The 57671-nt window shown below is 41.8% G+C and carries 60 protein-coding genes and 1 other RNA gene (2 of these 61 cut by a window edge); 31 read left to right on the top strand and 30 right to left on the bottom strand.

What is annotated here, in order from left to right; genetic code table 11:
* From FTU19_RS05815 to FTU19_RS05770, 10 genes are all read right to left on the bottom strand, one after another.
* Window positions 1–96, bottom strand: the beginning of a protein-coding gene (locus FTU19_RS05815; protein ID WP_005235248.1) for a MetQ/NlpA family ABC transporter substrate-binding protein. 780 nt of this gene lie to the left of the window's left edge; 96 of the gene's 876 nt are visible here — the first part of the coding sequence; its start codon is at window positions 94–96; its stop codon lies off the left edge, out of view.
* A gap of 540 nt (window positions 97–636) precedes the next feature.
* Window positions 637–1176, bottom strand: a complete 540-nt coding sequence (locus FTU19_RS05810; RefSeq protein ID WP_180130376.1) for a GNAT family N-acetyltransferase — start codon at window positions 1174–1176, stop codon at window positions 637–639.
* 127 nt (window positions 1177–1303) lie between these two features.
* Window positions 1304–2587: a phosphoribosylamine--glycine ligase gene (gene purD, locus FTU19_RS05805; protein ID WP_180130374.1), complete on the bottom strand. Its 1284-nt coding sequence runs from the start codon at window positions 2585–2587 to the stop codon at window positions 1304–1306.
* Window positions 2588–2745: 158 nt separating this feature from the next.
* Window positions 2746–4320, bottom strand: a complete 1575-nt coding sequence (gene purH / locus FTU19_RS05800; RefSeq protein ID WP_180068496.1) for a bifunctional phosphoribosylaminoimidazolecarboxamide formyltransferase/IMP cyclohydrolase — start codon at window positions 4318–4320, stop codon at window positions 2746–2748.
* A gap of 94 nt (window positions 4321–4414) precedes the next feature.
* Window positions 4415–4684, bottom strand: coding sequence for a DNA-binding transcriptional regulator Fis (fis, locus tag FTU19_RS05795; protein WP_001086304.1), 270 nt, complete (start codon window positions 4682–4684; stop codon window positions 4415–4417).
* A 401-nt stretch (window positions 4685–5085) separates the two neighbouring features.
* Window positions 5086–5946: a DUF3426 domain-containing protein gene (locus FTU19_RS05790; protein ID WP_180130373.1), complete on the bottom strand. Its 861-nt coding sequence runs from the start codon at window positions 5944–5946 to the stop codon at window positions 5086–5088.
* 17 nt (window positions 5947–5963) lie between these two features.
* Complete coding sequence (gene prmA / locus FTU19_RS05785) at window positions 5964–6869, bottom strand: 50S ribosomal protein L11 methyltransferase (RefSeq protein ID WP_159122777.1); 906 nt, start codon at window positions 6867–6869, stop codon at window positions 5964–5966.
* Window positions 6870–6992: 123 nt separating this feature from the next.
* Window positions 6993–7892, bottom strand: a complete 900-nt coding sequence (locus FTU19_RS05780; RefSeq protein WP_125278346.1) for a bile acid:sodium symporter family protein — start codon at window positions 7890–7892, stop codon at window positions 6993–6995.
* 87 nt (window positions 7893–7979) lie between these two features.
* Window positions 7980–8867 carry a bile acid:sodium symporter family protein gene (locus tag FTU19_RS05775; protein ID WP_179992304.1) on the bottom strand — a complete coding sequence of 296 codons (888 nt, stop codon included), beginning with the start codon at window positions 8865–8867 and terminating at the stop codon, window positions 7980–7982.
* Between the two features lie 146 nt (window positions 8868–9013).
* Window positions 9014–9403, bottom strand: a complete 390-nt coding sequence (locus FTU19_RS05770) for a hypothetical protein (RefSeq protein ID WP_051065385.1) — start codon at window positions 9401–9403, stop codon at window positions 9014–9016.
* Window positions 9404–9652: 249 nt separating this feature from the next.
* Here FTU19_RS05770 and mnmG point away from each other — a divergent pair, with 249 nt between their 5' ends.
* Window positions 9653–11533: a tRNA uridine-5-carboxymethylaminomethyl(34) synthesis enzyme MnmG gene (gene mnmG / locus FTU19_RS05765; RefSeq protein WP_159122801.1), complete on the top strand. Its 1881-nt coding sequence runs from the start codon at window positions 9653–9655 to the stop codon at window positions 11531–11533.
* Window positions 11534–11575: 42 nt separating this feature from the next.
* Here the strand turns inward: mnmG and FTU19_RS05760 are convergent, their stop codons facing one another.
* Window positions 11576–12610, bottom strand: coding sequence for a hypothetical protein (locus FTU19_RS05760; RefSeq protein WP_180130371.1), 1035 nt, complete (start codon window positions 12608–12610; stop codon window positions 11576–11578).
* Window positions 12611–12728: 118 nt separating this feature from the next.
* On the opposite strand from FTU19_RS05760, the gene FTU19_RS05755 reads away from it, so the two are divergent.
* Window positions 12729–13055 (top strand): hypothetical protein, encoded by a 327-nt coding sequence (locus tag FTU19_RS05755; protein ID WP_180130369.1) that lies wholly within the window; start codon window positions 12729–12731, stop codon window positions 13053–13055.
* Between the two features lie 56 nt (window positions 13056–13111).
* Here the strand turns inward: FTU19_RS05755 and glnG are convergent, their stop codons facing one another.
* Window positions 13112–14593 (bottom strand): nitrogen regulation protein NR(I), encoded by a 1482-nt coding sequence (gene glnG, locus FTU19_RS05750; protein ID WP_005235270.1) that lies wholly within the window; start codon window positions 14591–14593, stop codon window positions 13112–13114.
* Window positions 14580–15689: a nitrogen regulation protein NR(II) gene (gene glnL / locus FTU19_RS05745; RefSeq protein ID WP_125278343.1), complete on the bottom strand. Its 1110-nt coding sequence runs from the start codon at window positions 15687–15689 to the stop codon at window positions 14580–14582. The genes glnG and glnL overlap by 14 nt, the downstream gene beginning before the upstream one ends.
* Before the next feature lie 350 nt (window positions 15690–16039).
* Here glnL and rimO point away from each other — a divergent pair, with 350 nt between their 5' ends.
* The 12 genes from rimO to lpxA all read left to right on the top strand — a co-directional run bounded on the left by rimO (window position 16040) and on the right by lpxA (window position 28484).
* Window positions 16040–17383: a 30S ribosomal protein S12 methylthiotransferase RimO gene (rimO, locus tag FTU19_RS05740; RefSeq protein WP_004786172.1), complete on the top strand. Its 1344-nt coding sequence runs from the start codon at window positions 16040–16042 to the stop codon at window positions 17381–17383.
* A 46-nt stretch (window positions 17384–17429) separates the two neighbouring features.
* Complete coding sequence (pyrH, locus tag FTU19_RS05735) at window positions 17430–18158, top strand: UMP kinase (RefSeq protein ID WP_004786170.1); 729 nt, start codon at window positions 17430–17432, stop codon at window positions 18156–18158.
* Window positions 18159–18237: 79 nt separating this feature from the next.
* A complete protein-coding gene (frr, locus tag FTU19_RS05730; protein ID WP_005235283.1) occupies window positions 18238–18792 on the top strand; it encodes a ribosome recycling factor in 555 nt (184 codons plus the stop codon).
* Window positions 18793–18799: 7 nt separating this feature from the next.
* The gene (gene uppS, locus FTU19_RS05725; RefSeq protein ID WP_180130367.1) at window positions 18800–19552 is read left to right on the top strand and encodes a polyprenyl diphosphate synthase; all 753 of its coding nucleotides are present in this window, start codon (window positions 18800–18802) and stop codon (window positions 19550–19552) included.
* Between the two features lie 5 nt (window positions 19553–19557).
* Window positions 19558–20382, top strand: a complete 825-nt coding sequence (locus FTU19_RS05720; RefSeq protein WP_034702638.1) for a phosphatidate cytidylyltransferase — start codon at window positions 19558–19560, stop codon at window positions 20380–20382.
* The gene (ispC, locus tag FTU19_RS05715) at window positions 20383–21579 is read left to right on the top strand and encodes a 1-deoxy-D-xylulose-5-phosphate reductoisomerase (protein ID WP_180130365.1); all 1197 of its coding nucleotides are present in this window, start codon (window positions 20383–20385) and stop codon (window positions 21577–21579) included.
* 3 nt (window positions 21580–21582) lie between these two features.
* Window positions 21583–22938: an RIP metalloprotease RseP gene (rseP, locus tag FTU19_RS05710; RefSeq protein ID WP_004786165.1), complete on the top strand. Its 1356-nt coding sequence runs from the start codon at window positions 21583–21585 to the stop codon at window positions 22936–22938.
* 38 nt (window positions 22939–22976) lie between these two features.
* Window positions 22977–25562, top strand: a complete 2586-nt coding sequence (gene bamA / locus FTU19_RS05705) for an outer membrane protein assembly factor BamA (RefSeq protein WP_180130363.1) — start codon at window positions 22977–22979, stop codon at window positions 25560–25562.
* 80 nt (window positions 25563–25642) lie between these two features.
* Window positions 25643–26134, top strand: coding sequence for an OmpH family outer membrane protein (locus tag FTU19_RS05700; protein ID WP_218955182.1), 492 nt, complete (start codon window positions 25643–25645; stop codon window positions 26132–26134).
* 3 nt (window positions 26135–26137) lie between these two features.
* Window positions 26138–27208, top strand: a complete 1071-nt coding sequence (lpxD, locus tag FTU19_RS05695; RefSeq protein ID WP_180130359.1) for a UDP-3-O-(3-hydroxymyristoyl)glucosamine N-acyltransferase — start codon at window positions 26138–26140, stop codon at window positions 27206–27208.
* Window positions 27209–27213: 5 nt separating this feature from the next.
* The gene (gene fabZ, locus FTU19_RS05690; protein ID WP_171064833.1) at window positions 27214–27699 is read left to right on the top strand and encodes a 3-hydroxyacyl-ACP dehydratase FabZ; all 486 of its coding nucleotides are present in this window, start codon (window positions 27214–27216) and stop codon (window positions 27697–27699) included.
* The gene (lpxA, locus tag FTU19_RS05685) at window positions 27696–28484 is read left to right on the top strand and encodes an acyl-ACP--UDP-N-acetylglucosamine O-acyltransferase (RefSeq protein WP_180130357.1); all 789 of its coding nucleotides are present in this window, start codon (window positions 27696–27698) and stop codon (window positions 28482–28484) included. Before fabZ ends, lpxA begins: the two co-directional genes overlap by 4 nt.
* 68 nt (window positions 28485–28552) lie before the next feature.
* Here lpxA and FTU19_RS05680 read toward each other — a convergent pair whose 3' ends face one another.
* Window positions 28553–29356: a YbgF trimerization domain-containing protein gene (locus FTU19_RS05680; protein ID WP_180003113.1), complete on the bottom strand. Its 804-nt coding sequence runs from the start codon at window positions 29354–29356 to the stop codon at window positions 28553–28555.
* Window positions 29357–29651: 295 nt separating this feature from the next.
* Here FTU19_RS05680 and ffs point away from each other — a divergent pair.
* Window positions 29652–29748, top strand: an RNA gene (gene ffs, locus FTU19_RS05675) — signal recognition particle sRNA small type.
* Window positions 29749–30057: 309 nt separating this feature from the next.
* Here ffs and FTU19_RS05670 read toward each other — a convergent pair.
* The 4 genes from FTU19_RS05670 to FTU19_RS05655 all read right to left on the bottom strand — a co-directional run bounded on the left by FTU19_RS05670 (window position 30058) and on the right by FTU19_RS05655 (window position 33056).
* The gene (locus FTU19_RS05670) at window positions 30058–30672 is read right to left on the bottom strand and encodes a regulatory protein RecX (protein WP_180053924.1); all 615 of its coding nucleotides are present in this window, start codon (window positions 30670–30672) and stop codon (window positions 30058–30060) included.
* A 75-nt stretch (window positions 30673–30747) separates the two neighbouring features.
* Window positions 30748–31791, bottom strand: a complete 1044-nt coding sequence (gene recA / locus FTU19_RS05665; protein ID WP_004786150.1) for a recombinase RecA — start codon at window positions 31789–31791, stop codon at window positions 30748–30750.
* Window positions 31792–31936: 145 nt separating this feature from the next.
* Complete coding sequence (locus FTU19_RS05660) at window positions 31937–32377, bottom strand: RNA-binding S4 domain-containing protein (protein ID WP_180104303.1); 441 nt, start codon at window positions 32375–32377, stop codon at window positions 31937–31939.
* On the bottom strand, window positions 32370–33056 hold the full coding sequence (locus tag FTU19_RS05655) for an HAD hydrolase-like protein (RefSeq protein WP_180130355.1): 687 nt from the start codon (window positions 33054–33056) through the stop codon (window positions 32370–32372). The genes FTU19_RS05660 and FTU19_RS05655 overlap by 8 nt, the downstream gene beginning before the upstream one ends.
* Before the next feature lie 12 nt (window positions 33057–33068).
* Here FTU19_RS05655 and FTU19_RS05650 point away from each other — a divergent pair, with 12 nt between their 5' ends.
* The 3 genes from FTU19_RS05650 to FTU19_RS16300 all read left to right on the top strand — a co-directional run bounded on the left by FTU19_RS05650 (window position 33069) and on the right by FTU19_RS16300 (window position 34973).
* The gene (locus FTU19_RS05650) at window positions 33069–33920 is read left to right on the top strand and encodes a 3'(2'),5'-bisphosphate nucleotidase CysQ (protein WP_104426196.1); all 852 of its coding nucleotides are present in this window, start codon (window positions 33069–33071) and stop codon (window positions 33918–33920) included.
* Between the two features lie 60 nt (window positions 33921–33980).
* A complete protein-coding gene (locus tag FTU19_RS05645) occupies window positions 33981–34730 on the top strand; it encodes a histidine phosphatase family protein (protein WP_104426195.1) in 750 nt (249 codons plus the stop codon).
* A gap of 120 nt (window positions 34731–34850) precedes the next feature.
* Complete coding sequence (locus tag FTU19_RS16300) at window positions 34851–34973, top strand: hypothetical protein (protein WP_004786141.1); 123 nt, start codon at window positions 34851–34853, stop codon at window positions 34971–34973.
* 137 nt (window positions 34974–35110) lie between these two features.
* Here the strand turns inward: FTU19_RS16300 and rpsT are convergent, their stop codons facing one another.
* On the bottom strand, window positions 35111–35380 hold the full coding sequence (rpsT, locus tag FTU19_RS05640) for a 30S ribosomal protein S20 (RefSeq protein ID WP_004786139.1): 270 nt from the start codon (window positions 35378–35380) through the stop codon (window positions 35111–35113).
* A gap of 213 nt (window positions 35381–35593) precedes the next feature.
* Here rpsT and FTU19_RS05635 point away from each other — a divergent pair, with 213 nt between their 5' ends.
* The 5 genes from FTU19_RS05635 (at window position 35594) to FTU19_RS05615 (ending at window position 40508) form a co-directional block, all read left to right on the top strand.
* Complete coding sequence (locus tag FTU19_RS05635) at window positions 35594–36259, top strand: NAD-dependent epimerase/dehydratase family protein (protein ID WP_034702612.1); 666 nt, start codon at window positions 35594–35596, stop codon at window positions 36257–36259.
* A gap of 12 nt (window positions 36260–36271) precedes the next feature.
* Window positions 36272–36781 (top strand): ribonuclease E activity regulator RraA, encoded by a 510-nt coding sequence (gene rraA / locus FTU19_RS05630; protein ID WP_125278329.1) that lies wholly within the window; start codon window positions 36272–36274, stop codon window positions 36779–36781.
* A gap of 101 nt (window positions 36782–36882) precedes the next feature.
* Window positions 36883–37680, top strand: a complete 798-nt coding sequence (locus tag FTU19_RS05625; protein ID WP_180130353.1) for a glutathione S-transferase N-terminal domain-containing protein — start codon at window positions 36883–36885, stop codon at window positions 37678–37680.
* A gap of 222 nt (window positions 37681–37902) precedes the next feature.
* The gene (locus tag FTU19_RS05620) at window positions 37903–38586 is read left to right on the top strand and encodes a response regulator transcription factor (protein WP_034702603.1); all 684 of its coding nucleotides are present in this window, start codon (window positions 37903–37905) and stop codon (window positions 38584–38586) included.
* Between the two features lie 59 nt (window positions 38587–38645).
* Complete coding sequence (locus tag FTU19_RS05615) at window positions 38646–40508, top strand: ATP-binding protein (protein ID WP_180053928.1); 1863 nt, start codon at window positions 38646–38648, stop codon at window positions 40506–40508.
* 85 nt (window positions 40509–40593) lie between these two features.
* Here the strand turns inward: FTU19_RS05615 and FTU19_RS05610 are convergent, their stop codons facing one another.
* From FTU19_RS05610 to FTU19_RS05600, 3 genes are read right to left on the bottom strand one after another with little or no spacing between them, the layout of a single operon-like run.
* On the bottom strand, window positions 40594–41763 hold the full coding sequence (locus FTU19_RS05610; RefSeq protein ID WP_180130351.1) for a cupin domain-containing protein: 1170 nt from the start codon (window positions 41761–41763) through the stop codon (window positions 40594–40596).
* 24 nt (window positions 41764–41787) lie between these two features.
* Window positions 41788–42381 carry a nucleoside triphosphate pyrophosphatase gene (locus FTU19_RS05605; protein WP_034702599.1) on the bottom strand — a complete coding sequence of 198 codons (594 nt, stop codon included), beginning with the start codon at window positions 42379–42381 and terminating at the stop codon, window positions 41788–41790.
* Window positions 42381–42764 (bottom strand): DUF2237 family protein, encoded by a 384-nt coding sequence (locus FTU19_RS05600; protein ID WP_034170328.1) that lies wholly within the window; start codon window positions 42762–42764, stop codon window positions 42381–42383. The genes FTU19_RS05605 and FTU19_RS05600 overlap by 1 nt, the downstream gene beginning before the upstream one ends.
* Before the next feature lie 141 nt (window positions 42765–42905).
* On the opposite strand from FTU19_RS05600, the gene FTU19_RS05595 reads away from it, so the two are divergent.
* The 4 genes from FTU19_RS05595 to FTU19_RS05580 all read left to right on the top strand — a co-directional run bounded on the left by FTU19_RS05595 (window position 42906) and on the right by FTU19_RS05580 (window position 46619).
* On the top strand, window positions 42906–44093 hold the full coding sequence (locus tag FTU19_RS05595) for a phosphoglycerate kinase (RefSeq protein ID WP_034702596.1): 1188 nt from the start codon (window positions 42906–42908) through the stop codon (window positions 44091–44093).
* 149 nt (window positions 44094–44242) lie between these two features.
* Window positions 44243–44521: a hypothetical protein gene (locus tag FTU19_RS05590; protein ID WP_166136611.1), complete on the top strand. Its 279-nt coding sequence runs from the start codon at window positions 44243–44245 to the stop codon at window positions 44519–44521.
* A gap of 120 nt (window positions 44522–44641) precedes the next feature.
* A complete protein-coding gene (gene fba / locus FTU19_RS05585) occupies window positions 44642–45679 on the top strand; it encodes a class II fructose-bisphosphate aldolase (protein ID WP_104426189.1) in 1038 nt (345 codons plus the stop codon).
* Window positions 45680–45764: 85 nt separating this feature from the next.
* On the top strand, window positions 45765–46619 hold the full coding sequence (locus tag FTU19_RS05580) for a DMT family transporter (RefSeq protein WP_034702593.1): 855 nt from the start codon (window positions 45765–45767) through the stop codon (window positions 46617–46619).
* Here the strand turns inward: FTU19_RS05580 and FTU19_RS05575 are convergent.
* Window positions 46582–46809, bottom strand: coding sequence for a hypothetical protein (locus tag FTU19_RS05575; RefSeq protein WP_004786112.1), 228 nt, complete (start codon window positions 46807–46809; stop codon window positions 46582–46584). The two genes, FTU19_RS05580 and FTU19_RS05575, sit on opposite strands and share 38 nt — an antisense overlap.
* Before the next feature lie 107 nt (window positions 46810–46916).
* The gene (gene nfsB / locus FTU19_RS05570) at window positions 46917–47570 is read right to left on the bottom strand and encodes an oxygen-insensitive NAD(P)H nitroreductase (protein WP_180130349.1); all 654 of its coding nucleotides are present in this window, start codon (window positions 47568–47570) and stop codon (window positions 46917–46919) included.
* A gap of 245 nt (window positions 47571–47815) precedes the next feature.
* Here nfsB and hpaI point away from each other — a divergent pair, with 245 nt between their 5' ends.
* Together hpaI and FTU19_RS05560 are read left to right on the top strand one after the other, a co-directional pair.
* Window positions 47816–48610, top strand: coding sequence for a 4-hydroxy-2-oxoheptanedioate aldolase (gene hpaI / locus FTU19_RS05565; protein WP_125278322.1), 795 nt, complete (start codon window positions 47816–47818; stop codon window positions 48608–48610).
* 651 nt (window positions 48611–49261) lie between these two features.
* The gene (locus FTU19_RS05560) at window positions 49262–49480 is read left to right on the top strand and encodes a hypothetical protein (protein WP_004786100.1); all 219 of its coding nucleotides are present in this window, start codon (window positions 49262–49264) and stop codon (window positions 49478–49480) included.
* Between the two features lie 37 nt (window positions 49481–49517).
* Here FTU19_RS05560 and FTU19_RS05555 read toward each other — a convergent pair whose 3' ends face one another.
* Window positions 49518–50243 (bottom strand): UDP-2,3-diacylglucosamine diphosphatase, encoded by a 726-nt coding sequence (locus FTU19_RS05555; RefSeq protein ID WP_180130346.1) that lies wholly within the window; start codon window positions 50241–50243, stop codon window positions 49518–49520.
* A 119-nt stretch (window positions 50244–50362) separates the two neighbouring features.
* Window positions 50363–50872: a peptidylprolyl isomerase gene (locus FTU19_RS05550; RefSeq protein ID WP_004786097.1), complete on the bottom strand. Its 510-nt coding sequence runs from the start codon at window positions 50870–50872 to the stop codon at window positions 50363–50365.
* Between the two features lie 430 nt (window positions 50873–51302).
* Here FTU19_RS05550 and FTU19_RS05545 point away from each other — a divergent pair, with 430 nt between their 5' ends.
* Window positions 51303–53030, top strand: a complete 1728-nt coding sequence (locus tag FTU19_RS05545) for a glutamine--tRNA ligase/YqeY domain fusion protein (protein ID WP_180130344.1) — start codon at window positions 51303–51305, stop codon at window positions 53028–53030.
* A 66-nt stretch (window positions 53031–53096) separates the two neighbouring features.
* Window positions 53097–54008, top strand: a complete 912-nt coding sequence (locus tag FTU19_RS05540) for a bestrophin family protein (RefSeq protein ID WP_166136623.1) — start codon at window positions 53097–53099, stop codon at window positions 54006–54008.
* A 117-nt stretch (window positions 54009–54125) separates the two neighbouring features.
* Here the strand turns inward: FTU19_RS05540 and FTU19_RS05535 are convergent, their stop codons facing one another.
* The 4 genes from FTU19_RS05535 to putA all read right to left on the bottom strand — a co-directional run.
* A complete protein-coding gene (locus FTU19_RS05535) occupies window positions 54126–54689 on the bottom strand; it encodes a lecithin retinol acyltransferase family protein (protein ID WP_125278319.1) in 564 nt (187 codons plus the stop codon).
* Window positions 54690–55073: 384 nt separating this feature from the next.
* Entirely contained in the window at window positions 55074–55298 is a 225-nt protein-coding gene (locus tag FTU19_RS05530) for a hypothetical protein (RefSeq protein ID WP_004786091.1), read from the bottom strand.
* A gap of 241 nt (window positions 55299–55539) precedes the next feature.
* Window positions 55540–56622, bottom strand: coding sequence for a tRNA (uridine(54)-C5)-methyltransferase TrmA (gene trmA / locus FTU19_RS05525; RefSeq protein ID WP_180130342.1), 1083 nt, complete (start codon window positions 56620–56622; stop codon window positions 55540–55542).
* 179 nt (window positions 56623–56801) lie between these two features.
* A protein-coding gene (gene putA / locus FTU19_RS05520) for a trifunctional transcriptional regulator/proline dehydrogenase/L-glutamate gamma-semialdehyde dehydrogenase (protein ID WP_180130340.1) crosses the window boundary here: on the bottom strand, window positions 56802–57671 show its final stretch. Its footprint extends 2886 nt past the window's final position; the window shows 870 of its 3756 coding nt (coding positions 2887–3756); its start codon lies beyond the right edge, outside the window; its stop codon occupies window positions 56802–56804.

Genomic DNA, 57671 nt, shown 5'->3' with positions numbered 1-57671 from the left:
GTTTTGTGCTGCGTCCGTTGCAGGCGCTTCTTGTTTTCCGCATGCAGTTAGTGTCAATACAGATGCACTGAGTAAAACGCCAAGTAGCTTTTTCATAAAGATGTCCTAATTCTCGTGTTGCCTAAAGTATATGCATTTTAAGGTCATGTTAAAGTGGAGTTTTATTACACTTTCATCTGACCCTGGATCGATGTCGCATGTGGCTCCGGCAGGGAAAATGCAAATGTACTGCAACAGTTCACGTTAATTCGATCGGGTCAGAGTTCACCAAACCACTATATCGGTTTTCTATTTGGAGAGAGTAAATAGAGATTTTATAAAAGATATAGTCAAATTTGGTGCTCTGAATGGGCGCAATCATAGCAATTATTATTTATTCGATATAGTGGATAAAAACTATCTACTTATCTATTTAGTAGAATATATATTAGATGAAAATGATTAAAATATTAATGAATACAATATATTATTTTTATTGAAGATAAATCAGAATTACATATCGCTTAAAGATTGATCTTTATAAGATTTTATCCAATAGAAATCATAAAAATGAATAAACATAGGTAAATCTACTAGCTCATTGAGCTACTGAAAAATCTTTTTTAATGAATGGTTAAGGAGGATTTAAGTCGACTCTTATTTACTTGAATAATTGCTTTGATTAATTTCATACAATACATGCCAACATAAAGGATGATCCTTAGGCAAGCGTGGATGCTGAAATTCTTGAGTCTTTACCATGCCTATCTTTTTCATCACCGCTTCGGATGGTGTATTGACTGTGGCAGTGAAAGATACAACTTTATTCAAACCTAAAGTATTGAATGCGTAATCCAATACTGCGCGAGCACCTTCAGTGGCATAACCTCGATGCCAATATTTTTTGGCAAGACGCCAGCCAATTTCAACACAGGGTGTAAACTCAAACAGATCAGGCTGCGGTTGCAGGCCAATAAAGCCAATAAATTCTTTAGTCTCTTTTAGCTCAACTGCCCATAAACCCCAACCATACTGATCAATCTGTTTAGTTACTTTTTCAATAAATTGTAGACTTTGTTCAGGTGTCAGTAGGCTGGGAAAATAACGCATAACTTCAGGATTTTGCCCCATAGCAATAAAAGCTGGATAGTCCGATGCTTGCCAAGGTCGAAGGATGAGGCGTTCTGTTTCTAACATTTCTAAAAATGGAGTTTAGTGATCTAGCTATTTATAAAACTATAAAGCCAAGCATGAGTAAAGTTGAAATTCTTCACTATAAAAAAACCCCGCATTCAGCGGGGTTTTTATTTAATCTAAATATAGATTAAGCATTTTCACGCGCAATTGCACGGTAACCAATATCTTTACGGTATTGAACGCCGTCGAATGTTACTTTTTCACAAAGCTCTAATGCTTTCGCTTGTGCTTCACCAATGGTATTACCCAAAGCAGTCACACAAAGTACACGACCGCCAGCAGTGACAATATCACCATTTTCATTGGCTTTGGTGCCTGCATGGAATACTTTGGCATCAGTCATTTCAGTATCTAGACCTGAAATCACATCGCCATTGCTAGAAGTTTCAGGATAGCCTTTAGATGCCAGTACGATACCGACAGTTTTACGCTCATCCCATTCAGCTTCTGCAGGAAGATTGCCTTCAAGACCTGCTTGAACCAAATCTACCAAAGATGATTTTAAGCGCATCATGATCGGTTGAGTTTCTGGATCGCCAAAACGACAGTTGAACTCGATTACTTTTGGTTGACCTTTATCGTCAATCATCAAGCCTGCGTATAAGAAACCTGTGTATACGTGACCATCTTTTTTCATGCCTTCAACAGTCGGACGCATCACTTCATTCATGGTTTTTTCAAATACATCTGCAGTCACCACAGGCGCAGGAGAGTATGCTCCCATACCGCCAGTGTTCGGACCTTGGTCGCCTTCAAAAATACGCTTATGGTCTTGTGAGGTCGCCATTGGCAGGATGTTGTCGCCATCAATCATACAAATGAAAGATGCTTCTTCACCAGCAAGGAATTCTTCAATGACTACACGAGAACCCGCATCACCAAATTTGTTGCCTGCCAGCATGTCATCAATCGCATCAAATGCTTCTTGATTGGTCATGGCAACAATCACGCCTTTACCGGCAGCAAGACCGTCAGCCTTGATTACGATTGGCGCACCATTTTTCTCGACAAATGCTTTAGCCGCATCGACTTCCGTGAACACGTCATAGAAAGCAGTTGGAATGTTGTGGCGTTTTAAGAAGTGCTTCGCAAATGCTTTAGAGCCTTCCAGTTGTGCAGCAAATTGCGTTGGACCCCAAATTTTTACCCCAGCTGCACGGCAAGCATCCACAACACCATTTACAAGCGGTGCTTCTGGACCAACTATAATCAGTTCAACTGCATTATTTTTGGCAAAATCAATAATGGCAGGGTTGTCGAGAATGTCTAAAGCGACATTTTCACATTTATTTTCAGTTGCAGTACCGGCATTACCTGGCGCTACAAAAACTTTTGTAACTTGATCGTCTTGTGCGATTTTCCACGCCAATGCATGCTCACGACCGCCACTACCCAAAACTAAAATGTTCATCTAAAAATCCCTCAAAGAATAGAATCCCTCCCAACCTCCCTTTAAAAAGGGAGGGGTATCGCAAATAAAAACACAGTTCTATGATGCGAAAAGTCCCCCTTTTTACAAAGGGGGATTTAGGGGGATTAATAAATACGACTTCTAATTAATTTAGTTAATTAGTGACGGAAATGGCGCATGCCAGTGAACACCATTGCAATACCAGCTTCGTCAGCTGCAGCAATCGTTTCTTCGTCACGCATAGAACCACCCGGTTGGATAATGCATTTGATACCAGCTTTGGCAGCGTTATCAATACCATCACGGAATGGGAAGAATGCGTCAGACGCCATGACTGCACCTTCAACCACAAGACCTGCATGTTCAGCTTTGATTGCAGCAATACGAGCAGAGTTGACACGGCTCATTTGACCTGCGCCCACACCAATGGTTTGACGATTTTTCGCATAAACAATCGCGTTAGATTTCACGTATTTAGCAACTTTCCAAGCGAAGATCATGTCATCGATTTCTTGTTCAGTTGGAGCGCGTTTAGTCACAACTTTCAGGTCATCTTTAGTGATCATGCCCAAGTCTTGATCTTGAACCAATAAACCACCGTTTACGCGTTTGTAGTCAAGCTGTGGAGCACGTTCGTTAATTGCTGGAAGTTCACCACATACGAGTACACGTACGTTTTTCTTCGCGCCAGTCACTTCAAGTACGCCGTCAGCGATGCTTGGTGCAATGATCACTTCAACGAATTGACGATCCACAATTGCTTGTGCAGTTGCAACGTCTAATTCACGGTTGAATGCAATGATGCCACCGAATGCAGATTCAGGGTCAGTTGCATAAGCAAGATCATAAGCAGCTTTGATGCCGTCTAGAGAAACTGCAACACCACATGGGTTCGCATGTTTTACGATCACGCAAGCAGGTTTCGCAAATGATTTCACACATTCAAGTGCAGCATCAGTATCCGCGATGTTGTTATAAGAAAGTTCTTTACCTTGTAGCTGCTTAGCAGTCGCAACAGAAGCTTCTTTTGCAGCAGGATCTACATAGAAAGCAGCAGACTGATGCGGGTTTTCACCGTAACGTAAGTCTTGAGCTTTGTTTAATTGAGTATTGAAAGTACGTGCAAATTTGTCTGCCTGACCTTCTTCTTTACCTACGCGAGCGCCTAAGTAAGATGCGATCATACCGTCATATTGAGCAGTATGTTCGAATGCTTTAACCGCAAGGTCAAAACGGGTAGCATAAGATAAAGCACCTTCAGCTTTAAGCTCAGCAATTACAGTTGCATAGTCAGCAGCATTTACTACGATACCAACAGACGCGTGGTTTTTCGCAGCAGCACGAACCATTGTTGGACCACCGATGTCGATGTTTTCAATTGCATCAGCTAGTGAACAGTTTGGTTTCGCTACAGTTGCAGCAAATGGATACAGGTTAACAACGACAAGATCGATCGCATCGATGTTGTGTTCAGCCATCACAGCTTCGTCTAGACCACGACGAGCCAGGATGCCACCATGAATTTTCGGATGTAGCGTTTTTACACGGCCGTCCATCATCTCTGGGAAACCAGTGTGCTCCGAAACTTCTACTACAGCAACATTATTGTCTTTCAACAATTTGTATGTACCACCTGTAGATAAAATTTCTACCCCAAGAGCAGCAAGGTCTTGTGCAAATTCCACAATACCGGTTTTATCGGAAACAGAGATTAAAGCGCGTTTAATAGTCATGATCTTCGTCACAGTTACCAAGGAACAGATTAAATCTAAATAGCTAATTAACAGTCAAAAAAAATGCCTGCGGTAGCCGCAAGCATTTTATCATTTATTCACTCATTAAACCGTGAGCTTTTAACTTTTTACGTAAAGTACCGCGGTTTAGTCCGAGAATCTCGGCAGCGCGTGTCTGATTACCACGCGTATATTCTAGAACGACAGATAATAAAGGCTTCTCCATTTCTGCCAGCACCATGTCGTACACCTGAGAAGGTTGCTCGCCTTGCAGTTGTGCAAAGTAGTGGCGAACTGCGCGATCTACGTGAATACGAAGAGCGACATCAGATTGTGCAGTAAAAATAGGAGATTTGCTATTCATGCGAATTAATCCGAAAAATCAAATATCACTTGGGTAAAGCGATATATAAAAGTGGTCTAGAAATTGAAATGAACTCCATTTTAGATCCTAAAACTGGAGTTCTAAAACTTGGTCATTACATTGAGCTTGTAGCTTGCCACATCTCGACGATTTGGTCGAAAAATAAGCGTAACAATAGTTAAAGTTTTGTTACTGACCAAAATCAAAACAAAAAAATCTGCTCGATACGCAATAAGTTTTATAGCGCATTAGGCAAGACTGTATTTGTTGTGAAAAAGTAGCGAGGAGTTTGCAGCACATAGCTTTCGTGGCGCGTATAATACCATTGTCTCGGGAAAAGTGAGCAAGAAAACTGCATTTTTTTTAACTTTTTTTTCGTTTTTTAATAGTTTTTATCAATATTAAGGTCGAATTATTTCCAAACTGTAATTATCGAAGTCTTTACGGTCGACAGGAAGCACAAATTCAAATTTAAATGGGCTGTTTTGGGGAATACGTTGAATCTTAACCAGGCTTTCGATCAGGTATTCCTGAGGTTTTAAATTATAAGTCGCCAAGACTACACCCTGATCTTTAAGGTGAACTCTTAAGTTTGGCATTTCCAGACTGCGCTTGTGGAAATTGATTAGCTCACCACTAAACTGGGTTTTATCTGTGGCAATCGCTTTGGCTTTGACCTTATTGGTATTGATCAGATTGTAATGTTCTTCCAGATTGGAACAGTTGAACACTTCACAGATATTGTTAAAAGCCACACTCATCACATGGCTATTCTTAATATAGTGTGGATTGAACCAGAAGAATTGAAATAAAAGTAAGCCAAATAAGAACAGGTTTAGGCTGGTCCAGCCTAAATAATAAAGCGGGCCTTTATTGTGCTGTTTATCAGCCTGATCATCCCAGTTCATGCTAGGCAGTACTGCAATCGGTTCAGTACTGAAATAATTCAGGTTGTTCAGATAGGTCTTCAGATCAATATTGGAGTTTTCAACTTTTTCATCAAAGATGTTCAGTAAATAGTGCTGATCTGAAGAATTAGCTGAAGAAGTAGATTCAGCGAGGCTTCTATTAATATAAGAAACATGACTTGGCGTATGAGTAAGGGCGACCGAATTCTGTGCTTCGGTCACCAGATGCGATAAAGCATTAAAGGTCGTACTACATTTTGGGCAGCAAACCATGCCTTGGGCAATGGTTAATTGCGCAACCGTAACTTTATAGGTTGTAGAGCAGGTCGGGCAGTGGGTTCGCTTGTCACTCATAAATGTTTATAGACTCTTTAATTCTTATGGCGTTTCCCCGAGATACGGCACCAGTGTTCATCGCGTTTTTCTACTTCTAATATATCAAAATGTTTTGAGTAAATGCTAGTAACATCAGCAACTTGCTCTTCAATAACACCTGCGAGTGCGAACTCTGCCTCAGGTTTGACCAATTCTGCGAACTCAGGCTCAAGCATCATGAGTGGGCCAGCCAGAATATTGGCAACAAACACATCTGCTTTCTGCTCGCCAAGCTCTGTGTTGAACTCTTCCGGTAAACCAACATAAAGTCGATCCAATACGCCATTCAGTTCAGCATTCTGTTTGGTGGCTAAAACAGCTTGTGGGTCAATATCAGTTGCATAGGCATATTTGGCACCGAGTAACAGGGCCGCGACAGCCAGAATACCTGAACCACAGCCATAATCGATCACGATCTTGTCTTTTACATCGGTTTTGCCCAGCCATTGCAGGCAAAGGAAAGTAGATGCATGGTTACCTGTACCAAAAGCCAAACCTGGATCAAGCTTGATATTCACTGCATCTGCTTCAGGCGCTTGCATCCATTCTGGAACAATCCAGAATTTTTCAGAAATCTGGATTGGCTCGTAGGCATCCATCCAGGTACGTTCCCAAGCTTGATCTTCCAGGAATTCATGGCGGATCGGTGCTTCAGGTAGTTGTGCGCGAATAAAGGTTTCCAATGCAGCTACATCGATTTCTTCTTCGTCATCTTCCTGAGCATAGATGCCAGTCACGATCACTTTATTCCAGAGCGGTGTTTCTCCTGGAAGTGGTTCCAGTAAATCCTGGTTTTCAGCATCATCCAGAGTGACACTTACGGCGCCCAGTGAGCTAAGTAATGTTTCAGTAAAATCTACCTGAGCTTGATCAACTGTAATATGAATTTGTAACCACTTCACAGAAATAACCTTTATACATTTTTTCAAAAAGCTATTGTAACGGAAGTTCGGCTTGAAGGTGTGATCTTCTTGAGACGGAGTCAAATAAAAAGGATGCTTTCGCATCCTTTTTATGAAAACCGGTTAAAACGCATTTTCCTGAGTGGGAGAAATGCTAGGACGTGCAGTTACTGGAGCAAAGCGATTCAGTAATAATCCAAAAATAGCCGCGAAGATATACATGAAGATGGAATAGACCGCAGCAGGCATGGCAACCACAGTGCTGGACATGACAGTAAGTGCAATGGTCATGGCGAGTGTACTGTTATGAATACCGATCTCGAAAGCGCTGGCACGTGCCTGAGCAGAATTGATGTTCATTAGTCGTGGAACAAAATAGCCAATCATTAAGCTGAAGAGACAGAACAGGGCGGTTGCTAAACCTACCTGAGTCAGATATTCGGCAATATTGGCGCGTTCACTATAAATTGCTCCGGCAATAATCAGCACCAGAAAGAGGACTGCAAAAATGCGAAGAGGCTTATTCAGCTTTACAGTGAGTGCTGGGGCATAATGACGAATCAACATACCAATCGCGACCGGTATAATAATGATACCAAACACTTGTAGGATCTTTCCGAACTGCAAGCTGATCTGCTGACTGTCCTGCATAAAATGCATGATCGAGAAATTCATGATTAAAGGCAAGGTAAATGCAGCAACCACCGAATTGATCGCAGTCAAGGTAATATTGAGGGCTAGATCGCCTTTAAACAGATAGCTGAACAGATTTGCGGTACTGCCACCTGGCGATGCGGCCAGCAACATCAGACCAACAGCGAGTAAAGGTGGTAAAGTCAGAACTTTACATAGAATGAAAGCAATGCTTACCAGTAGAATTAATTGACAAAACAAGGCAACCAGCACTGCTTTAGGGTGCTGGCTTACCCGGGCAAAATCTTTGAGCGTGAGTTCGAGTCCTAATCCCACCATGATGATGGCGAGTGCGAGGGGGAGGAATATTGTTATGATGCCAGAGTCCATCTGCATGCTCCTTATAGAAATTTATTTTAATAGTTTTAAATTTTCTATAAAAAGCATACAGCTTAAGCAGGCATTTGACTTAGGAAGTTACAAATCTGATAAACGACTCTTGCCACTATAGCTAAGCTTTTGCTGACTAATCATAAAACCAAAAATACCGGCAAAAACGTACATGACAATTGAATAAATACCCGCAGGGATGGCAATGGTGACATTATTGAGGACAGAAATCGCAATCGTCATTGATACAGTTGTGTTGTGAATGCCGACTTCAAAGGTACAGGCGCGTGCCATCTTGTCTGGGATATCCATTAATAAAGGCAGGCAATAACCGAGAAACAGGCTGGAAAAACATAATATGGAAGTAGCAATCCCGATACTGGCAAAATATTCGATGATGTTAAAGCGCTCTTGGAAAATGGCATAAATCAAGAGCATGCTTAAAAAAGCGATAGATAGAAACCGCATTGGCATATGTACAATATCTGAAAGCTTTGGAAATTTTGCCCGAATCAGCATGCCGATCACAACCGGAATAATTGTAATCAGAAAAACCTGGGCCATTTTTTCAAGCGGTAAGCCGATGCCGGTATCCTGTCCTATAAAATAGTACAGGGACAGGTTCATAATAAAAGGTAAGGTGAAAATAGAAATAATCGTATTGATGGCGGTTAACGTGATATTAAGCGCCACATCACCTTTATAAAGATAGCTCAGCAGATTGGCAGTGGCACCTCCTGGAGAGGCAGCTAGCAGCATCATGCCTACAGCAAGCAATGGTGGCAGATCCAGTACCAGACAGATTAAAAAGGTTAAACCGGTTAAAATGACCAGTTGTGAGAATAAGACAATAAAAATCACCTTGGGATAACGACTAACATGCAGAAAATCCTTGACTGTTAACTGTAGTCCTAACCCCATCATCGTAATTGCCAAAGTAATCGGCAAAAACAAACTAAAAAACCCCGAATCCATGAAGTTTCCTTTTTATTATTCATTTTTTAGGTATGTTTTGAGTTTAGCGTAGATGAATAAATAAGCAATATAAAAACGGGTAAAATTTATGCATTTTACCCGTTAAGTTTCTGATTAAAAATATATTTAATCAGCTATATAGTGATTTACATCCCTGATTGAGATGGGGTTTGAGGCTGAGTTTGCATTTGTGACTGTGGACGTGGAGGGGTAAAGCCTAATGCACATTTACCATTGACCTGAGTGCCATTAATGGTTGCTGAAGTTTTGCCGCCTGAACTACAAGATGTATAAAGTTCAGGTTCATCGCCTTTGATATTGGTTGATGAGGAAGGGAAGAACTGTTGCTGACAGGTACCATTCCAGATAATGCCGCGGTAAGCAAAACTTACAGGAGCGCCCTCTGATTTACCTTTACAAACTTGCTGGTATTTTTGGGCATTATAAACCTTCTCGACTTTATCATTTGCTGAGGCTGCAAATGGAGCGAAACATAGACCGCAGAGCGCTGTTGCTAGGAAAATATTCTTATTCATCATGTATACCTTTGTTTGTAATGTGACCACTTTATAGATTAAAAAATAATCAATATTAAACAATATGAGTCGGGTAACTTTTTGAGTTTAGATGTTTAATTTATATAGTAAGTATGCAAAGTTTAATTACATTGCTTTATTGGCTGGCAGAGTAAATTCCGAAGGATAAATTCAAGTGATTTTGTCAACTTTGGAAGGAAGTTTGCTATAATGTTCAGCTATCCTTTTTCTATCTCTCTATTTACCACTATGCACTATCCTAAAGTATACGATGTCATTGTTATCGGTGGCGGTCACGCAGGTACGGAAGCAGCACTGGCTGCAGCACGTATGGGTCGACAGACATTACTCTTAACTCATAACATTGAGACTTTAGGGCAGATGAGCTGTAACCCGGCCATTGGCGGGATCGGTAAATCACATTTAGTGCGTGAAATTGATGCCTTGGGCGGTGCGATGGCGCTGGCTGCCGATAAAGGCGGTATTCAATTCCGTATTCTGAATTCACGTAAAGGTGCAGCAGTACGTGCAACTCGTGCGCAGGCTGACCGTGTTCGTTATAAAGCAGCGATTCGTGAGACTTTAGAAAATCAAGCGAATCTGGATATCTTTCAGCAAGCAGCAGATGACCTGATTGTTGAAGGCGATACTGTTAAAGGTGTCGTGACCCAAATGGGTATTCGCTTTGATGCGAAAACTGTGGTGCTAACTGCAGGTACATTCTTAGGTGGTGTGATTCACATTGGCTTAAACAATGCTTCAGGCGGTCGTGCTGGCGATCCTCCTTCAATTTCATTGGCACATCGTTTACGTGAGTTAAACTTACCTGTAGGTCGTTTAAAAACAGGTACACCGCCACGTATTGATGCACGTTCAGTCGACTTCTCTGTCATGACACCGCAGCCGGGTGATTTCCCGTCTCCAACCATGTCATTTATGGGTGATGTGTCTATGCACCCTGAACAGGTGAACTGCTACATCACGCATACCAATGAACGTACCCATGAGATCATTCGTGGCGGTTTAGACCGTTCACCGATGTACACTGGTGTGATTGAAGGTGTAGGTCCACGTTACTGTCCATCAATTGAAGATAAAATTCATAAATTTGCTGATAAAGATTCACACCAAGTATTCCTTGAGCCTGAAGGCCTGGATACACATGAGCTTTATCCAAACGGTATTTCAACTTCTTTACCATTTGATGTTCAGTTTGAATTGGTGCGTTCAATCCGTGGTATGGAGAATGCACACATTCTTCGTCCAGGTTATGCAATCGAATACGATTATTTCAACCCTCAAGCATTAAAGTTCACTTTGGAAACAAAAGCGATCAATAACCTGTACTTTGCTGGTCAAATCAATGGTACAACCGGTTATGAAGAAGCGGGCGCACAAGGCTTGCTTGCAGGCTTGAACGCTGCACGTCGTGCATGGGATCAAGAACAATGGACACCAAAACGTGATGAAGCATACATGGGCGTACTGGTTGATGACCTAATTACTTTAGGTACTAAAGAACCGTATCGTATGTTCACTTCACGTGCGGAATACCGTTTGATGTTGCGTGAAGATAATGCGGATCAGCGTTTAACACCAATCGGTCGTGAAATGGGTCTGGTTGATGACGAACGTTGGGCAGCTTACTGTGAAAAAATGGAAGCTGTAGAGAAAGAAACAGGTCGTCTACAACATCTTTGGGCTGCACCAAACAACCCAATGGGTAAAAAATTCGTTGAGATGACAGGTGCGGATCTTTCTAAAGAATGTTCTGCAATTGATTTGTTAAAACGTCCAAACATCACCTTCGCTCAAATTGCAGAGCTCACAGGTTCTGAAGTTTCACCACAAGTGGGTGATCAAATTGAGATTGCGGTGAAATACGAAGGTTATATCAACCGTCAGCATCAAGACGTTGCACAAATGAAACGTTTAGAGGAAACCAAGATTCCTGCTGATTTTGACTATGATGTTGTTTCAGGTCTTTCTCGTGAAATTACATTGAAGTTAAAAGATATTCGTCCTGAAACACTGGCTCAAGCAAGCCGTATTCCGGGTGTAACACCAGCAGCCGTTCAATTGGTGATGATTACGATTCGTAAGAATGCCCAAGCGAAAAAATCTGCTTAAGATTTTGAATTAAAGAAGCCCGCAATCTGCGGGCTTCTTTGTTTAAGTATTTTCTATTTTTACATAATGGTATGAGATTGGAATTTTTAAATATTTTTCTAATGATTTAAGAAATCTTTTCTCATTAATGTGAACTGGATCATTAACGTCAAAAATAGATACGATATTCATTTCTTTGACATTTTGATATTGTAAGGTGAAAGAGTATTCCAATAATTGTCCTATGGATTGACGTATGGCGTCACGTAAATTTCGGGCAATTTTGATTTCATAAAGTATAAAACTTTTTGATTCATCTTGAATTGCAATATCTACACGAGTGTTATTGTTCAAAAAATATTCTGAAAATATTTGATCTTTTTTGAAATTTAACTTTAAATCTTTAATTAATAAATTATGCACTATAGAGTGTATTTTTTGGAAGTTGGCGGCTTCTATGGTATAAGTTTTTCTATAAAAATTCTCTTTTTGATTTGGATTATTCGCATCCAATATATTATTTTCTATATCATTAGGTAATGTAGTGAAGTTTAAAAAATTATAATAGTTCGATGTTACAGCAGGATTTTTGTGATCAAAACTTAGTGGTTCCTCTAGAAGATTTACGTCTTTTAATTTATATCTAATGTTAAAAAATTGTTCAGCATAAATATCTAATAGTTGGAAGTAATCGATTCCTAAATTTTTTAATTGGTCAAATCTTTCATTTATCCATCCATTTTTTTCATAAATGGCATAAATTTCTTTTGATTTTGAGGTGTTAACAAGTTCTACTTGATTAATCGTACCTATCCACCATCTTTGATTATACTTTTTTTGATTTTCAATAGTGTAAAGGGATAGGGTAAAAATAGGATCTATAGTGTTTGATATACGACCTGCTGAGGCAGCTGGAATGTATCCATAAATATAGCCATCGATAACCTTGGATAAATCAAAATTCCATTCTTCAAATCCAAAACCGTATATGTTTTCGAAGGAGTTTATATCTTTTGACTTTCCAGTAATTCCGGAAGGGGCAGTCCAATGATTTGAATTCCAACAAATTCGAGCGACTTTATGGGGTAATTTTTTCATCTAATAAATACTTATAATTATGTCTCGAAATTTATACCAAGAAATTTGAAAAATTAGTACACTTTTAAGATATTTATCTATTATAGAATCTTGATAGTACATTTATGAAAAAATTAAGATGCCTTACCAATTGATCGAAATCGACATCCAAGCCACTGACAATATCGCTTGCCCACATTGCCATCAAGAAATTATTAACTGGCAAGAAGAACAGTATGTTCAACCCTGTGAACATACCTTATTTATTGCCATGGATATCGGTTTTGAATACATCACCGATGAATTTGAGCAAACTATGCGAAAAACAGTGGATGAACTGCATGCCAATGATGACATTGTCAACATGTTCGAAGAAATCACCACAAGTACTTATCCGAATTATCTGATTTTAAAATCGGATCTAGGCGCGGCAGGTTATTCACGTTATATCGGTTTAACAGTGTAAGAATCTCATTATTATATATAAGCAATAAAAAAGCACCCAAGGGTGCTTTTTTAATTTCAGGCCTGGCCTTCGACTTCTTCTACTTCATCGTCATCTGCACTGTCCATGCCGAGCTCTTTCAGCTTGCGGGTGAGGGTATTACGTCCCCAACCTAAAAGCTCCGCAGCATGACGCTTACGACCACGGGTTTGTTGTAGTGCAGCATTGATGAGTGTGCGTTCAAACATTGGTGTAGCCACATCTAACAGCTTCATTTCACCGTTTTTCAGTTTCTGGATTGCCCATTGACCCAGTAACTCATCCCAATGATGCGGTGCAATTTGATTCAGGTTTGGAATTGGAGCACCCGGATCTTGTTGCTGAATTGGAATCTGTTTTAATTCAGGTGGGAGATCTTCAGGGTAAACTTCACGACCGGTAATCATCACTGTGAGCCAGCGACAAGTATTTTCAAGTTGACGTACGTTACCTTGCCAAGGCAGCTTCTGCATATATTCCTGAGTTTCAGGACGCAAGATTTTAGGATTAACGCCTAATTCTTTACCTGCACGCGCCAGGAAGTGCTGCGCCAACATCGGAATATCTTCAGAGCGATGTGCCAGTTTAGGTATATGAATACGAATCACGTTTAGACGGTGATACAAGTCTTCACGGAAGCGACCATCATGTACCAGCTTTTCCAGGTCCTGATGCGTTGCAGCCACAATACGTACATCAACTTTAACCGGAATGTGACCACCAACACGATAGAATTCCCCATCAGCTAGGACACGTAACAAACGAGTTTGTGTTTCAAATGGCATGTCACCAATTTCATCCAGGAACAGCGTACCGCCGTTGGCCTGTTCAAAACGGCCTTGACGTTGCGTATTTGCACCGGTAAAAGCACCTTTTTCATGACCAAATAATTCAGTCTCTATCAGGTCTTTTGGAATAGCCGCCATGTTCAGTGCAATAAACGGTTTATTGCTACGCGGTGAATGGCGGTGTAGGGCATGCGCTACCAGTTCTTTACCTGTACCGGATTCACCATTAATCAGCACGGTAATGTGTGATTGAGACAAACGACCAATGGCACGGAAGACTTCCTGCATGGCAGGCGATTCACCAATGATCTCAGTCGATTGAATGGTTGGTGCAGATTTGGCAGATTCTTGCTGCTGTAATTTGGTGATATGTAAAATCGCACGATTGACCAGTGCCAATGCTTCATCAATATCAAATGGTTTTGGCAGGTATTCAAAAGCACCTGTTTGATAACTGGATACAGCAGATTCCAGATCCGAATGCGCCGTCATAATAATAACCGGCAAATCAGGATTGGTATTTTTCACCTTGCCTAAAAAGGTCAGACCATCAATACCTGGCATACGGATATCGGTTAGGATCACATCAGGTGCATCTACGCCCAACTGATCAAGTGCTGACTGGGCTTCTTCAAAACTAGTAACGTCGAAACCTTCTTCTTTAAATGTTTTTTCTAGTACCCAACGCATGGCACGATCGTCATCAATCACCCATATTTTATTTCGCGACATGATCTGACTCCCAAGGTAAAAATAAGCTAAATACGGTTTTTCCTGGAACTGACTGGCATTCAATCATTCCGTTATGTTGATGCATAATATTTTGAGCAATGCTGAGACCTAGTCCGGTACCTTTGGCACGGCTGGTCACAAGCGGGTAGAACACGGCTTCGATAATATCGTCTGGAACACCAGGGCCATTATCTTCAATGTCGATTCGAACCACAGATCGGTGAATCACACCACTAATGGTATAAAGACGCTGAATCCGGGTTCTTAAAATAAGTTCCGGTTGATGCTCGACAAAGAAATCCTTGTTTTCTGTCATCGCCTGAACGGCATTCACGCAGATATTTAGCATGACCTGAATCAGCTGATCGCGATCTGCCAGAACTTCCGGCAGGGACAGGTCATAGTCCCGGGTAATTTTAATTTTCTTTTTAGTCTGGTTCACAATCAGTGAACGGACGCGTTCTAAAGGCTCATGCACATTAACCATTTCATAGCTTGGTAACTGGCGTGAACCGAGCATGCTATCTGCCAGATTTCTCAGGCGATCCACTTCACTAATAATAATGTCAGTGAACTCTTTATATTTTGGATCTTCAAGGCTACGTGCCAGAAGCTGGGTTGCACCACGAATGCCACCAAGTGGATTTTTGATTTCATGTGCCACGCCACGAATTAATTGGCGCGCAACTTGATGCTGCTGGATATAGTTTTCTTCACGTGAGATTTTCAGCATACGGTCACGCTGATTCAGCTCGATCAACAATAAAGGATGATTTGGCTTGCCCGCATTGAGCAGGGAAACCGTATAGTCCACATGAATGTCTTTAAAGTTAACGATGATTGTCGCCTCACGGCGAGTATAAGGTTGGCCAGTATGCAGCGTGTTATAGAGTGATTCTTCAGTATTGAATTCATCTGTCGGCGCTTGCAGTATATTTAATACCGGCGTGCCTGATGCGCGTAACAGGCTGACATCAAACATAGCCTCGCAGGCTGTATTTAAGTAATAAATATTCAGATGACTATCAACCAGCATAATGGCAGTGGTCAGGTTGTCCACCAAAAGGCGATAGTCGATGGAAAGAGGCTGATCCATTAGCGGTGGTTTTCCTGTATTAAAATGGCGCAATGGCATCTTCATAAAGCAAAATAACAATTTCAAAGTTCAGATTTGAGGCAAAATAAGCAAGATGCACGCCAACTTTAGAACTCTTGTTAAAATTTTGCTGAAAAATGCACGAAATCTGACAGGGATGCCCAATCAAACTCAGGTATAACGGATTAAATTGAGGCTGTAAACCTAAAATGATTCATTTTGGTGCATAAGCTTTTATATTGAATATTTTATGGCGTTATTTTAGTGCGTGATGCAAAGAGTGGCCATTTCAACTATTTTTATGATGCGAAAAGACATACAATACGCGCATTCTAGTGGAGCGCAGATTCATGAAGTCCCCCAAAGTCGGTTTTGTATCTTTAGGTTGTCCTAAGGCATTGGTAGATTCTGAACGAATTTTAACTCAGTTAAAGACTGAAGGTTATGATGTCGCATCGGATTATGACGGTGCTGATTTAGTAGTAGTAAATACCTGTGGTTTTATTGAATCTGCAGTACAAGAGTCTTTAGATGCCATCGGTGAAGCGATGAGCGCGAATGGTCGTGTAATCGTAACAGGTTGTCTAGGAAAAGACGAAGATAAAATTCGCCAAATGCACCCGAACGTCCTGAAAGTGACAGGTGCAGCGGCCTATGAAGAAGTGATGGATGCGGTACATGAATATGTTCCTGAGCCGCCAAAACACAATCCATTTATTGATTTAGTTCCTGAGCAAGGCATTCGTCTTACTCCGAAACACTATGCGTACTTGAAAATATCAGAAGGCTGTAACCACCGTTGTACCTTCTGCATCATTCCAAGTATGCGTGGTGATCTGGTTTCCCGTCCAGTTGGTTCTGTGCTTGAAGAAGCTGCAGCACTGAAACGTTCAGGTGTCAAAGAAGTACTCGTGATCTCCCAAGATACTTCTGCTTATGGTGTCGACACCAAATACAAACTGGACTTCTGGAACGGCCAGCCAGTTAAAACCAAATTCTATGACATGTGTGAAGCATTGGGTCAATTGGGCATCTGGGTGCGTCTGCACTATGTTTATCCATATCCACACGTAGATGCCGTGATCGATTTGATGGCTCAAGGCAAAATCCTGCCTTATCTGGATATTCCATTCCAGCATGCCAGCCCAAGAATCCTGAAACTGATGAAACGTCCAGCGCACAGTGAAAATACACTGGAGCGTTTAAAAGTATGGCGTGAGAAATGTCCTGACCTAGTCATCCGTTCTACATTTGTGGTGGGTTTCCCGGGCGAAACGGAAGAAGATTTCCAGATGCTTCTGGACTGGCTGAAAGAAGCACAGCTAGATCGTGTGGGCTGTTTTACTTATTCACCAGTTGAAGGTGCGACAGCGAATGATCTTCCAGACCATGTGCCGGAAGAGATCAAGCAAGAACGTTATGAACGTTTCATGCAGGTTCAGCAGGAAATTTCAGCAGCGAAGCTACAAAAACGTATTGGCCAGAAAATGACTGTGCTAGTCGATGATCTAGAAGAAGAATTCCCGGTTGCTGTAGCACGCTCATATGCGGATGCGCCTGAAATTGATGGTAATGTTTTTGTTGAAGATATCGACAAAAGTGTGATTAAGGCAGGGGATTTGCTTGAAGTCGAAATCACTGATGCAGATGAATATGATTTATTTGCTAAGCTGATCTCAATCAAGTCTGCTTAAGATTTTGAATTAAAAGAATTTAGATTAAATAATTTGGAGTTTTATGATGTTGGATTCTAAAAAGCCACGATTTGGTCGCATCCTGCTAAAGCTATCTGGTGAAGCACTGGCAGGGAACAAAGACATGGGTATCGATGCACAAGTGCTCGATCAGATGTCACTTTCTATTGCGCATCTCGTGGGTTTGGGTGTACAAGTCGGTATCGTCGTGGGCGGTGGTAACCTGTACCGTGGTAGCCAGTTGCAAAAAGATGGTCTGGTAGGTCGTGTAACCGGTGACCAGATGGGTATGCTGGCAACTGTCATGAACGGTCTGGCATTACGTGATGCTTTGGTACGCCGTAATATCAAAACCCGTTTGATGTCTGCATTACCGATTGGTGCAGTGGTTGAATCTTATTCTAGCCGTGATGCGATTCGTCATCTGACTCAAGGTGAAGTGTGCGTATTTGTAGCGGGTACAGGTAATCCGTTCTTTACTACGGATACAGCAGCTTGTTTGCGTGGTATCGAGATTGAATCTGACCTGATCCTGAAAGCTACTAAGGTTGATGGTGTTTACAACAAAGATCCAAGCAAATACGAAGATGCCGTGAAATACGACACATTGACATTTGATCAGGTGTTGGACGAGAAGTTGGGCGTCATGGATTTAACTGCGATCTGCTTATGTCGTGACCACAATGTGCCACTTCAAGTATTTGACATGAACAAATCTGGCGCATTGCTTTCAGTGGTGATGGGTGAAAAAGAAGGAACTCACGTCACCAATTAATGACGTGAGCTACAAAGCCCTTTATACTACCTCCTAATTTAGTAAATACATCTTTTAAGAATTAAGTAAGGAAGATCATATGATTAACGATCTTAAAAAAGACGCAGAAGAGCGTATGAACAAGTCTCTTGACTCGTTAGAACATGGTTTCGCTAAAGTTCGTACCGGACGTGCGCATCCATCAATTTTGAACGGCGTCATGGTTCCTTACTACGGCTCTGATGTGCCATTGAATCAGGTTGCAAACGTAGGCGTGGAAGATTCACGTACATTGCTGGTTCAACCATTTGAACGTTCAATGGTTGCTGCGATTGATAAGGCGATCCGTGAGTCTGATCTTGGTTTGAACCCGATTACTGCTGACGCGATCCGTGTACCAATGGCCGCATTGACTGAAGAAACTCGTCGTGACATGCAGAAAGTTGCACGTAACGAAGCTGAAAATGCCAAAGTTGCGATCCGTAACATCCGTCGTGATGTATTGGGTGACATCAAAGCATTGTTGAAAGAAAAAGAAATTTCTGAAGATGATGAACGTCGTGCATCTGACGAAATTCAGAAAATCACAGACAAATTTGTTGCTGAAGTTGACAAGCGCTTGGCTGCGAAAGAAGCTGAATTGATGAAGGTCTAATTCATCAATGACCGCTTCTGAAGAAAATTCCCGTCTTCCAAAACATGTTGCCATCATCATGGATGGCAACAATCGTTTTGCCAAAAAAAATCAGATGCAGAAAGGCGATGGACACCGTGAAGGAAAAACGGTTCTAGACCCGATTGTTGAATATTGTAGAAAAAGAAATATCCAGGCTTTAACGGTCTTTGCATTCTCCAGCGAAAACTGGAACCGTCCCCAATATGAGGTCGACTTGCTCATGAAGTTGTTGGAAGACACGATTCATGAACAGTTGCCACGTATGCAAAAATTTAATATTGCTTTACGTTTTATTGGTGATCGGTCGCGTTTATCTCCTGAACTGCAAGCATTGATGTTGCAAGCAGAACAAAGGACTGCTAATTTCGATAGTATGACGCTTACTATTGCAATCAGCTATGGTGGAATGTGGGACATGGCACAAGCTGCAAAGCAGATTGCTGCGGATGTTTTAACAAATAAATTAGATCTTGAAGCAATTGATACTGATGTGTTCGGTCAATATGTCAGTTTGAGTGACTTGCCGCCTGTTGATCTGCTGATTCGTACCGGTGGAGATTTCCGCCTGTCCAATTTCCTGCTCTGGCAGGCAGCATATGCAGAGCTGTATTTTACTGAGACCTTATGGCCAGAATTTACCGTAGAGGAATTCGATGACGCACTTGCTGTATTTGGCGGGCGCGAACGTCGTTTCGGTAAAACATCAGAGCAGATTCTTCAAGAAAGACTTGAGAATTAATACACATGTTTGAGCGGATTATAACCGCATTGGTGCTGGTTGCAGTCGTACTGAGCTGTATGTTTGCGACCAAATCACAATATCCAATGTTCGCATTGATGGTTGTGGCTGCCGGGGTGGCAGGCTATGAGTGGTTTAAACTCATGCCACGAAAATGTAAAAATGTAATCAAGCCAGTGGCGTGGGGCTATGGTCTGTTGACTGCAGCCTTATCTGCACTGGCTTTATACTATTGGGATGTGGCTTTATTATTATGGTCTGCATCTATCCTGACCTGGTTGCTGAGTATCTACTGGGTTAAAACCTATCCTGATTATGATGGCTGGTACAATGTCAGCTTGCACGGCATCGGGATTGTACTGGTTTCTGCTGCTGTTACAGCAATCTTCTCGGTTTGGCTAAACTCCCCATGGTGGTTGATGTACCTGTTTCTGCTGGTATGGGGTGCAGACAGTGGCGCTTACTTTGTTGGACGCAAATTCGGCAAGAAAAAACTCGCACCAAATGTCAGCCCAAACAAGTCGGTAGAAGGTCTATACGGCGGTATTCTTACCTCCATGCTCATCGTGGTTGTCGTCGCTTCACTTTATCTGGATATGACCTGGCCAGAGCTATGTCTGTTCCTGATCCTTTCTGTTATTACCGTGTTTAGTTCAGTGCTAGGTGACTTGTTTGAATCCATGATCAAGCGTCGTGCTGGAATCAAGGATTCGGGCCGTATTTTGCCGGGTCATGGTGGTGTACTAGATCGTATTGATTCTTTGCTTGCTGCAGCTCCTATCTTTGCAACAGGCATATATGTTTTAAAACTTATTGGCGTAGATTTATAAATGTCACAAGCTGTTTGTATACTGGGTGCTACAGGTTCAATTGGTCAAAGTACTTTAAAAATTTTGCAGCAACATCCTGAAGCTTACTCGGTTTTCGCTGTGACAGCGCAAAGTCGTATTACTGAGCTGGCAGAAATCTGTCAGCAGTATCGTCCTAAAGTGGCGGTAGTACCTGCAAATAAAGTCGATGAACTTTCTCAGTTGCTACAAGTGCAGGGCTTATCAGATATCGAAATTCTTCAGAACGAAGCGGGCTTAATTTCAGTCGCAGAGCATGCGGATGTTGATATCGTGATGGCAGCAATTGTCGGGGCGGCAGGTCTGCTTTCTACATTGGCTGCAGTCAAAGCGGGTAAGCGTGTCCTATTGGCCAATAAAGAAGCCTTGGTCATGTCTGGTGACATCATGATGCAAGCCGCGCGAGATTATGGTGCACTCTTGTTGCCAGTCGACTCTGAACATAATGCTATTTTCCAGTGCCTGCCTCAAAACTACTTTGATGCCGAACGCAATGGTCAACCTAAGCTCGGTGTTCATCAGATTTTACTGACTGCTTCTGGCGGTCCATTCCTGAACTATTCTCTTGAACAATTGCATGATGTGACACCTGCCCAAGCCTGCAAACATCCAAACTGGTCAATGGGGCAAAAGATTTCCGTAGATTCAGCTACTTTAATGAATAAAGGGCTGGAACTTATCGAAGCGTGTCATTTGTTTGCAGTTCAAGAACAATTTGTTACAGTTGTTGTGCATCCACAGAGTATTATTCATTCCATGGTGCAATATGTGGACGGGTCGACATTGGCACAAATGGGTAACCCGGATATGGGCACGCCAATTGCACATGCTTTGGCATGGCCACAACGGATCAGTACCCATATCCCGGCTCTGGATTTGTTTAAGCATTCACAACTGAATTTTCAGGAACCGGATGTGGTTCGTTTTCCGGCACTGAAATTAGCGCGTCAAGCCATGAAGAGTGGTGGAATTGCGCCTACAATTTTGAATGCGGCCAATGAAATTGCAGTTGCTGCATTTTTAAATCAGCAAATCAGATTTACCCAAATTCCTCAGGTGGTTGAAACTGTCCTGAACCAGATGGACAATCAACCAGCACACGATCTGGATACTATCCTGCATGCAGATCACACAGCACGAGGTTTATCACAGCAATATGTTGTGAATAAAGGAAGTTAAGACATGAACGCCTTGTTTATTATTGCAGCCGCAATCCTATTACTCGGTCCCTTAATTGCGATTCACGAGTTTGGTCACTACATTGTGGCACGTAAACTGGGCGTTAAAGTACTGGTCTATTCCATTGGTTTTGGACCAACCCTTCTAAAGTGGACTTCCAAAAAATCCGGTATCCAATATCAGCTTTCAGCTTTGCCTTTGGGTGGTTATGTCAAAATGCTGGACGAGCGTGAAGGCAGTGTGGCAGAAGAAGACTTGCCTAAAGCCTTTAACCGTCAGCATCCCTGGAAACGTATTGCCATCGTTGCTGCGGGTCCTCTCATTAACCTGCTTTTAGCTGTTGTCCTGTTTTGGGTACTTTTTTTACCTGCACAGGAACAGCTGAATACTCGTGTAGGTAAGGTCTTACCAAACACACCTGCAGCCGCGGTACAGATGCAGCCGGGCGACAAGATTGTCGCTGTAGATGGTACACAAGTCGAAACTTGGGAAAAACTGAGTTATGCCTTGGTGGATCGTGTGGGTGAAACTGGTGTGGTCTCGATTCAGGCGGACCGTGCGGGTGAAAACAAGATATTCCAGTTACCAATTCAGGACTTTCTTAAAGATCAAAGTCAGTCACCTCTTGATACATTAGGTTTCTTGCCATATCGTCCGGAAATTCCGGCTGTGGTGAGCAAACTGAGTGAAGATGGTGCAGCCATTCGTCAGGGGCTTAAAGAAGGTGACAAGATTCTGGCCATTGATGGTGTACAGATGAAAGACTGGTTCGATGTGGTACAAGTGGTACAGGCATCACCAGAAAAATTACTTAAGATAGATGTATTACGTGGTAATCAGGTCGTGCATCTTCAGGTCATGCCGCAAGGCAAACGTGACAATATGGGGAATGTAACCGGTATGCTCGGAGTTCAAAGCGATCCGGGCAAGGTGACAATTCCTGCTGAATATAAACAGACGATTCACTATACGCCTGTTGAGGCGATGGTGATGGCCTTTGACAAGACAGCACATCTGTCTTCAATGATTCTGAACTCGATCGTCAAAATGGTACGTGGTCTGATTGGTCTGGATAATCTTTCTGGCCCGATTACCATTGCCAAAGTGGCGGGACAAAGCGCGGAAATGGGTTGGGAAACTTTTATTTCCTTTATGGCGCTAATGAGTGTAAGTTTAGGGATATTAAACTTATTGCCAATCCCAATGCTTGATGGCGGACATCTGGTTTATTATTTTATCGAATTAATTCGTGGTAAACCTGTTTCTGAACAAATACAATTGGTTGGATTAAAAATTGGTATGGTACTGCTCGGCAGTATGATGCTTTTGGCATTATTTAATGACTTTATGCGTTTATAATAACGTAAATGGAATAATTAACAGCGGAAAAGACTGGCATGCAGCACACACATTTATTTATGCCTTTGGCACTCGTTAGTGCAATGGCAGTAGCACAACAAGTATATGCGGCAGAAGACTTCATTGTACAAGATATAAAATTTGATGGATTGGTACGTTTAACTCCTGAAAATGTGTACGGCTTGGTGCCAATCAACAGTGGTGACCGGGTGAATGATCCGATCATTGCCAATGCGATTCGTAGCCTGTATGCATCTGGACTATTTGATGACATCAAAGCCGTTCAACAGGGCAATACCTTGGTATTCCAGGTCGTAGAACGTCCGGTAATTTCGAAAATTGAGCTGAAAGGCAATAAGCTGATTCCAAAGGAAGCGCTGGAAGAAGGCCTGAAAAAAATGGGTCTGGCTGAAGGTGAGGTACTGAAGAAATCTGCACTGCAAACAGTCGAAACCGAGCTGGAACAGCAATATATGCAGCAAGGTCGTTATGATGCCGATATTACGGTAACAACGACACCGCGACCAAATAACCGCGTTGAAGTGCTGATTGATTTTGTTGAAGGTAAAGCCGCTAAAGTTTTTGATATCAATATTATCGGTAATACTGTCTTTAAAGAATCAGATATCAAACAGGCATTCGCTGTTAAAGAAAGTGGCTGGAGCTCGGTCATTTCGCGTAATGACCGTTATGCACGTGAAAAAATGGCTGCGAGTTTGGAAGCTTTACGTGCGATGTATCTGAACCGCGGTTACATCAACTTCAATATTACCAATTCAAGTCTGAATTTGAGTGAAGATAAAAAGAATGTCTTTATTGAAGTTTCAGTCAATGAAGGCGAACAGTTTAAGTTTGGACAAACCAAATTCCTGGGTGATGCGCTTTATAAACCTGAAGAGCTACAAGCTTTGCAATTGTATAAAGAAGGCGACACATACTCTCAGGAACGAGTGAATGCGGTCAAGCAGCTATTGCTACGTAAATATGGTAATGCTGGTTATTACTATGCTGAAGTAAATGTTGTACCTCAAATCAATAACGAAACTAAACAGGTTGACCTGAACTATTATATTAACCCAGGTCAACAAGTCACTGTGCGTCGGATCAACTTCACAGGTAATTCTAAAACTGCCGATGAGGTATTACGTCGTGAAATGCGCCAGATGGAAAGTGCGCTGGCAAGCAATGAGAAGATTGACCTGTCTAAAGTACGTTTAGAACGTACTGGTTTCTTCAAAACAGTTGATATCAAACCTGTTCGTATTCCGGGATCACCAGATCAGATTGATTTGAATGTGGCAGTTGAAGAGCAGCATTCAGGTACAAGTACTCTAGCTGTTGGTTTCTCTCAAAGTGGTGGTGTAACGTTCCAGGCTGGTCTAAGTCAGACTAACTTCCTGGGTACAGGGAACAGCGTTTCGATTGATCTGTCACGTTCCGAAACTCAAGATTATTATAACTTGAGTGTAATGGACCCGTACTTCACGATTGATGGTGTACGGCGCGGTTATAATCTTTACTACCGTAAAACAAAGCTTGATGATAATTACAACGTAAATAATTATGTTACAGACAGTTTTGGTGGTGGTATTAATTTTGGTTATCCAATTGATGAGAACCAAAGTGTAAGCCTAGGTCTGAATATAGATCAGACTGAAGTGACCACAGGGCCATACGTATCTACATATGTACGTGACTATTTACTGGCAAATGGTGGTAAACCTAAAGGTGAAGGGCAATATTGTTCAAGTAATATTATAAAATCTCAATGGGATATTGATAGAGAAAGAGACCCGTCACTACCACGACCTACAAACCCACCTGAAGGTTATTTTGATCTTCTTTGCCGAGATCAAGGTAATGGAGATATTGGTTTTACATCATTCGATGATAAGTTCGGTGGGGAATTTTTAACTTATAATTTAAATTTAGGTTGGTCTTATAACACCTTGAACCGTCCAATGTTCCCGACTACAGGTATGTCACATCGTGTCAATGCAGAAATTGCCTTGCCAGGTAGTGATGTGGAATATCAAAAACTCACTTATGATGCACAAGCTTTCTTCCCATTAGGCAAAGATTTTGTTTTGCGTGGTTATGGTCGTTTAGGTTATGGTAATGACCTGCCTTTCTACAAGAACTTCTATGCCGGTGGTTATGGTTCAGTACGTGGTTATGAAAATAGTACACTTGGACCTAAATATCCTGGAGTAACTTATAATGAATCACGTAAAAAAGATTTTGATCCAGAAGAGGTAGGTGGTAACGCTTTAGTCCAGTTTGGTACTGAATTAGTCCTTCCTGTACCATTTAAAGGGGATTGGGCACGTCAGGTTCGTCCGGTACTCTTTGCTGAAGGAGCTCAAGTATTTGATACCCAATGTGATGTACCATCTGGAAAATTATATTTAACGGGTGATATTAATGATCTGGGTATCAATGCAAAACAATACTGTAAAGATAACTTTGGTTTCGATGCAGGTAATATGCGTTATAGCGTAGGTGCTGGTTTCACCTGGATTACCATGATTGGTCCATTATCACTGAGCTATGCATACCCGTTGAATGATAAAGACGGTGATGAAACTCAAAATGTTCAGTTTGAAATTGGACGTACTTTCTAAGAAAACTTTGATCTTAAATACAGATTTTGCTCATAAAGCCATCAGGTTTTGTGAGCAAAATTTTTTAAATGGGTAAAAATATGAAAAAAATGATGATGGCAATGGGTATTGCTTTAGCGGGTTTAACTTCATTGTCACATGCAGATGATTACGGAATCGTTGATCTGGAAAAAGTAGTACAAAACAGTACCTATTTAAAGCAGCAAAATACCGCTCTGGAAAATGAAATCAAGCCACAAACTGCCCAAATTGCACAGTTTCAAAAAGATCTTGCTGCAATCAAGCAAAGAGGTCAGGCTGCAAAAACGCAGGCAGAACGTGAAAAAATAGCCAAAGAATTTGAAGGTAAAGCGACTCAACTGGCAGGGGTGCAGCAACAGGTACAGGCAACCGTGCAAACGCGTATGCAAAGTGTAAATAAAGCTTTTGAAGGAAATTTGAAGCGTGCTGCTGAACAATTACGCCAAGAAAACAAGCTAGATGTGGTTTTAAATAAAAATTCCGTACTTGCTTATGACGCGAAGTATGATTTAACTGATAAAATGATTCAAAAGGTTAATGCAATTAAATAATCGATGAATCATCAAAAACTTCAGTTAGCTAACCTCGCTCGTCTTGTCCAAGGTGAGTATGTAGGTCAGGCAGATTTATGTTTGAGAGGTTTGGCAAGTCTTGAAAATGCAACCTCTCATGACCTTGCATTTGTCAATGCAGATAAATATCTGGAACAGGCAGCCCAGAGTAAGGCAGGCGCTTTAATTGTGACTGCTGAATTAAAAGAGCAGCTAACTTCCCAGCAAAACTTCATTGTAGTGGCCAACCCTTATCTGGCTTTTGCAATTCTGACTCACGTTTTTGAAAAAAAGCATACGACTCAGGGAATTGAAAGTACCGCACAAATTCATCCATCTGCCATCATTGCTGACAGTGCCTATATTGGCCACTATGCCGTTATTGGTGAGAATTGTGTGGTGGGTGAAAATACGATTATCCAGTCACACGTTCAGATCGACGACCAGGTTGAAATTGGTCGGGACTGTTTTATTGATGCACATGTGACTTTAACAGGTGCTACAAAAATCGGTAATCGTGTTCGGATCCATGCCAATACCGTAATTGGTAGTGAAGGTTTTGGGTTTGCACCTTATCAAGGGAAATGGCATCGAATTGCCCAGTTGGGTTCAGTCCGTATTGCAGATGATGTCCGGATCGGCTCAAACTGTAGTATTGACCGGGGTGCACTGGATGACACAATTCTGGAACAAGGTGTCATTATTGATAATCTTGTGCAAATCGCCCATAACGTTAAGATTGGTGAAAACACTGCGATTGCAGCCAAATGCGGGATTGCCGGCAGTACCACGATTGGCAAAAACTGTATTCTTGCGGGGGCCTGTGGGGTAGCAGGACACCTACATATCACCAATAATGTGACCTTGACAGGAATGTCAATGGTGACAAATAACATTACTGAAGAAGGCACTTATTCTTCAGGCATGGGATTGTTGCCAAATCAGCAATGGAAACGCACAGTGGTTCGCTTAAGACAATTAGCAGATGTGCCATTGACCCAGTTGGTGAAACGATTGGATCATATGCAATCTCAAATTGAGTCCATTGAATCAACATTTAAGTTGCGTAAATAATTATGATGACAGAGTCGAATTTGCCTACATTCACGAAGCCTGAATTGCCAATGAATATTCAAAAGATTCGTGAATATTTACCCCATCGCTATCCATTTCTGCTGGTAGATCGCGTTGTTGATATTACCGAAAATGGCATTGTTGGTTATAAAAACGTCTCAATTAATGAAGAGTTTCTGCAAGGCCATTTTCCGAACTATCCAATCATGCCAGGCGTATTGATTGTAGAGGCATTAGCACAGATCTCAGGTATCCTTGGTTTTGTCATGAATAATGAAACTCCAAAAGAAGGTTCATTATTCCTTTTTGCTGGCGCTGAGAAGGTTCGATTTAAAAAACAAGTGGTTGCTGGTGACCAATTAGTACTTAAATCTGAATTAGTGATGCAAAAACGTGGCATTTATAAATATAATTGCATTGCCACAGTAGATGGCATTGTCGCAACAACCGCGGAAATTATGGTTTCCCATCTGAAAGTCGAGCAGGCATGAGCAATAATCCCCTAATTCATCCAACTGCCATCATTGACGCATCTGCAGTAATTGCTGCAGATGTACAGATTGGCCCTTACTGTATTATTGGGCCAAATGTCACGATTGGTGCTGGTACCAAACTGCATTCACATGTCGTGGTGGGTGGTTTCACACGTATTGGTGAACATAATGAAATTTTTCAGTTCGCCAGTGTCGGTGAAGTCTGCCAGGATCTGAAATATGCAGGTGAGGAAACCTGGCTGGAAATTGGTGATTATAACAAGATCCGTGAACACTGCAGTCTGCACCGTGGTACGGTGCAAGACAAAGGTATTACCAAGATTGGCAGTCATAACCTGTTAATGGTAAATACCCATATTGCACATGACTGTATAGTTGGTGATCATAATATTTTCGCAAATAATGTCGGTGTAGCGGGTCACGTACACGTAGGCGATTATGTCGTGATTGGTGGTAACTCAGGTATTCACCAGTTCTGTAAAATTGACTCTTACAGCATGATTGGGGGCGCTTCACTGATTCTGAAAGATGTTCCTGCCTATGTGATGGTATCGGGTAATCCGGCACATGCATTTGCCATGAATGTTGAAGGCATGCGTCGTAAAGGCTGGTCGAAAGACGTAATTAACGGTTTACGTGAGTCCTTTAAGCTGATTTACAAATCTGGTTTAACGACTCAGGAAGCTATTGAGAAAATCCGTAACGAGATTCTTCCAGAAGTTTCTGAAGCACAACGTCTGATTGATTCACTCGAACAATCAAAGCGTGGCATTGTGCGCTAAGCTAAAGAAATGAAAGTAGAATTAAAAAAAGACACCTTCGTGGTGTCTTTTTTTATGGGACTTTTTATTTACTTCAAAAATTTAACTTCTTCAGCTTTCGGATAGTTCTTGAGTAGTTTCGCTTTATATTGTGAAGCAAGAGTAGCGTTCTTTTCTACATCCTTACTAATATTATAAAGCTGATAAAGGGCAGTAGAGGCTTTTGCAGAATTCGGATAGCGGTCAACCACGATCAGATAATTCTTCTTTGCTTCATTAAAATTCGGCGGATCAATCGACAGGTTAAATTCGGCTAACCAGAAGTGAGCATTGCTGATATAGACGCTATTCGGATTATTCTTGATGAAATTTTGCATGGGCGCAATGGCTTTAGCTGCACCACCATTTTTATAGGCATCTAGTGCAATGGTATAAGCCGCTTTTTCCTGCTCACTCGGCTGTTGCGTTGTGGATGCCTGATGAGTGGTAGCTGGAGCATTAGAGCTTAAACTGGGAGAAATATCCTGTTGGTTATCCTCCGTGGAGGTATCTTCAGCAGGTTCAATTTTTTGCTGCAATAGTTCCAGACGTTGATCCAGATCGGCATAGCGGTTGGTTAATTCGCTCTTTAATCTCTCGATTTCATTTTCTTGTTCTTCGATTTTTCCACGTAAACTGCGTAGATCATTTTCAAGCTGCTGGTTTTTTTGCATGAGCTGCCAGCTGGTATTGGTCTGAGGTGCATCTGCACCTGTAGCAATGGCAGATTGAGTGCTGATATTATTTGATTGAGCACCTTGGCTGAGTCCACGTGATTCGATAGGAATCGCAGCAAAAAGAGAGGTTGTACAGAGTGCAGTGAGGGCACACAATACCTGTTTCTTAAACATCATATAAGTTCCATGATTCTTGGCGAGATTATGTATCCGCAGCTCATTTATTCTAAAAGAGATAACCTGTTTATAGCTTCACATTTAAAACGGCATTTTTAGAAATTGCAACAAGGTTTTACAAAGATCATGTGAATTTCGATATTCATGAATTAATTGTGAAGAATATTAAAAAATCAGCATAATGGGGTATATTGTTTTTAAAATAATCAAACGGATAGCTTATGCCGAAAATTTGAAATACAGCCCTTGCAACTTCAATAAAAATCTCTATACTCTGTTCCTGTAATGGTAGCCCTGCCGGTTACTTCGCAATTGTACTCTATGAACCCCGCCAGGACCGGAAGGTAGCAACGGTAGTAGATCTATGATGTGCCGGAGCTTTGCTGGTAGGGTTGCCACCAGATTTATAATTATAAAATTTCTCTATATTATTTTTTTATTTTTCAATCTTAATTTCTATTGTTTTCTATTCCTTTTAATCTTTACTTTCAATCTTCTATTCACAGCTGCTTTCGTGGATGCCATATTGTTTGGAATATTGAAATTCAATCTTTTGAATAGACTATCTTAATTTGAGCTTTTGAAAGCTTTTTGTTGTTCGGGATTAATTGTAAATTAAGGGAAACTATTTAAGTTAAGCAGGATGGCAAAGAGGAAAATAAAAAAATAGCCTAAGCATATTTTTCACAAATACAAAAGAATTAATCTTCGGCTTTGCGGCTAATCGCTTTCATGATCGCATCCATTTCAAAACCACGATACATTAGAAAACGGATCTGTTTGGCTTTAAGTTTTGGGTCTTTCGTCACTTCTGGACCATATTTTCTAAGCTTCAGTTCATAAGCCTGTTGTACCCAGTCCGTTTCTTTTAGTTCTTCACTGATCAGGGCAGTATCAATTTTTTTGCTTTTCAGCTTCATTTTAATCTGATTGGGACCTTTGCCTTTACGCTTTTGGCTCGATAACATGATTTCAGCGACACGTTGATCACTTTGATAGTTTTCTCTAGATAGCTCTTCAACCAAAGTGACCACTTCATTTCGATCTTCTGCATAAAGCGCCAGTTTCTCAATGAGTTCAGCTTTGGAGTATTCTTTGCGAGTTAGTACAGCAAATGCATAAGAACGCAAACGGGTGCCGGTTAGACCGGGTTTCTTCTGCTCTTTATCGGAGTTACCAAATAAGCTGTCTTCCGGATCAAATTCTGGCAAAGTCTGTGGCTCAACAGGTGCAGGAGTGACTGAGTCTTCAGCATCACCAAACTGCTGTTTAATCGCGTCATAGTCCAAAAGTTTGCTGAATTTTGCGTCTGACATATTGATCTCGATAAAAATATCTATTCCATAATAACAAAAACGCCCCGTAGGGCGCTCTGTTATGACGTTCAAGGATTATGCATCCAGAAAGTCTGCTGGTTCTTCTTCGTCTTTATCTTCGACTACTTTGCCTGTAGTAAGCAGTTGCTCACGGATCAGTTTTTCAATAGTATCCGCCAGCTCTTTGTGTTCTTCCAGATAACGGATGGTATTGTTCTTACCTTGGCCAATCTTGTCGCCTTGATATGAATACCATGCACCCGCTTTCTGAACAATTTCTTGCTGTACTGCAAGGTCAATCAGTTCACCAAGATGGTTAACACCTTTACCATACAGAATCTGGAACAGAGCTTCTCTGAATGGAGGCGCCATTTTATTTTTCACAACTTTGACTTTGGTTTCAGAACCTACAATCTCGTCGCCTTCTTTCACCTGACCGATACGGCGGATATCCAGACGTACAGAAGCATAGAATTTTAGTGCATTACCACCAGTAGTTGTTTCCGGGCTACCGAACATTACACCAATCTTCATACGGATCTGGTTAATGAAAATCACCATACAGTTTGAACGCTTGGCATTACCGGTAATTTTACGCAGTGCCTGGCTCATCAAACGTGCTTGCAGACCCATATGTGAGTCACCCATTTCGCCTTCAATCTCGGCGCGAGGCGTCAATGCAGCAACAGAGTCGACTACAATCAGGTCAATTGCGCCAGAACGTACCAGCATGTCAGCGATTTCAAGTGCCTGTTCACCGTTATCTGGTTGAGAAACCAGCAGGTTATCAATATCTACACCGAGTTTACGGGCATATTGAGGATCAAGCGCGTGCTCGGCATCGATGAATGCACATGTACCGCCAGCTTTTTGACATTCAGCAATCGCTTGCAATGTCATTGTGGTTTTACCTGAAGATTCAGGACCATAAATCTCGATAATACGGCCTTTCGGTAAACCACCAATACCGAGTGCAATATCAAGCGTTAAAGAGCCTGTAGATACAGCTTCAACTGCTTGCACGGTATTGTCACCAAGACGCATCACTGTGTTTTTACCAAACTGTTTTTCAATCTGGCTTAAGGCAGCATTGAGCGCCTTGTTTTTATTCTCATCCATCTTACAACCTCAATACGATGTCACAAACTTAGTACTCAAGTGGATGTCTTACATTAGAGCTTCGTTCCACAGGAATATAGTGACAGAAATTTCCCTTGTGTTCTATAAAATCCAGCAGTGTTACGACACATGCTGACGCTTGAATTTAATCATCATTATATGACCAATGTTGATCAAAGTTCTGACTATTTTCATTCTTGAATCGACTGATGTCTCGACGTTCTTTTTTGCTTGGCCGATGATCGGGACGCGCTAGATTATGCAACTTTCTTTGTGATGCAATCAATTCCCGGCGAGCGATACTGACTTCAGTTTCTTCATACAGTTTCTGTGCCACAGGTGCAGGACCACGAACATCAGAAAGTTCTTTTACAACTACGGTTTTTTTGTCGATACCTTGCTGAATCGTCAACTCCATACCCACACGGACTTCGCGAGATACTTTTACACGCTCACCATTATGGTGGACTTTACCGCCCTCAATAGCATTCTTGGCAATTGAACGGGTTTTAAAAAAACGTGCCGCCCACAGCCATTTATCTATACGCATGCCTACCGCATCTTCGGGTAAAGACGATTTACGCATATTGCTTGTTTACCTCAGACTGATTTAAATGAGTGATTAAATCTGTTAATTGGTGCAGCATCGGGTAATTACAAGTCTGGCGTGCAACTTTACTGGAAGATGGTTGCTGGATACAGAACAGGTTCTGGATGCCATAAGCCTTGGCGCCATTCAGGACTTTTTCGGTATCATCAATAAAATAGACCTGCTCAGGATCAAAGGGGTGCAAAGCATTCAGACCTTGCCAGAATTCTACAAATTCCTTGGCATGTCCAATGCTTTCCGAGCTGACAATGACATTGAAATAATCTTTGAGATTCAGATGATCCAGTTTGAAGGCGAGTCCTGCACAGTCGGCATTGGTGGCAAGCCAGATCGGATAGCCATTATTTTTAAGATAATCGAGTAATTCCAGGCAATAAGGGCGTAAGCTAACTTTATCTTTATACTCGATTTGCATGGCCAGAACATCGACTTCGACTTTAGCCGTCCAGAAGCGAGAAGAGTACCAGTTTAGGGTATGATTATGTTGCTGATAGAATGCATAAAGCGTTTCGCGGCTCTGTTCCAGACTACAGCCATGTGTTTCAGCATAACGGACCGGTAATAACTCGTTCCAGATGAAATCATCGTAGGCAAGATCAAGTAAAGTTCCGTCCATATCAAAGATGACAGGCGGTTTTTCTGAGCAATTCGACATATAAGGTTTTCTATGTTTAAAGCGACAATAGCACCACAAGATCCGATGATTTTGCAGTTTGTGCCCATTTTGACACAGGCCTGTGAAATTTTGCGAGAAGAATATCAGCGTTATTGTTCAGGTGCTGCGTTTGATATTGTCAAGAAAAGTGATGATTCTCCTGTGACCCAGGCAGACTATCGGGTGAATAGTTATTTAACCCAAGCTTTAGCGGAAATCTCAGAATTGCCTTTATTGTCAGAAGAGGGGCAGCAGGATCAGCGTCATGCCTGGACAGATTTCTGGTTACTAGATCCTCTGGATGGCACCAAAGAGTTTTTGCATCAGCGCCCAGAATTCACGATTAATCTCAGTCTGGTCAGAGGCAGTCTGACTACTTTTGCCATTTTGGCGGTTCCTGCACAGCAGCTAATTTATTTCTGTCCTGAAGAAGGCTTGCCGATTAAATACGATATTCAGAATCAGGCATGGTTTGGCTATGAGTCAGCTACCGATCATCAGGATGTCTTTGTCGGTCTGAGTCAGAGCAGTCAGCAGAAGCCAAAATATATCGAGTATCTGCAAAGTCTGGCTAAACTTAGCGCGTACACCGAGTTCAAGGCAGGAAGTGCCTATAAATTCTGCATGATCCTTGAAGACCGGGTAGATATTTATCCTCGTTTCCATCCAACCTCTGAGTGGGATACCAGTGCCGGTCAATGCATGCTCGAGCGGATTGGCGGAGGGTTGGTTGATCTGGAAGGTCGGCCATTCATCTACAACCAGCGCAAGACCTTACTGAATGGCGGGTTTATCGCCTATAAGAATGAAGCTATGAAAGTACTAGCCTTACAGGCACTGGCGGACATGCAAGACAATGATTGAGCTCATAGCCGTTCATGGTATAGTGAGGAAGATTCCGTTGATAGATCAGTTGGCAAGATTGTGGCATTAAAACTGCTTCCACCAAGTATGCTCAGTGCAATAGATTTATTGCCTGATACCAAGACACCTGTGACTCTGTTTACGCGGCATTCTCTGCGTGAAGATGTCGCTGGTCAGGGACTGGCAGGTTACGATTTGCAGTTGACGCCGCAAGGACGTGATCTGGCGCAGGAATGGGGTGCTTATCTGGTTAATCAGACAGATCGGCATATCCAGCATTGTATATCGAGTCCGATTCAGCGCTGTGTAGATACCGCAGCATTGATGATCGAGGGGGCAGATGCAACGGATAAAGCACCGCATACCCATAAGATTGAAATCGTTGAACAGGGTTTGCTGGTTGAGCCAGGCAGCTTTGTACTGGATATTCAAAAAGCAGGGCCATATTTCAAAAAACAGGGGGCATTGGGCTTTATCAATAGCTTCGTCAATAATGCCTTGCCCGGAATGAAACATCCCATTAATGGCGTAGTGGATGTACTGGAATTAATTTACAACACTCATCCGAAAACGCTGTATGGACTCAGTCTGGCGGTCAGTCATGACACCATTCTGGCAGCGATGATTGCAGTGATGTCTGGGCATCAGGAAGTCAGTCGTGAAGACTGGCCGAAAATGATGGAAGGTCTGTTTGTCTGGTTTGAGGGCGATGTATTTGAGGAATCTAAACTAAAATGGATCTGGCGTGGCAAAGTGCATGAGCTGGATATTTCCCAATTTCAGAATACCGAATTAAAGGTCAATAAATAATTCAAAGGCTCAATCATTTAGGTTGAGCTTTTTACATTTATCGTATGAAAGTGAAATAGAGTAATGATGAAATATCACTATGCTGATATTTAAACCAATTTTGGAAGCATAGGAGTTATCATGAAAATAATCACAATTTTAAGTCTGGTCGTTATGCTGGGATTAACTGCTTGTCAGCGTGATACAGACAATGCACAGCAAGACCAGACCACAACACCTCATTCTATGGATAAGGATGAATAATTTATTCTATTTTTGTTTGAATAGAAGATTTCTATAACTAGGATTAGATAACTTTCTGGTATTCATAATTCTTTGTTGAATTAGTATTAAATTTCAGGCACAAAAAAAGCCCTAAAAGGGCTTCTTTTGATTTGCGATTAGTTAGAAGCTAATGCTTTAACTTGCGCGTTCAAACGGCTCTTATGACGAGCTGCTTTATTTTTATGGATGATACCTTTGTCAGCCATACGGTCGATTACTGGAACAGCTTTTTTGTAAGCTTCAGTAGCAACAGCATAGTCGCCAGCAGCAATAGCAGCTACTGTACGTTTAAGATATGTACGAACCATAGAACGCAAGCTTGCGTTGTGTTTGCGTGCTTTAACGTTTTGACGAGCACGTTTTTTTGCTTGAGCAGAGTTTGCCACTCGTGCACTCCTTGAAATAGATTGGTCTGGGCGGGCTGAAACTCAACTGAAAACCACATCAGAAGAACTATCACCAGCCCGTAAACAAGTGCCATATTTTGAGGAAACTATGGGCTTAAGTCAAGTCTTGACATGCTTTGACAACATTTTAGTTGCAGAAAAATTCTAAAGAAAACGTTAGATTAGTATCTAAGCAGGGAGATCGTACAAAAAATGACTAAAACCATTACATATCCTATCGTGATTGGCGCTACAGGCTTGGTCGGAAAGACTTTGGTACAACAGCTGGTAAATGAACCTAGTTGTAAGCGTATTAGCGTCATCGTGCGTAAACATCAACCAGAATTTGAACAGTGGCACAAGGTCAAGCAGGTGGTCGTTGAGGATTTCTTAATGCTCAATGATCAGGATGTCAGTGGCCATACTCATGCCTTTAGCTGTCTGGGTACCACGCTAAAGAAAGCCGGTTCGAAAGAAGCTTTTTATAATACCGATTACACCATCAATGCCCATTTTGCCGAACTGGTGCAGCAAACGGATGCTCATTATCTGTTGATTAGTGCGATGGGTGCCAATTCAAAATCCAGACTGTTCTATAACCGGGTAAAGGGTGAATTAGAGGATTATATCCAGACCTTGTCTCTGGAGCGTATCAGCTTGTTCCGACCCTCTTTGTTGATTGGTGAGCGAGATCATCAGCGTTTACTGGAAGACGCGGCACAGAACCTGTTTGACAAGTTTTCGCATTTCATCCCCGATTCTTTTAAATACAAGCCAGTGACAGCAGAGCAGGTGGCTCATACTATGGTATATGCAGCGCTGAATCAGACTGTGAAATTTGAAATTTATGATAATTTAGCCATACAAAAAATGAAATGAGGGTAAAAAATCGTGTCTAGCGTACCATTTGTAACTTGTGACCTGCTTGATGACAATCCGGATAAAAACTTGCAGGTGGTCACCCCATGCCTGGATGGCAAATTCTTTAGAAGCTATGGTGCACGTAAAAGCTTTGGCGGCCAGATTGTGACCGTAAAATGTTTTGAAGATAACTCTCGAGTAAAAGAGTTATTGGCGACAGATGGTACCGGCAAGGTTCTGGTTGTAGATGGTGGTGCTTCGATGCGTTGTGCATTGATGGGTGACCTGATTGCTGAGTCTGCGGTGAAAAACCACTGGAATGGTGTAATTATCTACGGCTGTGTCCGTGATGTCGATGCGATTGCTGAGCTTGATCTTGGTGTACATGCTTTAGCTTCTATTCCTCAAAAGAGCAACCGTAAGGGGATTGGTGAGGTAGATGTGCCGCTTTATTTTGGTGGCGTGACCTTTAAATCAGGCGAGTATGTCTATGCTGATAACAACGGCATTGTCCTGTCCAAAGAGCAACTGGTGGACTAATTCCGGTTATTGAAAATATACAAAAACAAGCTATACCGTGGAAGTCAGGCAGTTTAGATTGCTGCTTTCACGGTTTGAAAATAATAAAGAGGACAGACGATATGTTAGGCCATCAGATTAAAGTAGCACAGGCATTGGCATCCGCATTTCTGGAAGGTGGACGTGGTACGACCGGGACACCATTTCCGAATCAGCCTGAAAAGCTTCTCAAGCTTTATGAATATGAAGGATCACCATTTTGTCGTCGTGTTCGTGAGGTGATGACTTTACTGAACCTCGATTATGAAGTGTATCCGTGCCCACGAGGCGGTAAACGCTTTCGTCCCGAAGTGAAACAGCAAGGTGGCAAACTTCAGTTTCCATTTTTAGTAGATGAAAATACCGGAGATAAGCTATACGAATCTCAGGATATTATTCATCACCTGTTTAAGCATTATGGCAAGACAGGTAAGACTCCAGCCAAATATTCAAATTATCCAAAAGTGCCGGTTGCTGCCATTGCAGGTACGATGGTGAATGGTCTACGTGGTGGCATGGCTAAACCGTTGTCGAAGAATAGCCCTGCGCCTGAACAGCTTCTTGAGCTGTGGGGCTTTGAAGCCAGTCCATATACCCGTATTGTCCGTGGCGTATTGTCTGAACTGGAAATCCCTTACATCTATCATAATGTGGCAAAAGAACGTTGGCAGGATCAAGGTCTGGCAAAACTGCGTTTAAAACCGGGGAAATATGAACCTTTACCGGGTGGTAAGCGTGAACAGGTCTTAAAAGTAATGGGAGATAATATTCAGGTTCCTTATCTGGTTGACCCAAATACCAATACAAAAATGTTTGAGTCCAAAGATATTGTGGAGTATTTGAAGCAGCAATATGGTCCTGAGAAGAAAAGCAAAAAATAAACTGCTCCTAATATTTGGAAGATAAAAAATTGCCATCTGAAAATAGATGGCATTTTTATGGTTTATAAATTTAAATTTTCCAAGAACAAGAACTCTGCTTTCAAAATTATTCATACTTAGAGCTACTCACAATAAAGTTAAAAAAACTCATGATTTTTCTTCTTTTTTTGTTTATATTTTAATTTCAATGGGGTAATAAGAATAACGATAAGGGGTGTGCTTATGACAGCACAAGACGCCGTACTACCGGTACCTGTATTAATTGTTGAAGACGAATATGTCATTCAGTGCCGTTTAAAAAATATTTTGAAGGATCTGGGATATAGTGATGAGGTATTGCTGTTCGCCAATAATGTCAGGGAAGCCGAATATCTTCTGCAACAAGAACCGTTCTGTTTAGCACTGATTGATCTTGGACTGCCAGATGGAAATGGCATTTCCATTATTGAAAAAATACATGAGCTCGGTTCACAAACCTTAATACTAGTGGTATCTGCCTGGAGCACTCAGGATAGCTTGTTAAAAGCAATTAAGGCGGGAGCAACCGGTTATGTACTCAAGGAACGCGATGATACAGAAGTAAGTCTGGCAATTCGTAGTATTTTGCGTGGCGGTGCACCCATTGATCCTTTTATTGCACGGGAAATTCTCAAGCAGATTTCCAGTTCAGAGCCATCTTCCTCTTTGGAGCAGATCGTACTTGATCCTGAACAGGAAAGCTTGACTCAACGGGAAAAAGAAATTCTTTCATTGGTGGCACAGGGGCTCAGCAATCGTGAAATTGCTGATGAACTCTGCGTGTCACGTTATACCGTTGAAAGTCATATCAAGCATATTTACCGCAAACTCTCTGTTAGCAAGCGGACCAAAGCAGTCAGCACCGCCCGGCATTTAGGTATTCTTTAGTGCGAATGCTGTCTGTTAGCAAGATGTTTGGGCAAAGACTAAGGCTCTTCGCTCTATTAATGATAGGGAGCTGGCTGAGCCTATTCTCTTGCATCAGCTTGGCACAGAATAATTTTCAGATTAACGAGCTTTGTCAGGTGAACATTGAACAGCAACAAAAAGTTCAAGTCCCAAGTCATCTCGAAATTCCGGATGCGGGCTGGCAACCTGTAACATTACCGGATAACTGGAAAAATAACTGGCCGAAATATAATGGGGGTGCCTGGTATAAAATTCGCTGGGGTTGGTCTTGTCAGGACAATATACGTCTCGCTGAACCCATTGTTTTTGGTATTGATTATCTGAACTCTGCTGGAGCTGTTTTCCTGAATGATGATCTGCTGTGGTCGGATCAAAACCTGCAAGAGCCTTTGTCTAAAAGCTGGAATGTACCACGTTACTGGATTTTGCCCATTGCGGGCTTGAAGCAGACAGACAATGAACTGCTGATTTATGTACGAGGCTATAGTTTCCAGGGTGCAGGGCTTGGCAGAATTGAATTTCATAATGTCATGGCCAACGACCAGCATTATTCAAAAAAGATATGGGATCGCCGTACGCTCTTTCAGATCAATATGATTCTATCCGGTACGATTGGAGTCATTAGCCTGATTATCTGGCTATTCCGACATTCAGAAACCACTTTTGGCTGGCTGGCGTTGAGTTCATTATTGTGGATTCTATTTATCTCCAATGTATTAACCACAGAGAATTTTCCTTTTCCCTCCAGTATATGGGCCGGTAAAGCCAATCTGATTTTCTTTATCCTCTATATGCACTGTTTTTGTCTGTATCTAATTCGGTTCTTGAAGCAGAAATTTCAGCGTTTGGAGCGGGGACTTATCGGGGTGACTGCTTTATTCAGTCTATTCATCATAGTCAGTTCTTTAGATCATTTAGAAGCAGTGCTAAGTGTTGCTTTTGTCTGCTATGTGCTGCTTTATATTAGTTGTGTCATCTATGTTAGCTACTGGGCAATTAAAACTCGAAATGGCGAATATCTGTTTCTGATGCTTTGTCTGTGGGGAATTTTGCTGTGTGTCATTATAGATCTGATCATTCTGGGTCAAACGGCGGTTAGTGAATTCTCACCTTTATCACCTTATACATCACCGATTATTATCCTGTTTGTCGTGCTAATTATGGGGACACGACTGAATCGTAATATTAAAAAAATCGAAAAATTTAATACGCAGCTGGAATCCAAAGTACGGCAAGTCAGTGCAGATCTAAATAAAAGCCTGAGTGATCAGCATAAGCTGGAACTGGATAATGTGCGTTTGCAGGAACGGATTAATCTGTCACATGAACTGCATGATGGACTAGGTGGCTCGATTGTGCGTTCCATGATTCTGGTGGATCAAAGTACCGAAAACATTTCCAATCGACAGTTTTTATCTATGCTGAAGCTGCTTAGGGATGACCTGCGTCAAATCATCGATAGCGGTTCTTCTATTGACAATAAAGTGCCTGAAACGCCAGTGATCTGGATTGCGCCAGTACGTTACCGATTTACTCAATTGCTGGAAGAAATGGATATCGCCGTAGAATGGTCATTTCCTAAAGTCTGGCAGCGTGAACCTACGGCTTTACAATGTCTGACCCTGATCCGTGTGGTAGAAGAAAGCTTGACCAATATTATCAAGCATAGTCAGGCCACAAAAGTGAGTGTGAGTATGGAATATACACAACCACATCAACTGACTTTAAAAATTCAGGACAATGGTATCGGTTTTAATCCGGAGATGGTGCAGAAAAATGGCATGAGCATTGGTATGCGCAGTATGAAAATGCGTATTGAACGCATGGGTGGAATGCTGGATATTCAGTCTGCGAAAGGCGATACTTGCGTACACGTGGTGATGGAACTCTATCAGCCTTAATCATCTCAAAATTATACATACATAAAAAAGGAGGATCATATGATCCTCTTTTTTTTATAGATTTAAATGACCAAGATATAAAAACTTACTCTTCTTCAGCCGGTGGCACTAGCATCAGTACAGAATCATTCAATAGCTCAGCAACATCCTCCAGCATATCTTCATCAGCGAAATCTTCATCCAATAAGACACGCGTACCATCAGCAATCTGCTTCAGTTTTGAAGTAAATGCTTCAGAAATACAGATTCCCTCACCATTGGCCCAGAATAAGGTTTCACCATCTTCTTCTGTATAGAGTAAGCGTGAAGCGGGTTCAAGCATCAGGCTATAGCCCTGATCAAGTGCTTCTTCCAGATCACCTGTACCAATTTCTTCAGCTTCCGGAATATTCTCTTCATATTTTGGTTCTGACATCAGGCTCATGATGGCATCTTCAAGCACATTGGAGTTATGCAACTCCTCCATGATTTTGCCTTTCAGATATTCAAGTTCATTGCCTGTGACTTCACCCGCAGCACTGATATGATCGCGAATGATGTCAGTCAATGGATTGCGTAAGACTTCATTTTCCGAAAATTTATCGCCTACACGGTCCATCATGTCACTGACATTTGGCATACGGAAACCAAAAGAGAAAGTCAGACAGTCATCTTCTGCTACGCCGTAATGAGACAGACCGGGTGGAATATACAGCAAATCACCGGGTGCAAGAACTTCATCAAAATGCACATCCATTTCTGGCAATAATTTTAATGGCTGCCCCGGTACAAGTTCGGTCTCGGCATCACACATTTGCCCCAGTTGCCAGCGGCGATGACCATAGCCTTGAACCAGAAAAACATCATAAAAGTCGAAATGTTGACCGACTGAACCGCCTTGAGGTGCATAAGACACCATGATGTCATCACGACGCCATTGAGGGATAAAGGCAAACTTTTTCCAGAGTTCAGACAGGTCGAAAGAATAGTGATCCACAGCCTGAACCAGTAAAGTCCAAAGCTTAGGCATCTTCTGGAAGTCAGCTTTTAATAAAGGAGATGTCTTGACCGACCACTGATTTGGATCACGATCTTTCTGCTTGATCAGACGTGCAGTGACATTTTCTTCAAGTGCTAGCTCCATCACATCATCAGGCTCTAGCAGGCCTGCGATTTCAGGCATGGCATTACGTACCAGCAGCGGTTTTTTTTGCCAGTATTCGGCAAGGAATTGTTCAGCGGTAATACCGCCTAAAACGTCTAGAGGTAGGGACATAAATAAAGCCTAAAATAAAGGAGATTAAGGAACTAAAATCTTTAGCTCACGAAGAATATTACATAGCTGAATCATTGGCATACCCATCAGGGTAGTTTGATCCTGACCGATCATGGTTTCAAACAGACTAATCCCAAGGCTTTCACATTTAAAACTACCGGCACAATGCAGCGGCTGTTCGATCTCTACATAACGCTCAATTTCCGCTTGAGACAGTTTGCGGAATTTGACTTTGTAATGTTCTACCAGCGTACGTTCAAAACCGGTAGATTTCTGCTGAACGCTGAGCGCTGTACTGAAATACACAATCTTGTCCGAATTGGCCTGCAGCTGGCGAATGGCCTTTTCTATTGTTAAAGGCTTACCCATAAAGATATCTGGTGCGCCTTCACGCCAGGCTACCTGATCAGAACCAATTACAATCGCATCAGGATGTAGCTCAGCGATATGACGAGCTTTTTCAAAAGCCAGGCGTTTGGCTAATTCATCCGCATGATTTTCACCTTGGGGTGATTCATCTATGTCCGGGACGACCGATACGTAATCAAGACGTAGACGGTTCATCAGTTCTTTACGGGTCTGGCTTGAAGAAGCCAAGATGATTTTTGCGGTATTCATTAGACAGCGTATTCTTCTAAAATATGGAGAGGAACGTAAGCAAGGACAGCTTTGTGACAGGCTTGCAGCTTGATCGGTGGCGCTTGTCCAGCTTCATAAGCTTCTACCCAGCGTGTAACGCAGATACACCAGAAATCACCAGGTTGCAGTCCAGGAAATCCCAGTTCTGGTAATGGTGTAATCAGGTCATTGCCCACTTTCTGGGAAAAATTCAGAAATTCAGAGGTCATCTGTGCACAGACAGTGTGCTGTCCCAGATCGGTAGGTGCGGTATGGCAAAAGCCATTACGGAAATACCCAGTAATGGGATCAAAACAACAGCTTGCCAAAGGCTCGCCCAGAACATTAAGACGGTTAAGATTAGGATCAGGATGTATCGACATAGGTACTGAATCTGGAAGAAGCTTTTTTCTATCATAACAAAACTTTGGCATTCATAATGTTTTCTGCAAAAGATGCTAACCTTTTTCTGCATAATCATTTAAAATCGCCTCGTTTTTAATATCTATAAAGAGAGCTCTACAATGAACTTTCAGCGTATGACTGACCTTGACCTGACGGGTAAACGTGTTCTGATCCGTGAAGATTTAAATGTACCGGTTAAAAATGGTGTAATCACTAGCGATGCGCGTCTACGTGCTGCATTACCAACAATTAAAGCTGCAGTAGAAAAGGGCGCGGCTGTCATGGTGTATTCACACCTTGGTCGTCCAGTTGAAGGTGAGCCGAAGGCTGAACAGTCTCTTGCGCCTGTAGCAGCTTATCTGACTGAAGCATTGGGTCAGGAAGTAAAACTTTTCACAGACTATCTGGACGGTGTTGAAGTTCAGCCGGGTCAAGTGGTTTTACTGGAAAACTGCCGCTTCAACGTAGGTGAAAAGAAGAATAATCCTGAACTTGCAGCAAAATATGCAGCACTTTGCGACGTATTTGTGATGGATGCATTTGGTACTGCACACCGTGCAGAAGCATCAACTGAAGGTGTCGCTCGTTTAGCTAAAGTAGCAGCAGCAGGTCCTTTATTGGCAGCTGAACTGGATGCATTGGGTCGTGCATTGAAAACGCCTGAAAAACCAATGGTTGCGATCGTTGCGGGTTCTAAGGTTTCTACCAAGCTTGATGTTTTGACTTCATTGTCTGATATCTGTGATCAATTGATCGTTGGTGGTGGTATCGCAAATACGTTCCTTGCAGCTGCTGGTTACAATGTAGGTAAATCACTGTGTGAAAATGACCTGATCGATACAGCGAAAGCGATTGCAGCAAAAGTTTCAGTTCCGCTTCCAACTGATGTAGTTGTTGCTGATGCATCTGAAATCAACTTTGATGACTTCCTGGGTTCATTAGCTGCAGCGAAAGCGACTGTGAAGAAAGTTGAAGATGTTGCAGACAATGACATGATCCTTGACGTGGGTCCAGAAACTGCAAAAGCATTTGCTGAAATCCTGAAAACGTCTAAAACCATCCTTTGGAATGGTCCAGTCGGCGTATTCGAAGTAGATCAGTTCGGTGAAGGTACTAAAGCACTGTCTTTAGCAATTGCTGAATCTGAAGGCTTCTCGATTGCTGGTGGTGGCGATACTTTAGCTGCAATCGACAAATACGAAGTTGCTGACAAAATTGGCTACATCTCGACTGGTGGCGGTGCATTCCTTGAATTCGTTGAAGGCAAAACACTTCCTGCAGTTGCGGTATTGTTAGAACGTGCTTAATCGCATGTCCTAATGTAAAAAGCTGGCTTGATGCCAGCTTTTTTATTTTTATCGCTTATTTATTCCAGATCTGTTCATCACTGATTCATTAAAGTGCAATAAAGCTGTCATAAGATGCAGACAATAGAGTATGGAGATGAGATCTTTTGATGAAACAGCACCTCACTTTAGCTGCATTGCTGGCAGCATCTTTTATGTTTACTGCCTGTACCCAGCAGGAAAATACACCAGCCGAGGACGTAGAAAATACAACAGCTGTAAATGAAGAGTTCATTAGTCCGGAACAGCAGGCCGCAATTGATGCAATTGATAAACCGGTTCTGGATGAAAAAAATACAGATGTTCCAGCTGAAATTGCCAATGCACCTGCAGATGCTGCGACTGTAGATCAATCTGTATCAGGCGCTTCCGAGCCTATGACACCATAACTCAGACTATGCAAGTAAAAATCCCTGCTTTTGCAGGGATTTTTTATAAAATATTGTATTTTTTGGCTGTATTACAATAGTTGAACATGTAGAATATGGCCCATTACCTGGGAGGATATTATGGCTCTTATTTCGATGCGCCAGCTCTTGGATCACGCCGGCGAACATGCTTACGGCGTACCAGCGTTTAACGTAAACAACTTAGAACAAATGCGCGCAATCATGCTCGCAGCAGATGCAACGAATTCACCTGTAATCGTGCAGGCATCTGCAGGTGCTCGCAAATATGCAGGTGCACCATTCTTACGTCACCTTATCTTGGCTGCAGTTGAAGAATGGCCACATATTCCAGTGGTAATGCACCAGGATCATGGTACTAGCCCTGACGTATGTCAACGTTCAATCCAGTTAGGCTTTACTTCAGTCATGATGGACGGCTCACTGGGTGAAGATGGTAAAACACCGACTTCATACGAATACAACGTTGATGTGACTCGCCGTACTGTACAAATGGCACACGCATGTGGCGTTTCAGTAGAAGGTGAAATCGGCTGTCTGGGTAGCCTTGAAACAGGTATGGCAGGCGAAGAAGATGGCGTAGGTGCTGAAGGCGTACTTGACCATTCTCAACTGCTAACTTCAGTTGAAGAAGCTCGTCAATTCGTTGCGGATACCAATGTTGACGCATTAGCTATTGCAGTAGGTACTTCACACGGTGCGTACAAGTTTACTCGTCCACCTACAGGCGATATTCTTGCAATTGACCGCATTAAAGAAATTCATGAAGCACTGCCAAATACTCACCTTGTAATGCATGGTTCTAGCTCTGTGCCACAAGAATGGCTGGCTGTGATTAACCAGTATGGCGGCGACATCAAAGAAACTTATGGTGTTCCTGTTGAGCAACTGGTTGAAGCGATCAAACACGGTGTTCGTAAAATCAACATCGATACTGACTTGCGTTTAGCGTCTACAGGTGCAATGCGCCGTATGATGGCTGAAAAACCAAGCGAATTCGATCCACGTAAATTCTTCAGCGCAACTGTAGATGCAATGAAGCAAATCTGTATCGACCGTTATGAAGCATTTGGTACTGCAGGTAATGCAGACAAGATTCGCCCAATCTCTTTAGAGAAAATGGTTGAGCGTTATAAATAATTCCTTGTGAATAATTTATAAGAAGAGCCCACAGCGAATGTGGGCTTTTTTATATTTAAATAAAGATGAAGAATAAGAGCAGCATATGGAACTGATTTTTATTGCAGCATTATGTAGTGTTGCAGTCTCGATACTCTTAAAAATTGCTAAAAATAGAGGCTTGAGCCCCATCCACATGATTAGCTGGAATTATGTTACAGCCAGCGTATTGTGTTTTTTCTGGTTCAAGCCAGACATCCAGCATATTTCCATGAGTCAGACTCCATGGCTACTGATTCTGGCGCTTGGCGTTTTATTGCCGAGCGTATTTCTATTTCTGGCCAAGTCATTACAGACAGCAGGAATCTTAAAAACTGAAATTGCCCAGCGATTATCGGTTGTACTATCACTGGCCGCTGCTTATTTCATTTTTCAGGAACAATTTAACCAGCTCAAGATGCTGGGTATTGTCTTAGGCATAAGTTCCGTACTGTGCATTCTATTCTCACACCGTCAGGCATCAGAAAGCTCCAGGCAGGGAATGTTTTTTCTGGGTCTGGTGTGGTTTGGTTATGCACTGATTGATGTCTTGTTGAAATATACCACCAGCCTTGGTCTACAATTTGCTGTGGCACTGAACTTGATGTTTATCTGCGCCATGATTCTGTCGATGATCTATCTGCTGCTGCAATATCGTCATCTGGGTTCTGGCAAGGATATTGGTTTCGGTCTGTTATTGGGTGCGTTGAACTTTGCCAATATTGCTTTTTACGTCAAAGCACACATGATGCTCAAAGATACGCCAGCGATTGTATTTGCGGGCATGAATATTCTGGTGGTGATTTTTGGTGTGATTGCAGGATTGCTCATCTTTAAAGAACGACTCAAACCTGCAAGTGTGATCGGGTTGATTCTAGGTGTGATTAGTGTTGTTTGCCTAGCATATGCAATGTCTGTTTAACATAGGAAGATGCAAATTCAAGCGGATAACGTAACAGGTCTTCTTTTTCAGCCCGTCCAAGCAATAAGCCTGCCTGTTTGCAGTCTGGACAATGCGGATAACGATGCTGGGCATTAGCATAGTGATGTAAATAGATCTTATCGCAGTGTTTGCATTCGAATTTTAAAGAGCTGGATGGTAAAACAGACATGGGTACCTCTAATTGTTATTCTAGTTGGATGTTTGGAGAATAAAGCAAAAATTAGGCCCGAATTGACAAGAAAAGGGGCACTAGACCCCTTTTATACCATAAAATGCTTACAGTTTGGTGAAAATATCTTCAGCTTGCAGACGAGATTTAGGCAATTTGGCATTGAAATCATTTTCACTGCGATAACCTAAAGTAAGCAGTACTGATGGAATCAGGCCTTGTTCAGCTAACTGTAATTCCTCACTCAGAATGTCTTCATCAAAACCACCGATCGGTGTGGCATCAATACCTTCACTTCCTGCAGCCAGTAAGATCTGTCCCAATGCAATAAAGGTCTGGTTTTCTGCCCAGCGCTGAATATCGCCTTTTTCATTACGATAATAATGTACATAGCCGGTACGGGTATTCTTTTGACCTTCTTTGGCGCTCTCATCTTTAAAACGACCACTGAGATCATCACGATTTAACAGGTTGTCCAGATGTAACTCGTCAATATCGGCTTTGGTACAAAATAAAATAGTATGTGAAGAGTCCAGCACTTTGGGAGCATTGTAGGCATAAGTTCCAACTAGTGCTTTGGCAATACGCTGTTTAGCGGCATCATGGTCGGCAATAAAAAAATGCCAGGGCTGGATATTAATTGAAGATGGCGTCAGGCGTAAGATTTCTAATAAACGTTCAAATTGTTCTGCTGGAACCTTCTTGTTAGGGTCGTAAGCTTTAGTGGTATAACGGGTTTGAGCGATCTTGAGTAAATCCATTGATGGACTCCAATCTTTTGATAAGGCGTTTAGAAATATGCTTTAGGCATCTAGATTTTTCTGATCAAAAGATTATTACAATAAAAACATCATCGGCAAAGTCTATATTTATATAATCTTGAGTGAAATTTTATGAAAAACTAAGAGTTAAATCAGATAAAAAGCAAGCTTTTGTATATTGGCAGTTTCTGGTAACAGGAGTTTAATAAGGACTTCAGGCAATAGCATGCAAGATAGGTGGGCCGATGCAATATACCAATTACTTTAAACGTAAATTAAAGACGCAGCAGCAAATTGGCTTGTGGGTCGGACTGGCTGATGCGTATGGGACAGAAATTGCGGCAAATGCAGGCTATGACTGGCTCTTGATTGATGGTGAGCATGCCCCAAGCGATTTAAGAACAACGCTCTCTCAATTACAGAGTATCGCTGCTTATCCATCTCAAGCTGTAGTACGCCCCCCAATAGGCAGTGTGCAACTGATCAAGCAGTTACTCGATATTGGCGCACAGACCTTATTGATTCCTATGGTAGAAACTGTGGAGCAGGCCGAATTAATGGTCAAAGCAGTCCGTTATCCACCGGAAGGAATTCGTGGTGTGGGTGCTGCGCTGGCACGTGCGACACGCTGGAACAGTATCCCGAATTATTATCAGACTGCTCATGAAAATATCTGTTTGTTAATTCAGATTGAATCGGTGACAGGTCTGGAAAATCTGGATGAAATCCTCAAGATTGAGGGGATTGATGGTGTATTTATTGGGGCGGTAGATCTTTCAGCGACTATGGGTTATCAGGGGAATCCGAACCATCCTGAAGTACAAAAAGCAGTAGTAGACGCTATTCAGCGGATTCGTGCATCAGGTAAGGCTGCTGGGATTTTATCGACGCAGCATGAAGCTACCCAGAAATATCTGGCGCTTGGAACTGAGTTCGTTGCAGTAGGGGTTGATACCAGTGTTCTGATGAATTCGCTTCGTGAACTTTTGGCGAAATATAAACCTGATGCTGAAGTCATCAAGTCAGAAGGCGGTTATTGATTATAAAAATATCAGAGAGTCGTAAATTGTGGTTTCTCAATATTGATTACTTACATAGAAGATATTTTATAAAAGCTCTGATTTGTCAGAGCTTTTTTATTTACTTTAGCTATAGTAGTTTAAAAAATAAGATGGGTGGGATGGTAAAATGAAACCAGAAGAAATTGAAATATTTTTGAGCAGCAAAAACAGATCCATGAGCAAAAAAAGCAACAACGTTATCGTTTAGGGCAACGTATCTTATTCGTTTTCATGGTGATTTATACTTTGTCTACTGGATATCTGACAGTTGTAAACTTTCTTGATTCAGGTGATTTGATCTCTGGCTTTAGTATCATGATGTTGATCGGTGTGTTTTATATGTTGAAATACTTCTTTACTGGACATTTAGATATGCGAAAAAGCATCTGAAAAATACTACTCTTGACATATGTCATTACAATGTAATTTTGCTATTTGGTCAAAAAAGAGTTATAAGATAATTACTTTAAAGCGAATACTGTTTTCGCTGGTTTATTTTTAGCTGATTGTGATACACGAAAGACAGGTTTTCCTGTTAAAAAAACTCTAGCAAACCCAGAAATAAGATTTATTTTTAGTCTATAGCTCTCCTTGTTTAATCACAAAAAGCTCATATTATGAGTGAATATTTTGAAAAATTTAAATACATGGTCTATCGCGACCGCCATTAATGGTTGTGAAATTCAAGTCAAAGTTGTTCCAATGCAACGTCAGCAAAATACCATCAATGGTATGATTATGGTCAATGTGGGCAAGATGATTGAACTTGAAAACGGTGAACAATATCCATTTAATCTGGATGGTAAAAGTTTCTATACTGGTTTTAACCAGTTATACCGTTTAAGTTAAATAAAATATAAGAAGCAACTGTTCGCAGTTGCTTTTTTTATGAGTAATACCAGATTTTTAGCTGAATTTTATGAATATCAATATCAGAGCTATTGAGCTCTAAAATCTCAGCATAATCAGCTTTCCAATCTCCTAAAACAATTCTTTTTTTACCATTTACATCATGGATTGCAGCGCGGTGAGTATGTCCATGAATCAGCACATCTGCTTCTTTGAGTGCTGCTTCTACCGCAGATGGGTTTACATCCATAACCTCATAGCTTTTCAATTGCTGTGCTTCATGGCTTTTCTTGCGGAAACCATTAGCGAGTCTGGCACGGAAACTTAAAGGCATTTTTCTTAAAAAATCTAACATCCAAGGATGACGGATGATTTTTCTGAAACGTTGATAGGACACATCATCGGTACAGAGTGCATCGCCATGTTCGATCCGGTATCGGATCGAACCGATATTTAAACTGGTCATTTCAGGTAAAAGCTGTCCGGAAAATTGATCCAGAAAATCTTGGCCTAAGGCAAAGTCACGGTTACCGATGAGAAAATAGATCTGATTGCCGGCCTGGTTAAACTGTTTTAAAGCACTGACGATTTCATCCAGCCAGGGAGCAGTGTAGTCATCTCCAATCCAGGCATTGAACCAGTCGCCCAAAATATACAGTTGGGTATTTTTATGCTGATAAGCTGCCAATAAATCTAAAAACCCCCGAACGAGTCGAGGGTGATCAGGTGACAAATGTAAATCTGAGATAAACAGATAGGTCACAAATCTTTTCCTTATTTTTTAATCCCTCCCGACCTCCCTCTGCAAAAGAGATGAAAAAAACCATTTTTAAAAATGATGGTTCCCTCCTTTATTAAAGGAGGGTTAGGGAGGATTTAAAATTACTCAGAAATGATTTTTGCAGATTCGATCACAACGTTCTCTAGAGGAACGTCAGCGTGGTAGCCACGGTTACCAGTGCGAACGCCTTTGATTGCATCAACAACGTCCATGCCTTCAACTACTTTACCAAATACGGCATAACCCCAACCTTGAGCAGTTTTACCAGTGTGGTTAAGGAAAGAGTTGTTTTTCACGTTAATGAAGAACTGAGCAGAAGCAGAGTGAGGTGCTTGAGTACGTGCCATTGCAATGGTGCCTACATCGTTGCTTAAACCGTTGTCAGCTTCGTTTTCAATCGCATCACGTGTTGCTTTTTCTTTGAAGTTTTCATCCATGCCGCCGCCCTGGATCATGAAACCATCAATAACGCGGTGGAAAATTACGCCGTCATAAAAACCGTCACGTACATATTGCAAGAAGTTAGCTACTGTTTTAGGTGCTTTTTCAGCGTTTAATTCAAGAACAATACGACCTTTATTGGTGTTTAATTCGACTTGAGGAAAACTCATTGTGTAATCTCCTAATCATGGACTAATGCCATGGTTTTTTCTGAATGAAGGAAGCATAAGCAAACTACAATCGACAAGGCAAGCAAAAACATAATTTTCTTTGTTAAAAACATAAAAATCGTATCTTATTTATGCATTGATTTACAAAGTCATTTCTTCTAGATCATCCGTCTTCATAAAGCTTGTCTGACCCTAAGAGCATGCACTGATCTGCTGGCTCAGTCAAAAGCGGATATTTTACGATTTGGTAAGCTATTGTATTTTCCAATTTGAAAATGAACGAATTGAAATCAAATACCTAAGTTAACGGTTGAGAGATCATTCACCTATAGTTAAACTAAAGAACCTTTATTTAGTGAATACAGTTAGACCGCGTGAGCTACTGCATATTCATTAATCCCTTTTTAACTTTAGAAGTGAATGATTAATCATGAAGCCAAATGATGTTGTGACGTCTCTGCCCGACAACCCGACCCAAAATAAGAATGCAGTCGATTCAGCGCAGCAGCAGGAACAACAACCAGGCTTAGACTTTGTACGCCAGGTGATTACTGACGATCTAGCAGCTGGCCGTACCCAGCAAGTGGTCACCCGTTTCCCGCCTGAACCAAATGGTTATTTGCATATGGGTCATGTTAAAGCGATCTGCTTGAACTTCGGTATTGCTGAAGAATTTGGTGGCCTGTGCAACCTGCGTTTTGATGATACCAACCCCGATGCAGAAGAGCAGGAATATGTGGATGGTATTGCCAATGATGTAAAATGGCTAGGTTTCCAGTGGAATGGTGAACCACGCTATGCATCAAGTTATTTTGACCAGTTATATGCATGGGCAATTCAACTGATTGAACAGGGCGATGCCTATGTGGATCTGCAAACTCCGGAAGAGATCAAGCTGAACCGCGGTAACTTTGTAGAGCCAGGTAAAAACTCGCCACAACGCGATGCGACTGTGGAAGAAAACCTCGAGCGTTTCGAAAAAATGCGCACTGGTGAATATGCTGAAGGCGAAGCGGTATTGCGTGCCAAGATAGATATGAACTCGCCAAATGTGCATATGCGTGATCCGATCCTGTATCGTATTCTGCATTCTGCGCATCACCAAACTGGCGATAAATGGAAAATTTATCCAATGTACGACTATGCGCATCCATTATCAGATGCGATTGAAGGCATTACGCATTCACTTTGTACACTGGAATTCCAGGATCACCGTCCATTCTACGACTGGGTGGTGGAAAAAGTTAAATCGCCATCAGTTCCACGTCAATACGAATCTAGCCGTCTGAATGTTGATTACACCATCACGTCTAAACGTAAGCTGCGCAAGCTGGTTGAAGGCGGTTATGTTAACGGGTGGGATGATCCACGTATGCCGACTGTTGTCGGTATGCGCCGTCGTGGTTTCACGCCTGAAGGTCTGCGTGATTTCTGTAAGCGTGTAGGAGTATCTAAAGTCGATGGCAGTATCGTTGATGTAGCAATGCTTGAATATTGCATCCGTCAATCTTTAGAAAATACTGCAGCTCGCGGTATGGCAGTATTGAATCCACTGAAAGTGACTTTAACCAATTTGCCAGCGGATATGGATCTTACTCATTCACGTCATCCAAACGTAGATATGGGCGAACGTATTATTCCGCTCACTTCAGAAATCTATATCGACCATAAAGACTTTGAAGAAGAGCCACCTAAAGGCTTCAAACGCCTAATTCCGGGCGGTGAAGTGCGTCTTCGTCATGCTTATGTCATCAAATGTGATGAAGTGATTAAAGATGCGAACGGTGAAGTGGTTGAATTGAAATGCTCAATCGATCCTGAAACTTTAGGTAAAAATCCTGAAGGCCGTAAAGTAAAAGGTGTAGTTCACTGGGTATCTGCAACCAAAGGTATTCCTGCCGAAGTTCGCATTTACGATCGTCTGTTCACTGAATCTGATCCAGAAACTGGGGATGACTTCCTGGCGAATCTGAACCCTGAATCATTGAAAGTGGTTCAAGCAGTTATTGAGCCTGCGCTGGCTGAGGCAAAACCGGAAGATCGTTTCCAGTTTGAACGTGAAGGCTATTTCGTAGCGGATCAATATGATCATTCAAGCGACAAACCAGTGTTCAACCGTATTCTAGATTTGAAAGACAGCTTTAAACCTGGCAAATAATTTAAGCGAAATCCCTAAAAAGCCCAACTCCGGTTGGGCTTTTTCAATCGTGGCAGGAAAGAATGAATGATTGTTCGTGATAAAAGTAATAGCTTTAGTCTGCTGTTTGCATGGCATGGCACAATTTTGCCTAAAGTTCTGCCTGCCTTGGGGCTGGTAATTTTTCTTTCAGGCTTGCTGGTCTATCTGCGTCAGGCGCATTTTTTTAGCTTTCCTGCAGTGCCGGCCATAGGCTTTACCATCTTCGGGGTGATTCTGTCGATTTTTCTCAGCTTTCGTAACACCGCCTGTTATGACCGTTGGTGGGAAGGGCGCAAGCTGTGGGGAGCGCTGATTGCTACGACACGTCATTTATGCCGTGATAGCTATGTCCTTGATGATCAGTCACGTGAAATCCTGTTGTATCGAATGATGCTGTTTACTCATTTATTACGTGACCGTTTGAGACAGAAGCAGCAAAGTATTCAGCATTACCAGGCCCACACTAATTTTGAAGTTGCTGCATTTGATCAATTGCCCACGCATATCAATGCATCACAATGGGTACTGGAACAAATCCAGAAAGATTTGGTTCTGCTCTATAAACAAGGCAAGATTACAGACATTATTTATAACAATCTGAATCAGCATACAGTGGCTTTAGGCGATATACAGGCGGGTTGTGACCGGATCCTGTCGACGCCGTTACCATTTTCCTATTCGGTGCTGTTGCATCGTGCTGTTTATTCTTTCTGTTTTATCCTGCCATTTAGTCTGGAAGCCAGTCTTGGTTTATGGACTCCGATTCTAGTCGGCCTGATTGCCTATATGCTGTTAGGGTTAGATGAACTGAGTGCGGAACTGGAAGAGCCTTTTGGATTTCAGGATAATGATCTGCCTTTAGACTCTATTGTAAGATTGATCGAACGTGAAACCCTGAGTTCTTTAGGACAAGAATTACCTGAAGCGATTAAAGCTAAAAAAGCTTATTTAACTTAGGTTTAAACTGATTTTATTGAAAAGCTAATCATTAAATAAATTAAATGAAAATCATCTTATTTTTAAATTATTTTTGAGTGGCTGGCTTAAAAATTTTAAAAGCAAGAAACTATGACCCTAGCGATGTTTTAAATGATTGCCAAGATCTGGGCTATTGTTTTTAACCTGCTCATGTAGCTCACGATATTGCTCTAAACGTTGTTTGGCCTTGTCACGTAGCTTTTTCTTGATATAGAGAGCTAGAGCGAAACAGGTGGTCGTCAAGGTCAGGAAAAGGCTATTCATAAAGCTCATCATGGAGCTGATATAACCGATCGTCGTCAGGCGATTCATCATCTGAATGACTTGTGGGCTGCTTTCTACACCAGTGATTGCCCAGGTACAGAGATGCTCACAATTATTAATAATCAGGTGATAGTTATTTTCATGCATTCTGGAACGCATACGGCGAACCACTTTACGGCCTTTATATTTTGCTGAAGCATAATACTGGATCTGAATCGGTTTGCCATTGCTGAATTTCTCAATTGAGGTGATTTCAATTGGATGCTTCTTAAATAAATGTGCAAAACCAGAATAGTGGATGACACGACCACGCCCGGCATAAATCCCGTGATGAGTATAACCGAAATGTTTAACCATAAGATGCGCACCTATGGGAAACCGTTTAGTTCGCTGCATGTAAAGATTAAGCCATTTAATAACAAGTGTATTTTAAACAGCAAGTGTACTGTTTTTTTGTGAATTAATCGATGTTTTAGGGTTCAATTCTATCCAGAATTCGTTGTCTAGACAGTCATCTTTAAATTTTTCGAACTTTATAAATGCTGTATGTGCACTGATTGAGGCAGATCTAAAATTATAATGTCTAAATAGTCTAAGCAAATATGATATGCAAAGTCATTTATCTGCATTGAAGAGAAATGAAGATATAGAAACCCAAGTTCAGATAGAAAGATTAGGTTCCATCTGATTAAGAGGAAATAAGGGTTGGCAAAAATCCAAATGATAGATATAAAAAAAGCATTTGCGTATGCAAATGCTTTTTATCAAGACCTAAGCTGCTTATTGCAGCGGCAGGTGTTGAAGTTCATTGAGTTCTTTACGGCTATAACCGCGAGAAGCTAGAACTTTTTTGATTCCGATAATGATATCTTCATCAGTTGCTTTAGACAGTGCTTCAAGGAGCTGTTCATTTGTCTTGCAAGAGCAATCATTTTCAACACAAGCAATCTGGTTCTTGTGTTCATTTTGTTGTTCATCTGAAAACAACTTCTGCCAGAAACTCATAGAGCCTTCATACACAACCTAACATAGGGTGAAATATATCCAATTTAATAAATAAAGCAATAGGACCTATGTGATAAAAGCAGCAGTCAGTATTTCAAATTTTCGATTGCAGAAGACATTTTGAACGATATTATTTGATTGAAACAAGATAATTCATGCATAAGTTACTAATTTTATGTATAAAAATGGAGCTAACAAAAGCTCCATTTATGTAACAAAAAAATAAATTGAAACAATATTTTTAGCGTTTTTCCAGCAGTACGCCTGACTCTACATGGTGGGTATAAGGGAACTGGTCGAACAGGGCAAACTTGGTAATTTTATGGGTTTGGGAAAGTTGTTTCAGATTGTCGTGTAATGTGTCCGAATTGCAAGAAATGTAGATGATTCGTTCAAAGCGCTGTAGCAGTTTCAGTGTTTCATCATCGATCCCTGCACGTGGGGGATCGACGAATACCGTATCGAAGTCATAAGTTGACAGGTCAATATTGGCTTCCTGCAGACGGCGGAAAGTACGATCACCATTAAAGGCTTGTGTAAATTCTTCCGCAGACAAACGTGCTACCTGAATATTGTCGATACCGTTCTGCTCGATATTCCATTCAGCCGCATACACAGATGACTTGGCCAATTCAGTTGCCAATGCACGACGGAAACGGGTAGACAATGGCAGGGTAAAGTTACCATTGCCACAATACAGCTCTAACAGGTCTTTGTCAGATTGCTGCGCGGCATTACATGCCCATTCCAGCATTTTCTGGCAGACTTGCGCATTTGGTTGAGTAAAGCTGCTTTCGATCTGTTTGTACTGATATTTACGGTCAAATACAGTGAGTTCTTCTACGACAAACTCATCGCTCAAGACAAATTTCTGGCCACGGCTACGACCAATCAGCTTGATCTTCAATTTTTCAGCCAGTGCTTTAGCTGCAGGTTCCCAGCTTTCATCCAGCTTGCGGTGATAGATCAGGGAAACCAGTACTTCACCTTTGAGTGTTGCCAGGAAATGCACTTCAAATAGGCGGTGGCCCAGAGTTGCATCGGCTTTGAAGGCTTCTAGCAATTGCGGCATTAAGTCATTAATACTGCGGTCAGCCACAGGGAACTCATCAATACGGATCACTTTCTTGTTATTGTTTTGATCACGTTCAAACATGGCATAGAACAGGTCATCTTCAGTATGCCAGATCCGGAATTCAGCACGCATGCGATAGTACTGTTCAGGCGACTCAAATACTTCAAGGGCAGGTGGTTGATATTCGGCAAATTGCGCGCTAATGCGTTCAACTTTGGCATCCAGTTGTTGCTGATAAGATGAGGTCATATGCAGTAAAAAATCGCAAATATTTTGAAAGCCAAGATGGTAGCAAAAATTTGCTGTTCTGACTAAGCCTATTCCCGGAAATAGGCTGGAAAAGCAATTAAAAAAAGGCCAAATCTGCAAAGGGGAGAGATTTGGCCGTAAGAGGAAAGGAATTAAAATAATCTCAGTACTAAAGCTTTTTACAGGTCTGACATGGTCATGAGGCTGGCATTGCCACCTGCAGCTGCGGTATTGATACTGATTGCACGTTCAATTACGAAACGTTCGACTGGAATATCATAATTTCCAGAGCTTAAATGCGTGATACCTACAATTGATCCTTGTCGTCTTGCGATACGTTGCTGCAAATCCATCAATGCAGAGGTCTCGCCATGATGCAGTACAGCCTCAAAATCACCTGATTCAATATCCTTGATGACTTTAATGGCTTTCACCACACTCGCGGGCATACTTTGCAGATACTTGAGTATAAAAGTATTGTCTGCCAGTACAGCCGGGCGGCTACCGACCGATAAAATTGCCAAGATTTGCTGAATCTGATCTACATCATTGTCTGCTAGAGAGAGCACACTCTCACGCGGCAAGATCATGTACTGATTCTCTTCACCCGTTGGACCTTGCAGGCTAAAGCTATGTCCCGTTGCAATCTGAGCTGGAGCATTCAACGAAATGCTTGAGAAAGTCTTGTTTACCCAAGTCTTAAAGTCCTGTATTACTGGATTTCCAAATGGTGCCTGAGCAGACTGCATTGCATAAGGCTGAGCCAGTTTCTTCTCAGACACCTGATGCATTAAACGGTAGATATAAAGTGGACCACCGGCTTTCGGACCAGTCCCAGACAGACCTTCACCACCGAAGGGTTGTACACCCACCACAGCACCGACAATATTGCGGTTGATATACAAGTTCCCGACATGCGCTTTTGAAATTACAGTCTGCATGGTTTCATCGATTCGGGTATGTAGTCCCATGGTCAGGCCATAACCTTTGCTGTTGATCTGATCCAGAAGTTGTGGCAGCTCACCGGCTTTATAGCTAATCAGATGCAG

The organism is Acinetobacter sp. YH12072 (assembly GCF_013419565.1).
Taxonomy (GTDB): Bacteria; Pseudomonadota; Gammaproteobacteria; order Pseudomonadales; family Moraxellaceae; genus Acinetobacter.
The sequence above is the reverse complement of the archived record's forward strand: the minus strand, read 5'-3'. Positions and strand labels throughout refer to the sequence as shown.

Coding starts and splice junctions, on each gene's coding strand:
- FTU19_RS05545 (WP_180130344.1), top strand. CDS start 51,303: ATGAAGCCAAATGATGTTGTGACGTCTCTGCCCGACAACCCGACCCAA.
- FTU19_RS05615 (WP_180053928.1), top strand. CDS start 38,646: ATGATAGGGAGCTGGCTGAGCCTATTCTCTTGCATCAGCTTGGCACAG.
- mnmG (WP_159122801.1), top strand. CDS start 9,653: ATGCACTATCCTAAAGTATACGATGTCATTGTTATCGGTGGCGGTCAC.
- FTU19_RS05605 (WP_034702599.1), bottom strand. CDS start 42,381: ATGAATACCGCAAAAATCATCTTGGCTTCTTCAAGCCAGACCCGTAAA.
- glnG (WP_005235270.1), bottom strand. CDS start 14,593: ATGTCGCGAAATAAAATATGGGTGATTGATGACGATCGTGCCATGCGT.
- FTU19_RS05635 (WP_034702612.1), top strand. CDS start 35,594: ATGACTAAAACCATTACATATCCTATCGTGATTGGCGCTACAGGCTTG.
- recA (WP_004786150.1), bottom strand. CDS start 31,791: ATGGATGAGAATAAAAACAAGGCGCTCAATGCTGCCTTAAGCCAGATT.
- fabZ (WP_171064833.1), top strand. CDS start 27,214: ATGACAGAGTCGAATTTGCCTACATTCACGAAGCCTGAATTGCCAATG.
- FTU19_RS05760 (WP_180130371.1), bottom strand. CDS start 12,610: ATGAAAAAATTACCCCATAAAGTCGCTCGAATTTGTTGGAATTCAAAT.
- FTU19_RS05535 (WP_125278319.1), bottom strand. CDS start 54,689: ATGCAGCGAACTAAACGGTTTCCCATAGGTGCGCATCTTATGGTTAAA.
- FTU19_RS16300 (WP_004786141.1), top strand. CDS start 34,851: ATGAAAATAATCACAATTTTAAGTCTGGTCGTTATGCTGGGATTAACT.
- FTU19_RS05700 (WP_218955182.1), top strand. CDS start 25,643: ATGAAAAAAATGATGATGGCAATGGGTATTGCTTTAGCGGGTTTAACT.
- FTU19_RS05550 (WP_004786097.1), bottom strand. CDS start 50,872: ATGAGTTTTCCTCAAGTCGAATTAAACACCAATAAAGGTCGTATTGTT.
- FTU19_RS05650 (WP_104426196.1), top strand. CDS start 33,069: ATGTTTAAAGCGACAATAGCACCACAAGATCCGATGATTTTGCAGTTT.
- FTU19_RS05670 (WP_180053924.1), bottom strand. CDS start 30,672: ATGTCAGACGCAAAATTCAGCAAACTTTTGGACTATGACGCGATTAAA.
- lpxD (WP_180130359.1), top strand. CDS start 26,138: ATGAATCATCAAAAACTTCAGTTAGCTAACCTCGCTCGTCTTGTCCAA.
- FTU19_RS05600 (WP_034170328.1), bottom strand. CDS start 42,764: ATGTCGATACATCCTGATCCTAATCTTAACCGTCTTAATGTTCTGGGC.
- lpxA (WP_180130357.1), top strand. CDS start 27,696: ATGAGCAATAATCCCCTAATTCATCCAACTGCCATCATTGACGCATCT.
- frr (WP_005235283.1), top strand. CDS start 18,238: ATGATTAACGATCTTAAAAAAGACGCAGAAGAGCGTATGAACAAGTCT.
- rimO (WP_004786172.1), top strand. CDS start 16,040: ATGAAGTCCCCCAAAGTCGGTTTTGTATCTTTAGGTTGTCCTAAGGCA.
- FTU19_RS05770 (WP_051065385.1), bottom strand. CDS start 9,403: ATGAATAAGAATATTTTCCTAGCAACAGCGCTCTGCGGTCTATGTTTC.
- FTU19_RS05540 (WP_166136623.1), top strand. CDS start 53,097: ATGATTGTTCGTGATAAAAGTAATAGCTTTAGTCTGCTGTTTGCATGG.
- fis (WP_001086304.1), bottom strand. CDS start 4,684: ATGAATAGCAAATCTCCTATTTTTACTGCACAATCTGATGTCGCTCTT.
- purH (WP_180068496.1), bottom strand. CDS start 4,320: ATGACTATTAAACGCGCTTTAATCTCTGTTTCCGATAAAACCGGTATT.
- glnL (WP_125278343.1), bottom strand. CDS start 15,689: ATGGATCAGCCTCTTTCCATCGACTATCGCCTTTTGGTGGACAACCTG.
- FTU19_RS05580 (WP_034702593.1), top strand. CDS start 45,765: ATGGAACTGATTTTTATTGCAGCATTATGTAGTGTTGCAGTCTCGATA.
- FTU19_RS05610 (WP_180130351.1), bottom strand. CDS start 41,763: ATGTCCCTACCTCTAGACGTTTTAGGCGGTATTACCGCTGAACAATTC.
- uppS (WP_180130367.1), top strand. CDS start 18,800: ATGACCGCTTCTGAAGAAAATTCCCGTCTTCCAAAACATGTTGCCATC.
- FTU19_RS05755 (WP_180130369.1), top strand. CDS start 12,729: ATGCCTTACCAATTGATCGAAATCGACATCCAAGCCACTGACAATATC.
- nfsB (WP_180130349.1), bottom strand. CDS start 47,570: ATGGATTTACTCAAGATCGCTCAAACCCGTTATACCACTAAAGCTTAC.
- rseP (WP_004786165.1), top strand. CDS start 21,583: ATGAACGCCTTGTTTATTATTGCAGCCGCAATCCTATTACTCGGTCCC.
- purD (WP_180130374.1), bottom strand. CDS start 2,587: ATGAACATTTTAGTTTTGGGTAGTGGCGGTCGTGAGCATGCATTGGCG.
- trmA (WP_180130342.1), bottom strand. CDS start 56,622: ATGACCTCATCTTATCAGCAACAACTGGATGCCAAAGTTGAACGCATT.
- FTU19_RS05720 (WP_034702638.1), top strand. CDS start 19,558: ATGTTTGAGCGGATTATAACCGCATTGGTGCTGGTTGCAGTCGTACTG.
- FTU19_RS05620 (WP_034702603.1), top strand. CDS start 37,903: ATGACAGCACAAGACGCCGTACTACCGGTACCTGTATTAATTGTTGAA.
- FTU19_RS05625 (WP_180130353.1), top strand. CDS start 36,883: ATGTTAGGCCATCAGATTAAAGTAGCACAGGCATTGGCATCCGCATTT.
- pyrH (WP_004786170.1), top strand. CDS start 17,430: ATGTTGGATTCTAAAAAGCCACGATTTGGTCGCATCCTGCTAAAGCTA.
- hpaI (WP_125278322.1), top strand. CDS start 47,816: ATGCAATATACCAATTACTTTAAACGTAAATTAAAGACGCAGCAGCAA.
- FTU19_RS05775 (WP_179992304.1), bottom strand. CDS start 8,867: ATGGATTCGGGGTTTTTTAGTTTGTTTTTGCCGATTACTTTGGCAATT.
- FTU19_RS05790 (WP_180130373.1), bottom strand. CDS start 5,946: ATGAGTGACAAGCGAACCCACTGCCCGACCTGCTCTACAACCTATAAA.
- FTU19_RS05780 (WP_125278346.1), bottom strand. CDS start 7,892: ATGGACTCTGGCATCATAACAATATTCCTCCCCCTCGCACTCGCCATC.
- FTU19_RS05595 (WP_034702596.1), top strand. CDS start 42,906: ATGAACTTTCAGCGTATGACTGACCTTGACCTGACGGGTAAACGTGTT.
- fba (WP_104426189.1), top strand. CDS start 44,642: ATGGCTCTTATTTCGATGCGCCAGCTCTTGGATCACGCCGGCGAACAT.
- FTU19_RS05655 (WP_180130355.1), bottom strand. CDS start 33,056: ATGTCGAATTGCTCAGAAAAACCGCCTGTCATCTTTGATATGGACGGA.
- FTU19_RS05530 (WP_004786091.1), bottom strand. CDS start 55,298: ATGAGTTTCTGGCAGAAGTTGTTTTCAGATGAACAACAAAATGAACAC.
- FTU19_RS05575 (WP_004786112.1), bottom strand. CDS start 46,809: ATGTCTGTTTTACCATCCAGCTCTTTAAAATTCGAATGCAAACACTGC.
- ispC (WP_180130365.1), top strand. CDS start 20,383: ATGTCACAAGCTGTTTGTATACTGGGTGCTACAGGTTCAATTGGTCAA.
- FTU19_RS05810 (WP_180130376.1), bottom strand. CDS start 1,176: ATGTTAGAAACAGAACGCCTCATCCTTCGACCTTGGCAAGCATCGGAC.
- FTU19_RS05660 (WP_180104303.1), bottom strand. CDS start 32,377: ATGCGTAAATCGTCTTTACCCGAAGATGCGGTAGGCATGCGTATAGAT.
- FTU19_RS05590 (WP_166136611.1), top strand. CDS start 44,243: ATGAAACAGCACCTCACTTTAGCTGCATTGCTGGCAGCATCTTTTATG.
- FTU19_RS05680 (WP_180003113.1), bottom strand. CDS start 29,356: ATGATGTTTAAGAAACAGGTATTGTGTGCCCTCACTGCACTCTGTACA.
- bamA (WP_180130363.1), top strand. CDS start 22,977: ATGCAGCACACACATTTATTTATGCCTTTGGCACTCGTTAGTGCAATG.